At 44.0% G+C, this 56,257-nt stretch carries 58 protein-coding genes (1 of these 58 running past the window's edge); 32 read left to right on the top strand and 26 right to left on the bottom strand.

Translation table 11 applies throughout. From position 1 onward, the window contains the following. Positions 1 to 316 precede the first annotated feature (316 nt). Together AB4493_RS05945 and AB4493_RS05940 are read left to right on the top strand one after the other, a co-directional pair. Positions 317 to 649 carry a hypothetical protein gene (locus tag AB4493_RS05945; RefSeq protein ID WP_372123966.1) on the top strand — a complete coding sequence of 111 codons (333 nt, stop codon included), beginning with the start codon at positions 317 to 319 and terminating at the stop codon, positions 647 to 649. A gap of 251 nt (positions 650 to 900) precedes the next feature. After that, positions 901 to 1,182 (top strand): abortive infection family protein, encoded by a 282-nt coding sequence (locus AB4493_RS05940; RefSeq protein ID WP_372154658.1) that lies wholly within the window; start codon positions 901 to 903, stop codon positions 1,180 to 1,182. A gap of 120 nt (positions 1,183 to 1,302) precedes the next feature. On the opposite strand, the gene AB4493_RS05935 is transcribed toward AB4493_RS05940, so the two are convergent. Next, positions 1,303 to 1,851 carry a DUF1349 domain-containing protein gene (locus AB4493_RS05935; RefSeq protein ID WP_136974665.1) on the bottom strand — a complete coding sequence of 183 codons (549 nt, stop codon included), beginning with the start codon at positions 1,849 to 1,851 and terminating at the stop codon, positions 1,303 to 1,305. 16 nt (positions 1,852 to 1,867) lie between these two features. Beyond that, positions 1,868 to 2,257 (bottom strand): hypothetical protein, encoded by a 390-nt coding sequence (locus tag AB4493_RS05930; protein ID WP_170962819.1) that lies wholly within the window; start codon positions 2,255 to 2,257, stop codon positions 1,868 to 1,870. Here AB4493_RS05930 and AB4493_RS05925 point away from each other — a divergent pair. Continuing rightward, the gene (locus tag AB4493_RS05925) at positions 2,200 to 2,883 is read left to right on the top strand and encodes a sulfite exporter TauE/SafE family protein (protein ID WP_372123962.1); all 684 of its coding nucleotides are present in this window, start codon (positions 2,200 to 2,202) and stop codon (positions 2,881 to 2,883) included. The two genes, AB4493_RS05930 and AB4493_RS05925, sit on opposite strands and share 58 nt — an antisense overlap. A gap of 14 nt (positions 2,884 to 2,897) precedes the next feature. Here the strand turns inward: AB4493_RS05925 and AB4493_RS05920 are convergent, their stop codons facing one another. Further along, the gene (locus AB4493_RS05920) at positions 2,898 to 3,815 is read right to left on the bottom strand and encodes a LysR substrate-binding domain-containing protein (protein WP_372123960.1); all 918 of its coding nucleotides are present in this window, start codon (positions 3,813 to 3,815) and stop codon (positions 2,898 to 2,900) included. A gap of 378 nt (positions 3,816 to 4,193) precedes the next feature. Here AB4493_RS05920 and AB4493_RS05915 point away from each other — a divergent pair, with 378 nt between their 5' ends. Then, entirely contained in the window at positions 4,194 to 4,484 is a 291-nt protein-coding gene (locus tag AB4493_RS05915; protein ID WP_136974669.1) for a putative quinol monooxygenase, read from the top strand. A gap of 1 nt (position 4,485) precedes the next feature. Then, the gene (locus AB4493_RS05910; RefSeq protein WP_136974670.1) at positions 4,486 to 5,142 is read left to right on the top strand and encodes a nitroreductase family protein; all 657 of its coding nucleotides are present in this window, start codon (positions 4,486 to 4,488) and stop codon (positions 5,140 to 5,142) included. A 255-nt stretch (positions 5,143 to 5,397) separates the two neighbouring features. On the opposite strand, the gene AB4493_RS05905 is transcribed toward AB4493_RS05910, so the two are convergent. Both AB4493_RS05905 and AB4493_RS05900 read right to left on the bottom strand, forming a co-directional pair. After that, entirely contained in the window at positions 5,398 to 6,231 is an 834-nt protein-coding gene (locus AB4493_RS05905; protein WP_029236549.1) for a RecX family transcriptional regulator, read from the bottom strand. A 204-nt stretch (positions 6,232 to 6,435) separates the two neighbouring features. Then, the gene (locus tag AB4493_RS05900; RefSeq protein WP_372154657.1) at positions 6,436 to 8,040 is read right to left on the bottom strand and encodes a mechanosensitive ion channel family protein; all 1,605 of its coding nucleotides are present in this window, start codon (positions 8,038 to 8,040) and stop codon (positions 6,436 to 6,438) included. Between the two features lie 252 nt (positions 8,041 to 8,292). Here AB4493_RS05900 and AB4493_RS05895 point away from each other — a divergent pair, with 252 nt between their 5' ends. From AB4493_RS05895 to AB4493_RS05880, 4 genes are all read left to right on the top strand, one after another. Next, positions 8,293 to 8,541, top strand: a complete 249-nt coding sequence (locus tag AB4493_RS05895) for a hypothetical protein (protein WP_017062732.1) — start codon at positions 8,293 to 8,295, stop codon at positions 8,539 to 8,541. 921 nt (positions 8,542 to 9,462) lie between these two features. Then, on the top strand, positions 9,463 to 11,526 hold the full coding sequence (locus AB4493_RS05890; protein ID WP_136974700.1) for a protein-disulfide reductase DsbD: 2,064 nt from the start codon (positions 9,463 to 9,465) through the stop codon (positions 11,524 to 11,526). Between the two features lie 3 nt (positions 11,527 to 11,529). Next, positions 11,530 to 12,099: a protein disulfide oxidoreductase gene (locus tag AB4493_RS05885; protein WP_017064333.1), complete on the top strand. Its 570-nt coding sequence runs from the start codon at positions 11,530 to 11,532 to the stop codon at positions 12,097 to 12,099. Between the two features lie 127 nt (positions 12,100 to 12,226). Continuing rightward, positions 12,227 to 12,946 carry a DsbA family protein gene (locus AB4493_RS05880; RefSeq protein WP_017071614.1) on the top strand — a complete coding sequence of 240 codons (720 nt, stop codon included), beginning with the start codon at positions 12,227 to 12,229 and terminating at the stop codon, positions 12,944 to 12,946. Positions 12,947 to 13,260: 314 nt separating this feature from the next. Here AB4493_RS05880 and AB4493_RS05875 read toward each other — a convergent pair whose 3' ends face one another. Beyond that, complete coding sequence (locus AB4493_RS05875) at positions 13,261 to 14,277, bottom strand: succinylglutamate desuccinylase/aspartoacylase family protein (protein ID WP_102321348.1); 1,017 nt, start codon at positions 14,275 to 14,277, stop codon at positions 13,261 to 13,263. 376 nt (positions 14,278 to 14,653) lie between these two features. Between AB4493_RS05875 and AB4493_RS05870 the strand changes: the two genes are divergently transcribed. The 3 genes from AB4493_RS05870 (at position 14,654) to AB4493_RS05860 (ending at position 17,384) form a co-directional block, all read left to right on the top strand. Further along, entirely contained in the window at positions 14,654 to 15,652 is a 999-nt protein-coding gene (locus tag AB4493_RS05870; RefSeq protein WP_017071616.1) for a porin, read from the top strand. 155 nt (positions 15,653 to 15,807) lie between these two features. After that, positions 15,808 to 16,698, top strand: a complete 891-nt coding sequence (locus AB4493_RS05865; protein WP_017062738.1) for a DMT family transporter — start codon at positions 15,808 to 15,810, stop codon at positions 16,696 to 16,698. A 68-nt stretch (positions 16,699 to 16,766) separates the two neighbouring features. Beyond that, positions 16,767 to 17,384: a glutaredoxin domain-containing protein gene (locus AB4493_RS05860; RefSeq protein WP_017062739.1), complete on the top strand. Its 618-nt coding sequence runs from the start codon at positions 16,767 to 16,769 to the stop codon at positions 17,382 to 17,384. 153 nt (positions 17,385 to 17,537) lie between these two features. On the opposite strand, the gene AB4493_RS05855 is transcribed toward AB4493_RS05860, so the two are convergent. The 3 genes from AB4493_RS05855 to AB4493_RS05845 all read right to left on the bottom strand — a co-directional run bounded on the left by AB4493_RS05855 (position 17,538) and on the right by AB4493_RS05845 (position 19,614). Continuing rightward, complete coding sequence (locus AB4493_RS05855; protein WP_010431176.1) at positions 17,538 to 17,672, bottom strand: hypothetical protein; 135 nt, start codon at positions 17,670 to 17,672, stop codon at positions 17,538 to 17,540. A gap of 285 nt (positions 17,673 to 17,957) precedes the next feature. Then, complete coding sequence (locus AB4493_RS05850) at positions 17,958 to 18,308, bottom strand: hypothetical protein (protein WP_017057980.1); 351 nt, start codon at positions 18,306 to 18,308, stop codon at positions 17,958 to 17,960. Positions 18,309 to 18,408: 100 nt separating this feature from the next. Next, positions 18,409 to 19,614 (bottom strand): multidrug effflux MFS transporter, encoded by a 1,206-nt coding sequence (locus AB4493_RS05845; RefSeq protein ID WP_017062740.1) that lies wholly within the window; start codon positions 19,612 to 19,614, stop codon positions 18,409 to 18,411. A 108-nt stretch (positions 19,615 to 19,722) separates the two neighbouring features. Here AB4493_RS05845 and AB4493_RS05840 point away from each other — a divergent pair, with 108 nt between their 5' ends. Together AB4493_RS05840 and AB4493_RS05835 are read left to right on the top strand one after the other, a co-directional pair. Continuing rightward, on the top strand, positions 19,723 to 20,619 hold the full coding sequence (locus tag AB4493_RS05840; protein WP_017068382.1) for a LysR family transcriptional regulator: 897 nt from the start codon (positions 19,723 to 19,725) through the stop codon (positions 20,617 to 20,619). A 142-nt stretch (positions 20,620 to 20,761) separates the two neighbouring features. After that, positions 20,762 to 22,606, top strand: a complete 1,845-nt coding sequence (locus AB4493_RS05835) for a putative bifunctional diguanylate cyclase/phosphodiesterase (protein WP_372123953.1) — start codon at positions 20,762 to 20,764, stop codon at positions 22,604 to 22,606. A gap of 106 nt (positions 22,607 to 22,712) precedes the next feature. Here AB4493_RS05835 and AB4493_RS05830 read toward each other — a convergent pair whose 3' ends face one another. The 3 genes from AB4493_RS05830 to AB4493_RS05820 form a co-directional block, all read right to left on the bottom strand. Beyond that, on the bottom strand, positions 22,713 to 24,023 hold the full coding sequence (locus tag AB4493_RS05830) for a peptidoglycan DD-metalloendopeptidase family protein (protein ID WP_029235892.1): 1,311 nt from the start codon (positions 24,021 to 24,023) through the stop codon (positions 22,713 to 22,715). Positions 24,024 to 24,299: 276 nt separating this feature from the next. Beyond that, entirely contained in the window at positions 24,300 to 24,599 is a 300-nt protein-coding gene (locus AB4493_RS05825) for an isoamylase early set domain-containing protein (RefSeq protein ID WP_009845720.1), read from the bottom strand. A gap of 124 nt (positions 24,600 to 24,723) precedes the next feature. Continuing rightward, positions 24,724 to 25,377 carry a hypothetical protein gene (locus AB4493_RS05820; protein ID WP_372123951.1) on the bottom strand — a complete coding sequence of 218 codons (654 nt, stop codon included), beginning with the start codon at positions 25,375 to 25,377 and terminating at the stop codon, positions 24,724 to 24,726. A 32-nt stretch (positions 25,378 to 25,409) separates the two neighbouring features. On the opposite strand from AB4493_RS05820, the gene AB4493_RS05815 reads away from it, so the two are divergent. From AB4493_RS05815 to AB4493_RS05800, 4 genes are all read left to right on the top strand, one after another. Continuing rightward, entirely contained in the window at positions 25,410 to 25,892 is a 483-nt protein-coding gene (locus AB4493_RS05815) for a GFA family protein (protein ID WP_170926836.1), read from the top strand. 175 nt (positions 25,893 to 26,067) lie between these two features. Next, the gene (locus AB4493_RS05810) at positions 26,068 to 26,742 is read left to right on the top strand and encodes a YoaK family protein (RefSeq protein WP_048609721.1); all 675 of its coding nucleotides are present in this window, start codon (positions 26,068 to 26,070) and stop codon (positions 26,740 to 26,742) included. A 228-nt stretch (positions 26,743 to 26,970) separates the two neighbouring features. Beyond that, positions 26,971 to 28,341, top strand: coding sequence for a YjiH family protein (locus AB4493_RS05805; protein ID WP_372154656.1), 1,371 nt, complete (start codon positions 26,971 to 26,973; stop codon positions 28,339 to 28,341). Positions 28,342 to 28,776: 435 nt separating this feature from the next. Next, positions 28,777 to 30,648 (top strand): methyl-accepting chemotaxis protein, encoded by a 1,872-nt coding sequence (locus tag AB4493_RS05800; protein ID WP_017062748.1) that lies wholly within the window; start codon positions 28,777 to 28,779, stop codon positions 30,646 to 30,648. Between the two features lie 128 nt (positions 30,649 to 30,776). Here AB4493_RS05800 and AB4493_RS05795 read toward each other — a convergent pair whose 3' ends face one another. Continuing rightward, positions 30,777 to 32,183 (bottom strand): alpha-amylase family glycosyl hydrolase, encoded by a 1,407-nt coding sequence (locus AB4493_RS05795; protein WP_017062749.1) that lies wholly within the window; start codon positions 32,181 to 32,183, stop codon positions 30,777 to 30,779. Positions 32,184 to 32,466: 283 nt separating this feature from the next. Further along, positions 32,467 to 32,787, bottom strand: coding sequence for a peptidylprolyl isomerase PpiC (ppiC, locus tag AB4493_RS05790; protein ID WP_017630085.1), 321 nt, complete (start codon positions 32,785 to 32,787; stop codon positions 32,467 to 32,469). Positions 32,788 to 32,957: 170 nt separating this feature from the next. On the opposite strand from ppiC, the gene AB4493_RS05785 reads away from it, so the two are divergent. Further along, positions 32,958 to 33,872 carry a chemotaxis protein gene (locus AB4493_RS05785; RefSeq protein WP_017062751.1) on the top strand — a complete coding sequence of 305 codons (915 nt, stop codon included), beginning with the start codon at positions 32,958 to 32,960 and terminating at the stop codon, positions 33,870 to 33,872. Positions 33,873 to 33,966: 94 nt separating this feature from the next. Here AB4493_RS05785 and AB4493_RS05780 read toward each other — a convergent pair whose 3' ends face one another. From AB4493_RS05780 to hutW, 4 genes are all read right to left on the bottom strand, one after another. After that, the gene (locus AB4493_RS05780) at positions 33,967 to 34,527 is read right to left on the bottom strand and encodes an ATP--cob(I)alamin adenosyltransferase (RefSeq protein WP_048610703.1); all 561 of its coding nucleotides are present in this window, start codon (positions 34,525 to 34,527) and stop codon (positions 33,967 to 33,969) included. A gap of 113 nt (positions 34,528 to 34,640) precedes the next feature. Further along, positions 34,641 to 35,171, bottom strand: coding sequence for a heme utilization protein HutZ (hutZ, locus tag AB4493_RS05775; RefSeq protein WP_004731858.1), 531 nt, complete (start codon positions 35,169 to 35,171; stop codon positions 34,641 to 34,643). Between the two features lie 155 nt (positions 35,172 to 35,326). Further along, positions 35,327 to 35,848 carry a heme utilization cystosolic carrier protein HutX gene (gene hutX, locus AB4493_RS05770; protein ID WP_016784265.1) on the bottom strand — a complete coding sequence of 174 codons (522 nt, stop codon included), beginning with the start codon at positions 35,846 to 35,848 and terminating at the stop codon, positions 35,327 to 35,329. Between the two features lie 58 nt (positions 35,849 to 35,906). After that, positions 35,907 to 37,316 carry a heme anaerobic degradation radical SAM methyltransferase ChuW/HutW gene (gene hutW / locus AB4493_RS05765; protein WP_372154655.1) on the bottom strand — a complete coding sequence of 470 codons (1,410 nt, stop codon included), beginning with the start codon at positions 37,314 to 37,316 and terminating at the stop codon, positions 35,907 to 35,909. 161 nt (positions 37,317 to 37,477) lie between these two features. Between hutW and AB4493_RS05760 the strand changes: the two genes are divergently transcribed. From AB4493_RS05760 to AB4493_RS05735, 6 genes are all read left to right on the top strand, one after another. Continuing rightward, complete coding sequence (locus AB4493_RS05760) at positions 37,478 to 38,269, top strand: energy transducer TonB (protein ID WP_372154654.1); 792 nt, start codon at positions 37,478 to 37,480, stop codon at positions 38,267 to 38,269. A 2-nt stretch (positions 38,270 to 38,271) separates the two neighbouring features. Further along, positions 38,272 to 38,973, top strand: coding sequence for a MotA/TolQ/ExbB proton channel family protein (locus tag AB4493_RS05755; protein ID WP_065583702.1), 702 nt, complete (start codon positions 38,272 to 38,274; stop codon positions 38,971 to 38,973). Next, on the top strand, positions 38,970 to 39,383 hold the full coding sequence (locus tag AB4493_RS05750; RefSeq protein ID WP_017062756.1) for a biopolymer transporter ExbD: 414 nt from the start codon (positions 38,970 to 38,972) through the stop codon (positions 39,381 to 39,383). The genes AB4493_RS05755 and AB4493_RS05750 overlap by 4 nt, the downstream gene beginning before the upstream one ends. Positions 39,384 to 39,531: 148 nt before the next feature. Further along, on the top strand, positions 39,532 to 40,419 hold the full coding sequence (locus AB4493_RS05745; protein ID WP_017062757.1) for a hemin ABC transporter substrate-binding protein: 888 nt from the start codon (positions 39,532 to 39,534) through the stop codon (positions 40,417 to 40,419). 103 nt (positions 40,420 to 40,522) lie between these two features. Further along, positions 40,523 to 41,560, top strand: a complete 1,038-nt coding sequence (locus AB4493_RS05740) for an iron ABC transporter permease (RefSeq protein WP_017064312.1) — start codon at positions 40,523 to 40,525, stop codon at positions 41,558 to 41,560. After that, positions 41,560 to 42,342, top strand: a complete 783-nt coding sequence (locus AB4493_RS05735) for a heme ABC transporter ATP-binding protein (RefSeq protein ID WP_050620596.1) — start codon at positions 41,560 to 41,562, stop codon at positions 42,340 to 42,342. The genes AB4493_RS05740 and AB4493_RS05735 overlap by 1 nt, the downstream gene beginning before the upstream one ends. A 384-nt stretch (positions 42,343 to 42,726) precedes the next feature. On the opposite strand, the gene AB4493_RS05730 is transcribed toward AB4493_RS05735, so the two are convergent. Next, complete coding sequence (locus AB4493_RS05730) at positions 42,727 to 43,188, bottom strand: TetR/AcrR family transcriptional regulator (protein WP_017062760.1); 462 nt, start codon at positions 43,186 to 43,188, stop codon at positions 42,727 to 42,729. Positions 43,189 to 43,718: 530 nt separating this feature from the next. Here AB4493_RS05730 and AB4493_RS05725 point away from each other — a divergent pair. Continuing rightward, entirely contained in the window at positions 43,719 to 44,018 is a 300-nt protein-coding gene (locus AB4493_RS05725; RefSeq protein ID WP_017062761.1) for a YfcZ/YiiS family protein, read from the top strand. A 36-nt stretch (positions 44,019 to 44,054) separates the two neighbouring features. Here AB4493_RS05725 and AB4493_RS05720 read toward each other — a convergent pair whose 3' ends face one another. Continuing rightward, on the bottom strand, positions 44,055 to 44,351 hold the full coding sequence (locus tag AB4493_RS05720; protein WP_017067955.1) for a YnjH family protein: 297 nt from the start codon (positions 44,349 to 44,351) through the stop codon (positions 44,055 to 44,057). 103 nt (positions 44,352 to 44,454) lie between these two features. Here AB4493_RS05720 and AB4493_RS05715 point away from each other — a divergent pair, with 103 nt between their 5' ends. Beyond that, positions 44,455 to 45,054, top strand: coding sequence for a hypothetical protein (locus tag AB4493_RS05715; protein ID WP_048614727.1), 600 nt, complete (start codon positions 44,455 to 44,457; stop codon positions 45,052 to 45,054). A gap of 157 nt (positions 45,055 to 45,211) precedes the next feature. Here AB4493_RS05715 and AB4493_RS05710 read toward each other — a convergent pair whose 3' ends face one another. Beyond that, entirely contained in the window at positions 45,212 to 46,318 is a 1,107-nt protein-coding gene (locus AB4493_RS05710) for a 1-acyl-sn-glycerol-3-phosphate acyltransferase (RefSeq protein ID WP_137001459.1), read from the bottom strand. 175 nt (positions 46,319 to 46,493) lie between these two features. Between AB4493_RS05710 and AB4493_RS05705 the strand changes: the two genes are divergently transcribed. Further along, positions 46,494 to 47,120: a hypothetical protein gene (locus tag AB4493_RS05705; protein ID WP_017064307.1), complete on the top strand. Its 627-nt coding sequence runs from the start codon at positions 46,494 to 46,496 to the stop codon at positions 47,118 to 47,120. Positions 47,121 to 47,253: 133 nt separating this feature from the next. Here AB4493_RS05705 and AB4493_RS05700 read toward each other — a convergent pair whose 3' ends face one another. Both AB4493_RS05700 and AB4493_RS05695 read right to left on the bottom strand, forming a co-directional pair. Continuing rightward, positions 47,254 to 47,739 carry a hypothetical protein gene (locus tag AB4493_RS05700; RefSeq protein WP_372154653.1) on the bottom strand — a complete coding sequence of 162 codons (486 nt, stop codon included), beginning with the start codon at positions 47,737 to 47,739 and terminating at the stop codon, positions 47,254 to 47,256. Between the two features lie 27 nt (positions 47,740 to 47,766). Next, complete coding sequence (locus AB4493_RS05695; protein ID WP_017067959.1) at positions 47,767 to 48,288, bottom strand: nicotinate-nicotinamide nucleotide adenylyltransferase; 522 nt, start codon at positions 48,286 to 48,288, stop codon at positions 47,767 to 47,769. A gap of 109 nt (positions 48,289 to 48,397) precedes the next feature. On the opposite strand from AB4493_RS05695, the gene nadE reads away from it, so the two are divergent. Next, positions 48,398 to 49,228: an ammonia-dependent NAD(+) synthetase gene (gene nadE, locus AB4493_RS05690; RefSeq protein WP_017062768.1), complete on the top strand. Its 831-nt coding sequence runs from the start codon at positions 48,398 to 48,400 to the stop codon at positions 49,226 to 49,228. Positions 49,229 to 49,334: 106 nt separating this feature from the next. On the opposite strand, the gene AB4493_RS05685 is transcribed toward nadE, so the two are convergent. Then, a complete protein-coding gene (locus AB4493_RS05685) occupies positions 49,335 to 51,191 on the bottom strand; it encodes an MOSC N-terminal beta barrel domain-containing protein (protein WP_372123937.1) in 1,857 nt (618 codons plus the stop codon). Positions 51,192 to 51,408: 217 nt separating this feature from the next. Here AB4493_RS05685 and AB4493_RS05680 point away from each other — a divergent pair, with 217 nt between their 5' ends. Together AB4493_RS05680 and pyrC are read left to right on the top strand one after the other, a co-directional pair. Then, positions 51,409 to 51,567, top strand: coding sequence for a YqaE/Pmp3 family membrane protein (locus AB4493_RS05680; protein WP_004731890.1), 159 nt, complete (start codon positions 51,409 to 51,411; stop codon positions 51,565 to 51,567). Between the two features lie 192 nt (positions 51,568 to 51,759). After that, positions 51,760 to 52,788, top strand: coding sequence for a dihydroorotase (pyrC, locus tag AB4493_RS05675; protein WP_372154652.1), 1,029 nt, complete (start codon positions 51,760 to 51,762; stop codon positions 52,786 to 52,788). Positions 52,789 to 52,905: 117 nt separating this feature from the next. Here pyrC and AB4493_RS05670 read toward each other — a convergent pair whose 3' ends face one another. Then, complete coding sequence (locus AB4493_RS05670) at positions 52,906 to 53,811, bottom strand: DUF808 domain-containing protein (protein WP_017059964.1); 906 nt, start codon at positions 53,809 to 53,811, stop codon at positions 52,906 to 52,908. A gap of 175 nt (positions 53,812 to 53,986) precedes the next feature. On the opposite strand from AB4493_RS05670, the gene AB4493_RS05665 reads away from it, so the two are divergent. Then, positions 53,987 to 54,913: a M14 family metallocarboxypeptidase gene (locus AB4493_RS05665; RefSeq protein WP_372154651.1), complete on the top strand. Its 927-nt coding sequence runs from the start codon at positions 53,987 to 53,989 to the stop codon at positions 54,911 to 54,913. Positions 54,914 to 55,116: 203 nt separating this feature from the next. Here AB4493_RS05665 and AB4493_RS05660 read toward each other — a convergent pair whose 3' ends face one another. Next, on the bottom strand, positions 55,117 to 56,257 hold the 3' portion of the coding sequence (locus tag AB4493_RS05660) for a BCCT family transporter (RefSeq protein ID WP_017064293.1). It continues 467 nt past the right edge of the window; 1,141 of the gene's 1,608 nt are visible here — the last part of the coding sequence; the start codon falls outside the window, past its right edge; its stop codon occupies positions 55,117 to 55,119.

The following is a 56,257-nucleotide window of genomic DNA, read 5'->3' as shown; positions in this document are numbered from 1 at the left end:
AAGTGCGATCCCGCCCTGGCCATACTTTTAATGATCCATGTGTTGCTGAATTAGCAATTTCGCTAAAACGGAATTGTCCAGAACCTTGCTGGCGGGACGATGTAACTCAGAAATGCCCCATTGCTTGCCAGTAACGTTCAACTTCACAAATCACAGTGTGGTGGTTTGACCTACTTTTTCTTGTCTGTGTAATGTCTGTTAATCTGGGTGCCTTACCATTTAAGTACTAACGGTACAATAACTTAACCACGGTAGTTGGCGCTGCCCAGCACTTCACGCGCCGTTTGCTGGTAATAATAAGGATTTAAGAGGCTATATGAAAAGAAGCATTCCCGCACCAGTAATAGCGGTTTTATCAAACAATTTAGCTGCGCTTGAAACCCATGCAAGTCTAGATAATCTTTTTCTGTATGCTGATGCACCAGGAGAACCACCTGAAGGTTCAAAACCTGTCAAAGTGCAAGCGTGGCTAAGGCTCATTAATAAAGAGTCAGATGACCCGCTAAAGGTTCTTGGTAAGCTAATTGAGACGTTCATGGAGTTGCCAGAGCAAGAAGAGGAAGATGTTTTATTGTGGGGAACTAACGTTACCAATCACAAAAAGAATTCAAAGGAAAGCTCGAATCAATTCTTTCACAGTGCAATCTGACTTACATCGCTGGCGGTCTTGTATCTGATGGTAGTTCTGCTCCGAGTCGCTCGTTATCAGATTTAATTAAAGGTAGAGACATTCCCTCGATTGAAGCCGAATTTACAAGGGCACTAGCAAACGTAAACTCTGAACCTAGAGAATCAGTATCAGCAGCATGTAACATTTTGGAATCAATATTTAAGGTATACATTGCGGACGAACAATTAGACAAACCCCAGAAGCAAGACTTACAAAATGTTTGGAAGGTTGTGCGTGGCGACTTAGGTTTTGACCCTAAGTTAGTTCAGGACGACGATCTCAAAAAGGTACTATCGGGAATAGTATCGATTGTTGATGGTATTGGTGCTTTCCGTACACATGCTAGCTCCGCGCACGGTGAGGGACGTATTATGTATAAATTAAAGCCTCGTCATGCTCGATTAGCAGTTCATTCAGCCCATACAATAGCAATGTTCGTGCTTGAGACTTGGGACGAAAAACGTGAGTCAGCGAGACAACAAACGACTATGACAGATACTTGCTGGGAATGATCATGGCAAACACACTCTTGCCCCAATGTGTGTTTCGACCCCGCTAAGCGCTATCGGTTAACATGACTTTTTCAAGAATAAAACTATTACCAAAAGCCAATTGTTATACACCAGGTTGACTCAGCTCATTAGTTGAAATTCACTAAATTTAGCAAAATTCGGTGTGTTTGAACTTCCACTGAAGGTATAAAGCATCACTCCTTTTGCTAGTCCATTTAATGTCTTCGCAGATCCAATGACATGCCAAGACTGCTTTTGATTGCCTCCCAAGTAGGCTGTGATAGTACCCTCATTGTTTTCTAATCTAACTGAGGCTGTCGCGCCTTCAAATGAGCAGCGCTGTTTGATCTCAGGCCGACCATTTTGCTCTATAACAAACACAATCGAAAGCTCGCCCATGAACATTTCTTTGCTAATTTTGATGTAGTTGTTGTTGTCCCAGTAAATGCCTAAGCCAGCTTGTTCAAATGGCAAGGTTGGCTCTAAGGTGATGGTGACTTCTGCGCTATAATTGGGCTGAGATACGGGGTGGATGAATATGTTATCCACGTCACTTGAACCCGCGCCAAAAATATTGCCCTCTTGCACTTGCATCGACAACTGCCCATTTTCAAATGACCAATGGCTTGGGTTCTCATTTTGTATGTACCAGTCGTTTAAATTCTTCATCTCGGACTCCTTGGGTCTAAATCATGCGTTGGCGAAGGCTATAAAAAATATCTTCAAGGTCACCAAGTTTTTGCTGCTCTATGCGCTTTAGCTGTTGCTGCACCGTGTCATACATAAGCGTATTGTTCATGTCATTCAGTGTTGCATAGTGGTGGGTGCGACGGCCTAAAATAAAGTTATTTTGCTCGTTTTCTTTCATCATCATGAAATGATCAATGGTACGCAAAAATGTCTCTTTATCTTGTGGTAATTGTCCATTAAGTTCCGTCAATACATTGATGCCATGGAAGTTGCCATAATTACCCGTTATGCCGTCTAGCTGCGATACCTGCTGTGTTCTTTTATGGGATGGGAAAAGGCGGTGTTGGAGGAATTTTGGGTATGCTCTCGGTGCCACTAATGGCAATGAGTGTTTCGCCTGTCCAAGCTGCTGCTATTTTATTGCCACTTTTATGTGGAATGGATCTAATGGCGCTGTTTTATCATCGTAAAAATTGCAATTATGCCGAACTCAAAGTCATGATGCCTTTTGCGGTATTAGGGGTTATGGCCGCTTCTTACTTCATGGGCAGTCTTCCGACACACATTGTTGAACTAATGATTGGTGGATTGGCGCTGACTTTTCTGGGGCAAAAGTTATTGTTGAAGCAATCAGGTTCACCTAACCGAATCAAAGGCTATGCATTAAACCTATTATCAGGTTTTTCGAGTACGATAGCTCATGCTGGGGGGCCGCCAGCAAGCATGTATTTGCTACCCAAGAAACTGCCTAAAGAGCAACTTATCGGCACCAGCGTTGTGTTTTTCGCTGGGCTTAATTTTGTTAAGATAGTCCCATACAGTTATATGGGACAGCTTGATACACAAAACTTGATGACCTCACTCGTACTTGTACCTATTGCATTTCTGGGGGTGAGAACCGGTGTTTGGTTGGTTAACATCATCACTCAAGAGCTGATTTACAAAATCAGCTATAGCGTATTATTCATTACGGCTATAAAAATGTTGTACTCTGGAGTCACCACGCTATAAGTCATCGGCAGTATCTATAGCACTCCTTTTTCTGCTAATTGCTCAAGTATCACGTTAGTTTTCTCTCTAAAGAAATCTCTTAACAGCCGAACCGTTGGTGTGATGGACTGACGGCTCGGGCAAACCAACCAGAGTTCAGTCGGCGTTGGTTTGTACTCTTTCATAATACTCACCACTCGACCTGCTAAAAGGTCATCAGACATATCAAGGCACGATTTGATTGCCACCCCTTTACCAGCAACACACCAACGCCTCACCAGATCGCCATCATTCGAAGCTCTATTGCCTTTCAGTTTTACCTTATGAGTCGTATCCTCATGACTGAATAACCACTCATTTTGCAACACATCATGCAATTGATAAAACAACGCATTGTGCTCAAGTAGATCGTTCGGCTGAGTGGGTGCTTGATTTTCCGCTAAATAGCTAGGGCTTGCACACAGCACTCTCGGTACATCACAGATTTTAAAGCCATACATATTGGCATCGGTTGGTGAGCCATAGCGCAGAGCCATGTCGACAGAATCACGGTAGAAATCAATATTGCTATCGCTAATACTTGAACGCAGTGAAACATTCGGGTACTGCAATAAAAACTCATCTAACCAAGGAGTAATAAGGTTACGTCCCAAATCAGACGATAGCGCGATACGAATTTCACCATCAATAATGCCCAAGTCTTCATGCATATTCATTTTGGCCCGCTCAAGCATCTTTAGCGCTTCTTCACACTGAGGTAAATAACGCTCACCAGCAGAGGACAATCGCAAGTGACGGGTTGTACGGACAAAAAGCTCCGCGCCCAGTGATGCCTCAACGCGCTTTACCGCTGCACTGGCTGTGGCGGTACGCATATCTAAATTGGTTGCCGCTGCGGTGATGCTGCGAAACTCCGCAACTTTCAAAATAACCTGTAAATCTTCTAAGAGCATGATGAGACCTTCATTCGAAAAAGGGGCAGCAGTAAATGCTACGTTGCTGCTATTTATAAAGCAGTCTTAACAACAGAACAATACATATTCAATTTATTTTTGATAATAATTCAAATTAAAGCCTGTTTTTAATTTTTAATAACTCGCCTACCATAATCTCATTCGAACGACCCCGAATAAACACAAGACCAAGCGCATAACGTTTATGATTATCAAGTTATTTTAGATAATGTTTAAAAAATAATTAGATAATCAATGACAATTCTTTGTCTACACTGATTGGTATTGCCAGTGCTTACAGCAACCCACATCAATAAGGTATTGTTTTTTTTAGGGTTATTATTGTTGTTAACAAGTAGAGAGATAAAGGAAATAAAGATGACTAAATTGACTATTGTTGCAAATATTGTTGCGAACGAAGATAAAGTTGAACTGGTTAAAGCAGAGCTATTAAAGTTGATTGATATCACGCGTGCTGAAGAAGGCTGCATTAACTACGACCTTCATCAAGATAACGAAAACCCAGCACATTTTATGTTCTACGAGAACTGGCAATCTCGCGAACTGTGGCAAGCACATATGGGTAATACACATTTAGCTGAATACATGGCTGCAACAGAAGAAGCGGTAGCAAGCTTTACCTTGAACGAAATGACACAGGTCGCATGATATGACGCACCAAATAATTAAAGATCTGGAGCAACGTTATACTGCTAAACGATACGATGCGACTAAGCGTATTCCACAAGAAGACTTAAGTGTGATTTATCAGGCTATTCGTCTATCAGCGTCTTCAATTAACTCTCAACCATGGAAGTTCATAATAATTGAAAGCAATGAAGCCAAAGAACGAATGAACAAAACTTTCAAGAACAAACACCAGTTTAATCAGCCACACATTAATGCAGCATCACATATTATTTTATTTGCTCACAATACTCGCTATACGCGTGCAGACTATGAAAAAGTTGTCGATAAAAGCATTAAAGACGGTAGATTAGATCCTGCAAATCGTGAACAAGCATTTGGTGGGTTTGCATTTGCCGAGTTAAACACGAGTGAATCAGGTGATACAACTGCATGGACAAAAGCCCAAACCTACCTTGCATTAGGTAATACTCTACATACTTTGGCACGATTAAATATCGATTCCACAACGATGGAAGGTGTTGATTCAGATCTAATTGGTGAAGAGTTTGAAGAGGAACTTGGTGGCTATCAATGCGACGTTGCTTTGGCGATGGGCTATCATCATAAAGATGAAGATTACAATGCAAATTTACCAAAGTCGCGCTTAGACCTTGATACTGTTTTGACGGTTTTGTGAACCTAATGACCTATCCTGAAATGGACTGACACTTGTCAATTTTAACGCTTGATGTCGTTTATCGAGCGTTATTTGAAGAAGTATGTGGTCTAAGTTTATTGTTGTGGGTAGGTGAATTGAGCCATTACATTAGCGACTTTGCAATACCCTAAATAATCCGTTAAACGCTAATTTACCAATCTATATAGCTCACTTATGTCCAATAGTTACTTAGGACAAACCAACATACTACAATAGGAAATTTTTCCGGCTTAGTTATTCGTTATCTTCACTCAATGCAAATTTGATCTCGTCAGAAGAGAACCCCTTTCGACTTAGCATCGCGTAAGCCTTAGAGCGTTCTTTATGATCGTTTAGGTCATAAGGCTTCTTCTGCAACTGTTCTATACACGAAGAATAGAAATCTAGCTGCTCTTCATTAATCAATCGGTCGATGAGCGATGACAGTTCACTTGTGTCAATTTGTCGTTGTCTAAGTTCTTGCTGAATGGCAGTCAGTCCCTTGCCTTTACGAGCGTACTTGAGCACCTCTTTTTCCAAGTCGGCTTTCTCGGCCTTAATTTGAATGTTACTTTTCAGTTGATGCGCTTGTGGGTGCTGGTCAATCGCTACCTTGACTTGTTGATAGCTAAAGCCACGCTTTTGCAGTGTCGCAACCAGCTTTTCACGGCTCATGGTAAAGCTTGAATAGTAGTGGTTGATTCGGTCTATCAAGATGGTTTGTTCATCAATAGACTTTTCGAACGACACTTTATGGATTGCATCAGAAATCACTGAATCGGTCAGCCCCTTCTTCTTCAGTTTTTCGACAATGTATCGAGAACCGAATTCACCAGAGAAAGCTTGTTCCACGAATTGTTCTGCAAACACTTGGTCAGACTTGAGATACCCGAAGCCTTTCAAAGTATTCAACGTTTCATCGATCCATTCTTGATTGTCGGTTTTCACTTTGAGCTTCGCCACTAACTCGCTTTCCGTCATGTCTCTCTGAGTTAAATGCCACATCGCAGAGTTCATAACACTTTCAATTCGCGTCGCTTTTCTTACCGTTGTATTTCTAGTATTCGTTTTTTGCTGTGAATCGTCCATTCGATTTCAACTTTCCAGATTAAGCCTACCCCATCATAACGTAATTCTAAGGTGGTTGAGTGACATAAAAGAATGAAGCTCAACATAAGCGGCAGCCAATAAAAATGGACGCTTGTTCAGCGTCCATTTGATATCACATTAAGAATGATGGCTCTAAGCCATGCTTAGCTTTTTCGTAATAGCTTTTCATACTAGATCTTTCGTTTAGTTCTCTTCGTGATTGTAAATATGTACATCTCGTTGAGGGAATGGAATCGTGATGCCTTCTTCATCGAAGCGTTTCTTCACGGTTTCCGTTACATCCCAGTACACATCCCAATAGTCATCAGTCTTAACCCAAGGTCGTACTACGAAATCAACAGAAGACGTATTCAAGGTATGAAGCTTGATCATATGCTCTGGTTTTTTCAACACTAGAGGGTGTGCAAGAATGATGTCGTTCAATACCGCTTTCGCTTTATCGATATCATCTGAATAACCAATACCGAAAACCATATCAACACGTCTTACACGTTCTGCCGTGATGTTGTTGATCACGTCACCCCAAATCTTGTTGTTTGGGATCACCAAGCGTTGGTTATCAATGGTTTGAACAGTCGTCGATACTAAGCTCATGTCTTTTACCGTGCCTTGCACGCCTGCCACTTTAACCATGTCACCGACGTCATAAGGACGGTAGATCAAGATCATCAAACCCGATGCAAAGTTAGATAGTGTGTCTTGCAATGCGAAACCAATGATGACACCGGCTACACCGAAACCAGTAAGAAGAGGTGCTAGCTCTATCCCTATTTGAGACAGTGCGATAAGCAAACCAATAAACACGACCGCTTTAGATGCGATGGATACAAAGAAGTCCTGCATCAATACACTGAAGTCCATTTTAGAGTGCGAAACACTCTTACGAACGGTTTTGCGAGCCACGTTAGCAATAAGGCGAGTTACATACAAAATACCGAGAAACAGAGCAAGTTTAACGATAAAAGAAGGGGTATTTTCAAAAGCCCATGAACTGAACGAACGAAGCCAACCATCCAACAGCTCCAGTGCAACATCAACATCCAACACATCGGCGTTAATGTCACCTGTCGTCGCTAGCAAAACACGTTTGTACGAAGTCACATCCACGCCAAACGGTTCCATTAGCGTGATGGTTTCTTCTAAGCTCGCGACCATAACGCTAGTACGCTCGCTGAAACGCTCAAGCTCCTTTTTAATCGTCGCTTTCTCTTCTTCATTCACAAAAGACAAACGCGCTTCTAGATCTTGTCGCTGTGTGTCTGTGTAAAGAATGGCATTTGTCAGGTATTTAGAACGAGCAATTAACGCCGTTTTAAGTTCACCTTTAGGAACATCAACATCAACACCACGCTCTTTCGACCAATTTAAGGTCTTAGCAAGCTGCTGATAATAGACATCCATCATTCCGATTCGTTTTTGAATACGCAATTCAAGGCGTTTTTTAGCGTCACCTTCAGCTGAACGGTTTTCTTTACTCATTGAAACGATTTTAGTTTCATTCAACGACAGCAATTTTTGTAGCAGTTCGACCTGCTGAGCAAGAGTGACATCCAGCCCCTCTTTTTTATCTGACGATAGCTGTGAAAAAATCTCTTCGCGTAGGCCCTGATTCTTACGCCTTAAGATATCTTCAAGAAAGGGCTTCTCAGCATCATGCGCCGTTTCTAATGTTGCTAGATCGAGCATTAACTGATCTTGTACTTCTCCGATTTTCTCAACGCTCTGCGCATAACTTCCAAATGCGACAAACGCCAACATTAACAATAGACAACGCCAAACCTTCATCATATTAATTCCTATTACTGTCTAAATTGACCCTATAAATAGTAGTAAAAAGAATATGGATAACAAGCATTTAAACGTATGTTATGCTAAAAATTCGCAAATTATCAGCCTTCTTCTAATATTTGAGAGTTCCAATCCCCTCTTATGACCTGTAGAGTACGCATCCAACAAAGAACAACGACCAATATCTTCATTCTGGCACATGCACTAAAGCGCCTTAAATAGGATGTTGGCTCACAGCAAGAGATCATAAAAATGAACAACGAACTTGATATTATTGAGTCTCTAGAAGAACTAGAGCAATTCCTAATTTCAGTGGAAGCTGGCGGTTTAGGCCTTGAAGGGGTTGAAGGTGTAGGCATGGCAACCAATAATTCAGATGGTCGTCACTTCGTTGCTGTATTCAATAGCAGCCATAAAGTTCTGCTTGCTCGCTGGATCACCAAAGAGGTGTTTGATAACGGTAAAGACTTGGTACGTAACGGCCCTCGCCGCACTCACTAAGCCTTTCCAATAGCACCAATGATTAAAGCCCAACACGTTCACTGACGATCTGTTGGGCTTTTTTGTATCGCCTGTCCCGTCCTGATAGTTAATAAACCACTCAATACAGAATAATTAGCGATAACTTTCAGTTGTTGTGAACTTTAGCTACAGCTCAATGTCGTATTCGCGTGAATTGGTGTTTATGCGTCTTTTATCGTGTATCTGCCGTTTCCCGCATTTATACATAGTTTCACTTTAACCATTTTATGACTTGTGGCACGAAGAGAACTTATCTAAGCTAACCACAATTCAATGAGCTTGCTTTAACGACTAACAGATTTGATTACTGACTAATTTGCTGAACACATCGCTACTTTTCTTATCCACACAGAACCGCCGACAAAAGCATTCGCTTTGGGCGCTCTTCCTTACCGGACTGGTTATCGTAACTTGTCTGGCGAGCGCTCTGGCCGTCAAGAAAGTATCGTTATCTGCATCCGCTAATGGCCAATCAGTCCTAGTTGGCACACAAACTCATACAGAAACCAGTAATCCCCAAACCAACATCGCTTCTTCAGAAAAAATGGCTGCTCTATACGCCAGCGTTTTCGGCTTAGAAGCCTCAAAAATGTTAACGTCCCCCAATTCAAATTCATGCAGCCTAAGTTCGAAAATGCTGACCTTTGCCGCCCCAAAAACCGGCTGGCTGATCCCATTCGTACTTATTATTGCTGTTGCGTTTAACTTACCTCCTCACATCTCGAGATTATCTAGAGACAATCATCGCTCTACTCGACCGACAAAACACCGATTGCATCTAAAGCACTGTATATTTAGAGAGTAAATAACCGGGCTACTACACCCTTTTATTTATTTTTTGGAGATACATTTGTGTACAACACACTACTAACTAAGTTTGTCGATTCATTGGCATTCTCTATGCGTACATGCGCGAAAACCTTAGTCACTGCCCTTTTGGTTATGACGTCATTTACCGCCTTGGCACAGACAACGGGCTGGCTTAGTGTGCCTGAGCATCCGCCTGTTAAAATGCGAATGATGTCGACGGGTGAACAGTCGGATGACGGCTCTAAGATCCAAACCGTGCTCGATGTCGTGCTCGACGGCGACTGGAAAACCTATTGGCGCAGCCCAGGCGAAGGTGGCATTCCGCCAAGCTGGGACTGGTCTGGTTCAACAAACATTGAGTCAGTAGAGTGGCACTGGCCGATACCTAAATACTACGAGCAGCTTGACGTCATGACGTTAGGCTACAAAAAACATGTCAGCTTTCCTGTCACTTTATCCCTGAAAGACAACACGAAGCCTGCGATATTCAGGGCATCGTTTACCTTTCCGTCGTGTACCAATATCTGTGTGTTAACCGATTACGATATCGAACTGCCGATTGACCCACAAACTTTAGCGCTCGATGAAGAAGCGATGTTCTTGTTCAACCAAGGCATGAGCCAATCTCCACGAGAAGCTAATCGCACTTCAGTCAATGGTCTATTTTGGGACAAGAGCAAGCAGCAACTGGTTACTCAGCTGACAAGTAAAAATGGCTGGGATAAGCCGATGGTGTTGATTGACGGGCAAGAAGTGATTGATGACTTCTTCTCTCAACCAAGCGTCCACATCACAGACAATACAATGACGGCCGTATTTGATGTGAGCAACTGGATAGGTGAAGTCGACTTAACGGACCGTAACGTGAGTGTCACCGTTTCAGACACTAATTTCGCCGAAGAGATGACGGCCAAAGTTGGCTCAGAACCGATCGCTTACCAAACAAGCAACAACGGCTTTTTGGCGATGATAGGCTTCGCTTTAATTGGTGGTTTGATCCTCAACATCATGCCATGTGTGTTGCCAGTCTTAGGAATGAAATTAAACAGCATCATTCAAAACCAAGGTGCATCTAATCGTCATATTCGACTCTCATTCTTAGCTTCTGCTTCAGGTGTCATTACATCATTTGCGCTGTTAGCCCTAGGTATGACCGCTCTAAAAATGGGTGGTAATGCAATTGGCTGGGGAATCCAGTTCCAAAATGTTTGGTTCATCGGGTTCATGCTGATCATCACTTTGCTGTTTTCGATTAACCTGCTTGGGTTATTCGAATTCAGACTACCATCAGGTTTAAACACCTGGATGGCAACCAAAGGCGATGACTCACATTCAGGCCACTTTGTTCAAGGCATGTTTGCAACGCTGTTAGCAACGCCGTGTAGCGCGCCATTCCTAGGAACCGCTGTCGCGTATGCACTTGGAGCAAGCTACCAAGAGTTATGGGCTATCTTCATCACGCTTGGTATCGGTATGAGTGCGCCTTGGTTGATCTTTGCGCTATTCCCAAGCCTAACCAAATTGCTTCCAAAGCCTGGGGCGTGGATGTTCAAAGTTAAGCTGGTATTTGGCTTAATGATGTTCATTACCAGCCTATGGCTAACAAGCCTCCTTAGCCCATTCATTGGTAAATTCCCAACTATCCTGCTGTCGCTATTTATCGTGATTTCAGTATTGATTTGGATTGGCCGTAAGTTGGGTCGCAAGGTGCTTATTCCTATCGTCGCAACCACAACCTTGGTGTTTGGTGCTGCATTGATCGTCGGTAGTGTCACCGCTGATAACTGGGCGACTCCGATTGTTGACGATCTCGCTTGGCAAAAGCTGGATGCGAAGCAAATCCCTCAGCTCGTTGATGAAGGCAAAACGGTGTTTGTTGATGTGACTGCTGATTGGTGTATCACTTGTAAAGCCAACAAGATCGGCGTCATCCTTCAAGACCCTGTCTACAGTCACCTACAGCAAGAAGACATTGTTTTGATGAAAGGTGATTGGACAACACCAAGTGAAAGTGTCACTCAATACTTACAAAGTAATGGGCGATTTGGTGTGCCATTTAATATCGTCTACGGCCCGAGCTATAAAAGCGGTATTCCACTGCCTGTCATTCTCAACAGTGACACTGTCGTTCAAGCCATCGACGCTGCGAGATAACTGATGAAGACTCCCAACAATGAAGATAAATCTAGCACGATTGAAGACGACGCTGTAAAGGGTGAGGCCAAAAAGCCAAGTCGTCTTAAGAAGTGGGGAAAGGAACTGGTTTCAATGATATTGATCGTTGGCGTGGTTTCATTTGCCATGGACTTTTATCACAGCAGAAGCATGCCTCAGGGCGATGCGATTCCAATTGTGGGTCAATCGCTCCAAGGCGAAGATATTGATGTTATCGAGCTAAGCAAAAATGGTAAGCCAGTCATTGTCTATTTTTGGGCGACTTGGTGTGGTGCCTGCAAATTTGTAAGCCCGACGGTTAATAGCTTCAGTGATTCCCATCAGGTGGTTTCGGTCGCTCTATCGTCTGGTCCAGACGAACGTGTCCAGCGCTACTTGGATGCAAAAGAGTATGACTTCCCTGTTATCAATGATCTTTCTGGGTCAATCAGCAGAAGTTGGGGCGTTAATGTCACGCCAAGTATTGTCATCATCAAAGATGGAAAGATTAGCAGTATCGCAACCGGCGTTACATCCCCTATCGGCCTGTGGTTAAGAACCTACTTTGCCTAAATCGCTCACAAAGAAAAACAGAGCAAAGCTAAGTAAATAAACCGACTCAGCCAGTTTAACAAACAATATTAATGTGAGCGCAACCTAATAAGCGCTCACGATTATCACGAATTAGAGAAAAGACAATATGAAAAAGCATCTGATAAGCGCACTGATTTTAGGCTCATTAATGAGTACTAATGCCTTCGCAGAATTAAACAAAGAACAAACTCAACAACTTGAAGAAATTAATCAATTCCTGAAGGAAAACCCATCGACGATCTCTGGATTGCATACCAGTTTAGAGCAGTACGTAGCAGGTCAAGAGCAAGCGAAGAAAGCCCAAGCGGAAAGCCATGATTGGTTATACAACAATGACGCTCACCCGATCCTTGGCAATCCAGATGGAAAATCGGTCATCATTAACTTTACCGACTATAACTGCCCTTACTGTAAGCGCTTGGAAAAAGGCTTGGTTCAATTAGCCTCTGAAAACAGCGACATTAAAGTGATCAACGTGTACTTATCGTTTAAGCAACAACAAGTTGCGGGGCTAGACACCAACGCGGCGCTATACGCGATGAAAGTATGGAAAGATAACCCAGAAGCATTCCCTGAAGTTGATAGATTGCTGATGGCGAAAAGCGGTATTCACTCGAAAAGCTCACTAGAAGCCGTTGCCAAGAAGACGGGAACAGAGGCGGAACTAAAAACAACTCAAGAACAAAACCAGGTTCTAACCACTAACCACCAAACGTTCAGTGCACTCGGCTTAACGGGCACTCCAACCATGATGATGAACGGAAATGTTTTACCAGGATATGTGCCTTATGACCGATTAAAAGAGATCGTGGACGACGCTTTTTAATCGACTGTAGATAGAGATAAAAATTCGAAAGAGAAGTGAATAAAAAGCCGACCTGCGTAACTCACAGTCGGCTTTTAATGAGCTTAAGGTAATGTTTTCAATATTATTTTTGAAACAGAAAAGCAGCCGAAGTGTCACTATCTTGCAATGGATTCTTAATCTAGCCTCGCTACTCTAAAAGCAGTTCTGTCGATGAGTCCAAGACGTGCTTACTCTAGACAACTGTCCTTTGACCGAGCCTAGCTCGGTCTTTTTTTACGTGTTTTAGATAACAACACAGTGCATTAACACGGAAACGTCCAACCGACTGAGCCTTAACTCAGCAAGCGACAAACAAGCGCACCCGGCTCCCTTAGCGCATCCACGTTATAGCTAAGGACACGTCCGACAGACGGCGCGTGATAACGGCGACACTCATTACCAAAAGCGTCATATTGAATGGCCAATAAATCATCTTGCTCTACGCTCTGTAGAAGCTCAACCTGCGGCAATACAAAGCCACCAATATCAGCGCGGATAGAAACCACATCATTACCCTCTATCCAATCCATGCTCGGCAGCTGCATTTTCTCGGGATGATTTATTTCAACCTCGAACATTTCATAATAAGATAGCATGTTAAAAACACCGTCTACCGCTCGTTGAATCATGTCAGGCTGAGTAAATTTCCCCATCCCAACTTCCACCGTGATGCTCGGAATTCCACTTCGATTCCAAACCGTTTCCAAAATACCTGGGTCACCAGGGTCATTCAGAACACAATCGGGCTGCATCAGCCTCGCCATCTCCAAACATTGTTCTATGCGGTAATCAGCAAACACATAAAGTGGATAAACTGCGCCACGAGTTTGAGTGTGGAGGTCAACGGCGAAGGTGGCATTATGCTTAAGCAAACGCTCCCACAAAGACGCAACAAAGCGCTCCGCAGCCAAGCCATTCGCGTCACCCGGAAAGAGTCGATTAAGATTAGCAGGGCAAGAACCCGGATCCGAAGAGATGAAATCACGGCTATGGTTCAGCAAGCCAGACAGATTCACAGTAGGTACAATCGTTACCGTGCCTTTGAGCGTTTTACCGACTAAGTCCCTGATAATTTGCTGTGCAGCCAACACTCCGTTTAGCTCATCACCGTGAATACCGGCGGTGATCATCAAACTAGGACCTTCTTGACTGCCTTTGAAAACAGAAACCGGCATGTTCTTTGGTTGCCCTAGCCCATCACTGGTGACTTGAAACCAAAACTGGTGCTCTCCAACGGGTAGGTCTTCAACATTCAAGGAGCCAATAACCTGCCTACCTTGTAAAACATCGCCTAAGTACTCTGTTTTCATCCAACGTCTCCATATTGTTGAGCAGAATCTATTCTCTTCTAAGTTTTTGCATCATAGAGGATATCCTTACCAGTACAAGCAGTTAATCAGATTAACAAGCTCTCAGCGCAGCCAAAATTCACCACCATCGACATACGTGATTGCAAGGTAAAACTTGCCAATGTGACCTTTGAAATACACGCAACTTGTATAACTATTCATAGAACACTCAGTCGCATGAAATAAAAATGCAATAAAATCAACACTTAAAAAAGTTCCCCATTCACGAAAATGTAATTTTATGGAAATGAAAGCTTAATTTATCTGCTCTAAATTAGCTTCATATCGAAACGGAGAGCACATTGCTCACGGATTTTAAAATACAAGGTAAGTGATTATGAAAAAGGCAGTTCTAGCTTCTGCAGTGGTAGCGGCACTAGTTTCAGGTTCATCTCTAGCAGCAACAGTTTACAGCTCTGACGGTACAGAACTTAAAATTGGCGGTCGTGCGGAATTCCGTGGTGATTTCATTGGTTCTGGTGGTGAAGAAATCGAAGGAACAATGAAAAATAAAAGCCGTGTACGTTTAAATGTTGGCGGTACTACAGAAATCACTAGCGACCTATCTGGTTTTGGTTTCTACGAAGCAGAACAAGGCGTAAATTCTTCAGCTGACAATGATGAAACTGACAACTTTAAGCAACGTTACATGTATGCAGGTTTTGAAGGTAACTTCGGCGCAGTATCAGTAGGTCGTCAAGATACAGCTGCAGCTCAAATCTCAGAAATGTCGGATGTTACTATCTACTCTGGTGACCAAAAAGCATTCATCAATGCAGGTGACGAGCAAATCAATAACACGTTTGTATACGCTTACGACGCAGACGCACTTTCTCTTAAAGCAAGTTTGATTGCTGGTGAAGACAAAGATACTGACGGTTACGGTATCTCTGGTATTTACACACTACCAATGGGCTTAGGTTTTGGTCTTGGTTACTCAGGTAACGACAACGGTACTGGTAATGGTTCAGCAACGGCTGTAATCGCTGGTATTAATTACAAAATGGATGCTCTATATCTAGGTGCAACCTACACAATGGGTGACCTAGACGACAAAGCAAAAACTGAGTTCTCTGGTGTAGAAGTTGCGGCTAAGTACAAACTAACAGATCAGTTTGAATTGGCTGCTTTGTACCAAAAACAAGAAAAAGACGCGACACAGAACTTAACTGTAGACACAGCTGACTTCTTTGAGCTGACTGGTACTTACAAGTTCAACAAATCTATCCGTACATACGTTGCTTACCAATTAAACAATCTAGACGACGTAAAAGTTGCAGGTTTAGAAACACAAAGTGAAGACTCTCTTCGCCTAGGTGTACGTTACGACTTCTAATCTAAATCGACTTTAGATACAGACTAAAAAGGTTGGGCAATGGCTCAACCTTTTTTCATATTCAAATATTCTGACTGACTTCATCAATGCTTTTTCTGGTTAAGTGGTGCTAAATCCGTATCATAGGTGAACCACATCAAATAATTAGAAGCATCATGTCACAACACCATCCGATCCAAGGCGCTAGCTGGATGCTAACCGCAGGCCTAGCCTTTGCCGTTATTAACAGCCTAACTCAAATTGCTAGCATTCATTTCGGACTTACTTCTACCACCGTCGCCGTCATTCAATACGCTATCGCGTTGTTCGCTATTCTTCCTTATCTGAAAACGCTGGGCATTCGTCGCGCGCTAAAAACCGACAACCTCAAATTGCACGTATTTCGTGTCTTCTTGTCTGTTATTGGTATTCAACTTTGGATATGGGCACTGGCTTACCCAGTACCAATTTGGCAAGGCATTGCCCTTCTCATGACATCGCCATTGTTTGCAACCATTGGTTCAGGGCTTTTCTTAAAAGAGAAAGTTGGGGCTGCTCGCTGGGGCGCGACCTTAGCAGGCTTCGTGGGTGCGATGGTGATTCTAGAGCCGTGGGCTGAAGATTTTAACTGGGCAACGTTATTACCAGTCGGTGCCGCTTTCTTCTGGGCATGCTACTCACTGATGGTGAAAAAACTCTCTTCGCAAGACAGTCCTTCAACCATGGTGGTCTATCTTCTACTATTAATCACACCATTTAACATCCTGCTTGCTGCGCCAGATTGGCAAACGCCAAGCGGCGGTACAATCTGGGCTATATTGATTGTTATCGGTGTTATGACGGCACTCGCTCAATGGGCGATAGTAAAAGCCTACTCGGTCGCTGATGCTTCGTTTGTGCAACCTTTTGACCACGCCAAATTACCGCTAAACGTTTTAGCAGGTTGGATTGTATTTAGTTGGGTTCCACCGGGTCGTTTATGGCTAGGGGCTGCTATTATTATTGCGTCAGTTGCATTTATAACGCACTGGGAAACTAAAAAACCTTCAAAAGTGAAGAAAGTTTAAGGTTGGTGAAATAAATAGTTCGACAGTCCGTTCTATATGGATAAGAGAATTCAAACGAGGCCGTAACCATGAAGAAACCAGTCAAGATTACACTATACCGTTGGGCAGGCAGCTGGGGTCCATTTAAAGTTAACATCCCATGTGGAGAATGTACCCTTACCAAAGACATTCTGAAGGATACTTTTGAGAATGAGTTGGCCGATGTCGATGTCGAACTGGAAGTAAAAGATTGGTTGTCTCACTGGTGGGAGCCGCTAAAACTAGGCTCTTGGCATGCTCCAATCCTTGTTGTTGAAGGCAAAGTGGTCAGCCAAGGTGAAGCGCTGAATCGCGGTGTGTTAATCCAATCGGTGATCAAAGAGTGGACCAAACGAGACAGCCTAAAAGGCAACATCGTTTATGGTAAGGCGACCTGCCCATTCTGTGTTAAAGCGAAGAAAATGCTGGATGAAGCGGGTGTTGAATACCAATACCACGATGTCGTAAAAGACAGCGCCGCTTTGTACCGTATGATTCCAGAGGTAAAAGCACACATTGGTGAGAAAACACCGGTCACCGTCCCGCAGATCTGGCTTGATGGTAAGTACATCGGTGGTGCCGATAACTTAGAAGCGTGGATGAAAGAGAATGGCTTAGATAGCATCCCTAATAATGTGGTCGACTTATCCAATCAATCTGCTGGCTGAGTTCATTAAAAGCCATTAGTCAGAAGCTTAATTGGTATTTTTTGTGTCCATCCACAACAAAACAAAGCGATAACTTTCACCAATCGCTAAAACGAAAAAGGCCTTAAACTTCATCGAGTTTAAGGCCTTTTAAAATTCCGTTTTTGAAAATGCTTATTTAGCCATTTTCTTCATCATTCGCTTAAAGAACGATGGTTTCTTTGGCTTTGAAGTGCCGTACAATGCTTCGTGCATCATGTTTTTTGCTGCCATTTGACCAAGGTATGCGTGGCCTAGTTCGTAATTCATGCTTATCTCCGCACATAATCAACTTTCTTTAGCGCGGATTCTACACTTAAAACGCCCAAAAACAAGATCTAAATCACACTTTAATGCAATATTAAGCATTCATTTGCAATTAGCCTAATTTTGTCTCTGTGCTAATCAGCATTGTATATGTATATCAATGAGTTAACCTAAATTCTGGTTTGAGCTTAATGCTCCATTCCTAATAACAATCTAAGACATGGTTTAGACACTTATACAAAAAAGCAGCTCAAGAGAGCTGCTTTCTAAAATGCTTTACTGAGAAACCTAGCTGCGCTTTGGCTGTCTGTAAGTTTTACCGGCAATTTGGTATGTGTCTTTTTGCTTCAATTCAAACATCGTTTCAAAGAACCAAGCTGCAAATTTGATTAAGTCATCGCCTTCATTCATAACATGTTCGATGTACTCTTGCTCTTCGCCTTGTTCATTTTCTTGAAGCGTCACGTGGTAAATACGCTTTTCGCCTTCCACTTCAGCAAGTGCAAATTGACCAGTCAGTGATGCAGCAGCCTCAGCGACTTCTGTATCCTCATTGGATTTCAATAGCTCAAGCGCTTGAGGCAGGCCATCTAGTGCGCAGATAGCTTTTACCAGTACTTCAAATTCATTTTGCTGCATTTTGTTTTTACCTATTCAATGGACCGAAGCATTGTAGAAAACCATCAGCACAAATACAACGTATTAACGATGGTGCGTTAAACGATAGTGAATTTAGTGTTTAGCTATATTCCACTTCAACAGTATCGCCTTTGTTGTTCATTTTGGTTGAAGACCAAAGCACTCCGCCCATGGCTGCGCCAATAATGAGGTAGAACACGCCTAACTGTAGATGAGTCGTGACCCAACTCTCTACTAGATACCCACCCAATAAACCCGCTAAACACATCTGAATAGAGCCCGACAATGCCGATACTGCGCCCGCTTGCTTCTTATGAGGTTCTAATAACATGCTGATTGATAATGGGAACGAAATGCCTTGTGCTATCGCCAACCAAGTAAACGCCCAAACCAAGTTAAAGATGGATAACTCATGAGTAAGAAGCCAAGTTCCCGAAGCCAAAATAATCAAAATCGCAAGGCTCATCAATTGCGGAGTGCTAAACCTACGATTGAGCAAGTTCAAAGCAACGCTACCGATCAGTAAGCCTGCCGAAGGGACAATCATTAATGAACCATATTCAGCGGCGGTCAGCCCCAATTGCTCTTGCATTAAGAATGGAAACAACGATAGCGATACCAAACTCGCCATGTAGCTCATCCAGTTGTAACTGGCACTGGTCAACACTTGGCGATTGGTCAACAAGCGTCCGTAGTTATTCACCACTTGGCACGCATCAAAGCGGCTCTTTCCGTATGGCAAAGTTTCATGCAGAACAAAGTAACCCAGTGTGAATATCGCTAGTAGATACAATAAAACGAACAGGAACACCGCCTGCCAACCGAGGTGAAATGAAATCCAACCACCGAATACCGGCGCAATGATCGGCATAATCGACGCGGTGATCGAGATATAAGACAACGCTTTGGTAAGCTGTGAACCATCATAGCTGTCACGAAGCACACTTCGCCCAAGAACCGAGGCACTACCCGCCCCTAAACCTTGTAGCAAGCGACCAACTTCTAGCGCCGTCATATTGTCAGAAAACACAACACAAACGACTGTACCAATCAAATAAACACCCTGACCTAACAAGAAAATAGGTCTTCTTCCCACCGCATCGGACATCGGTCCGTAAAATAGCTGAGACAAGCCAAAACCCACCAGAAACAGCGTGACGAGCAGCTGTACATCTACTTGAGTAGCACTTAAGTCAGAAGCAATTAACGGCAATGCTGGCAAGTAGATGCTCACACCCACCTGCCCCGTAGCAATAATCATCATTGCTAAGAGTAACGGCGTTTTTTTAAAGGTCGATTGGCTCAAAAAATTCCCTATTCGTTTGATATTTGTTCATTAGATGAGTTTACATTCAAAACCAATAATTGATAATTAGCTAAATTGGAATTTTATTAAGTCCTAACAGGAAATAATATGGATTGGATTCTTAACGTAAAAAGCTATGTCAGAGTAGTGGAAGAAGGTAGCTTCAATGGTGCTGCTCGAAAACTTAACACCACCAGCTCGGCGATCAGCAAAAGAGTGAACTGGCTAGAAGAGCGCATAGGCACCCAACTGTTAAAGCGAACGACTCGCTCGATTAGCCAAACCGAAGCAGGTGCGCTCTTTTACCTGCGAGCCAAGGATCAGCTCGACAATTGGCAGTCCATTATTGATGAGACTCGCTCGGTTAACCAAACCCCAGCAGGCCTATTAAAGATTGGCGCTACGATTGCGGTTGGCTCTAAGTTTCTGGTGCAATACATGGACGACTTCTTAGAAAAATACCCTGATATTAAGGTGCAGCTGATCACGACCACGCCAGGCCAATTACCTGAACTGGGCTTAGATCTGGTGATCAGTCGTGAACTAGAACAACTCAACTCATTAAGCTTCAAGAAAACACCGCTGTTTGAACACAGAGCCAGCTTCTATGCAGCACCAAGCTATCTTGCCAAACACGGCTACCCCACTTGCGAGCAAGATTTGGAGCAACACAACTCGTTAATTTGGGGAGAGCGTCCGACCCGTGAAGTAGCACTCACCAAAGGGCAGCGAATAACGTTAAACGGTAACTTTGCGACCACTAATCCAGAGGCTTTGTTTCATGCTGCGAAGCGAGGAATGGGCGTACTGTTAACCATCAAAGCGATGATCAAAGAGGATCTAAAGCAAGGGACATTAGTTCCAGTATTGCCAAATATTACCGCCGACGAAGTGATGGTTTACGCGTACTACCCTAAGCTTGATTACTCGCACACGCGAACCAAGCTCTTTTTGGACCATCTGAAAGACAGGCTAGACAAAGAGCGTAGCACGCAAGCTCTGTGAAATAAGTCACATTTTAATTTGAAAAGTTATACAACACGGTCAATAATAAACTTGACGCATATAGATTATACAAGTTCGCACATATACAAGATAATACGTATACCGCTTACACAGTGAATCTGGTTAACTAGGGGTGGTGGCTATGACTCAACATACGCACAATAGCATGATAGACACAGAGCGCATTGGCCGTTTGCTGAAATTGGAAGGTATCGACCTTTTAGAGTCAGCTGTGCTTACTTTACATCAGACCTTTGATACTCAATACACTAGCATCATTGAGAAGAAGTACTTCCCTGACCAAACCGTTCCTTTGGTGATCGCCCATTCTGATCATGTATTACATGACAAAATCAATGCGCGCCATGGTCACATCTACCAACAAGCCTTCAATCAAAGACACCCAGATTGCTCATTTTCTCAGTACATCGTCCAGTCATTGCCAACATCGGCATTTAGGCAGGAAATCACCTCACAAAACTCCATCGCGATCCCGACTCAAACTCAAAGTGGCGAAGTGATGGGCGTGCTGTTTTCAACGTTCACCTCGCCTCTTAGCCCTGATCAGCAACAAGACGTGGTAAAGCACCATCAATTGTTCGCCGACATCATCATCCACACCTTGCGTGAAATGTGGTTTAACGATCGTTCCGAACAACTTGTAAATCAGCTTAGTTATGAGGTGTCACACGACAGCCTAACCGGGTTACTCAACCGAAGCTGTTTATCAGATACCTTAGAGTCGATTACTCAACAGAGCGTCACTCCGTTTACACTGGCTTTACTCGATATCAATAGCTTCAAAGCCATTAATGATATGCACGGTAATTATATTGGCGACAAGGTGCTGCAGTTTGTCGCAGAAATATTGCGCCGAACTTTACCTGAAAGCAACCTGACTTTCCGGACTGCTGGCAACGAGTTCGCCTTCATCACCTACCATTCTGATCCGATAGCCGTGTGCGAACAAATACTGGCCAAAATTAAGCAGGGCTACAGTAGCGTTGATATCAAGATAGATTTCGACGTCAGCATCGGTATTGCCAGTTCGGATGGAGACAACAAAGACGTTGAGCAAATCATCTTCAATACCAGCTTGGCGCTTAAAGAGTGTAAACACAGCCAAGATACTCATATTCAATGTTATGACACTCACTTAAGAGTTCGTTACCAAAGAAAAACCGAGCTAGTCGCAGCGCTACGAAGTGAGCTGGAAAACCCAATTTCACAAAGCTATATCCCCGACAGCAATGGAATGTACGTAGTGGTACAGCCGATTGTGGGTCAAGGTGAAACGCAATGGGAATATTTCGAGGTACTGACTCGCTGGAAAACCGCCAGACATGGAGACATCTCACCCGTAGAGTTTATTCAAGTGGCAGAAGAGTCAGGGCTGATTGTCGAATTAGGTGAACGCATTATTGAATTGGTGTGCCGCGCTAAAACCACACTAGAGCAAGGCTTGGGCTACAAGGTTAAACTTGGAATCAACTGCTCTGCGCACGAGCTTACTGATTCGAAACGTTATATATCCTACCTGACTCGAACCATTGAACAGCACCATTTTAAGGCGAATGAGTTTGTTATCGAGTTAACCGAAACCGTTCTGTTATCGCCAACACAAGAGACAAAATCCGCGCTTAACTTTCTGAGAGGACAAGGCTTCACGATCGCACTCGACGACTTTGGTACAGGCTACTCCAGTTTGAACTACATCCACAGCTACCCTATCGATTGCATTAAAATTGATGCGACCTTTATTCGAGACTTGTTAACTAGTTCGACCTCAGAGAGCGTAGTATGGCTGATTGTTCAACTGGCCCATAGACTCGATGTATCTTTGGTTGCGGAAGGTGTTGAGAAGCGTGAGCAATTAGAAAAGCTGCACGCGATGGGATGTGACAAGATCCAAGGTTACCTCTACTCACCTCCAATGCGACCTGAAGCTATCGTTAGCTATGTCGCGCACTCAGAGCCTTTAGTTTAAACCCTTACCGAACCTTCTATTGAGAACTAAAAAGCCGCAAGAGCATCACTTAACACTGACTGTGCTTTGTGATGCTCTTGCGGCTTTAAAACAGTTTAATGGCTAGCTACTTACTAGCATTATTAACCATTGCTAGATTGCGCGTTTCTAACGCTGCCTTCAATAGCTTGTCGGCTTCATCTCTCGCGGCTGTGAATGTCGCTTTTTCCTTTTTAGGCACAGAATCGGCCATTGGGATATTCGCTTTCATCGCATCAACAGGGCGACCACGTTCGATCAGTTCATAGTGCAAGTGAGCACCTGTCACTCGACCCGTTTTACCCGATAGGCCAATACGTTGACCACGAGATACCGTTTGTCCTTTACGAACAAGGATCTTGCTTAAGTGCAAGTAGCGCGTTTTATAAGTGCTACCGTGTTGAATCACCACATAGTTACCCGCATAAGGGTGTTTACGCGTCATGATCACTTTGCCATCACCCGTTGCTTGAACAGGTGTGCCAATTGGTGTCGCGAAATCCGTACCGTTGTGCGGTGAGATTCGGCCAGTCACAGGGTGTAGACGTTTAGGGTTAAATTGAGAACTCTGACGCCAGCTACTGCTCACTGGGTAACGTTGGAAAGCACGTTGAAGGCTATCGCCATTAGCATCGTAATATTGTCCGTCGGTGTGTAAGTATGCTGACACAACGCGGTTACGATTCATGATCTTAATTGCTTCAATTTCACGTTTTCCGGTTGCAACACCATCAACATATTGCGCTTTTTGAAGCACTTCAAACTGATCGCCAGCACGTAGGTCGCGGCTGAAGTTCAGCTTGTCTTTAAGAAGAGTCACAATATGGTCAATCTCAAGGCTGTTCAGGCCAGCTTTATTCGCCGACATTGAGAAGCTGCCATGAATATCACCCACGAGAGGTTTTTGCTTCCATTCACCAGGAATAGAGATGTCTTCGAATTCGTAGCTGCCGTCATCAAGTAATCGGTAAACCACTTTGTCCGCGACGCTAAATTGAAGTTCCATTTTAGAAAGGTCGCCGGTCGCTTCATCACGCCAAAAGCGTAATGTATTACCCGGACGAAGCGTATCTAAAGCAAGGAAGTTCAAATCAGTTTCCATCACGCTCATCATCGATTTGTAAGAAAATCCAAGCTGAGTGAAGATGCTACTCAAGTTATCGCCAGATTGAATTTGGTACTCAAACGTTGGCGGTTCGATAACAGTAACAGAAGAAGGTGACAGAATTGACTCAATCACGGTTGAGTCGGGCAAATCAAGATCGATCGTTTTCGTCAGATCCGATTGTGACGACTGCAAAGCAACACCAATCGCAGCAATAAGTGGCAGTCCCAAAATAGCTACTTTTTTTACAGGTGAAAGCTCAGCAAACGGAGAGGGAAATATTTTTGAATACACGGTAAACAGGTCTTTCTACGATATAAAGGCATATGATATGCTTTTCAAACGCATAAATCATCAATGCATTGTCATAATATGATGTGAATCTTCCCAACTTAGCCTAAGTCATTGAGTTGCCGTAGATGAAGAGCCACTAGATAAGAAATAAAATTAACCGCTAAATTTAAAAATAAAAAAGCAGAAACGGCTAGTTTCTGCTTTCTATTGGTTGACGTTATTCCGTTTCGAATAATTAATAAACGAAGCGAATTAGTCGCTGGCTTTAAGAAAAGATTATGCGTTTACCGTCGACACTAGGCAGTTGTCTTCACCAAATTCATTTGGGATGTAACGATCGGCATTCGCATCGTTCACCCATTGTTGGTCATCAACTAGGTAGCGGAATTGAAACTCGCCATCTTTAGGTAGACGAGTTTTAAACTTGTAAACCTTCCCTTTGGCCAGTTTTTTCATTGGGGTGGCTTTCCAATCAAGAAAGTCAGCAACGATGGATACAGAGTTCGCTTCCTGAGCTTCTAGCTCGAAGGTCACTTCAACTTCATCTTTCGTCTTAAAAAAACGTTTATTAATCATTCGCAAGCTCCATTTGTAATAATAAGCGGACACAAAGCTAACTGTGTCTAAATTTCATTCATCTAACTAAGATAATATGTAATTTGGCTCACATAAACAACAGATCCTTACATTCACGAAAACGTTATTGCTTACCAATTGATTGCGTATCAAAAGAAAAACTCATTAACACCTTTTCAGAAGGGGGGTCTGCAAATGATTGTTCCGCAGAATGCTGAGTAAAGCCGATAAAACCTTCCCCAGTAAGTTTATTCTGTGATTGCGAACCTGGCTGCTGAGCTACCTCCAATGTCTGAATTTGTATACGATCACCCAGTAAAAGTTGGTCGACTAACACCACACGGCTTCGTTGCTGGTCATGCTTAAACAGGCCTAGATAATAGAAAACACCGCTGCCTTGGTTAGATATCCACATCGGCGCGACAAAGAAACTCGCCTTGCCCAACGTGGCGGCTGAAAGATTATTGGTGTCTACCGTTACCACACCGCGCTCAACACCTGAGTCATAGCGTCCAAACGCGATGGCTCTAGGCTCATCAACTTCATTGATAAAAGCGTAGGCGTTAGTCTCAGGAACTTTAATTGTCCATGGATTGGTCGTCTTCAAATCAAAAACGGTTTCTACGACTGGGTCATAACTCACTTGAGAAGAAGGAAACTTCGCCAAGATCTCTTCATCACTTAAGCTAAAGCGATAAATACCCGCTACTATCACCACAACCAGCATGACAATTGGAATCAGTAGAATCAGAGGGATAGGTAAGATTTTCTTTTTCATGGGCAATTATATTCTTTTGTTTTCATCCAGTTGTGCAGACCATAAAGGGCTTTAGTATAATTATCAATACAGGGTTAACCAGAAGTGGAGCATGGATGGATATCAATCATATTAAAGACAGAAATATCAGAAGTTGCGAATGCCGCTGTGGAGCAGTCAACCTAGTATGCCGAGGTGAACCTCAACGTACATCTGTCTGCCATTGCTATGAGTGTCAGAAACGCACCGGAAGTGTGTTCGGCGTTCAGGCTCGGTTCCCAATAGAACAAGTTACACTCAGCGGTGAAGTGACCTCTTTTTCACGCATCAGCGATACGGGTAATGAAGTCACCTATCAGTTTTGTCCCAAGTGTGGCACCACCATGCTTTTGCAGTCGGTTGCCGCCGCTGATTTTTATATCGTCCCGCTCGGATTATTTAAAGAGCAAGACTTCCCACTGCCGAGCTTTTCGGTTTATGAAGAACGCAAACACGGTTGGGTTAAGTTCGACCACCAAATGAGCCATTACAACTAGTTCGTCATTGAGCGTTATCTTTATCTCGTTATTGACCGTTATCTTTATATAGCAACAGTATTAAAACAAACTGCAATACTGTTGCCTAAGATCAAATATCACCGCTTCACAGCGCTAGCGTATCTTTTGTCTAGCGTTATAATCTTGCTCCTCTATTTAACCCAGGGTGAACCACATGATTTCTAAGTTACCTCGCTGGGTTGAATACGGCGCCCTTTTGTTAGCTGGTCTTGCTGGCAGTGTTAATGCTATCGGCTTACTTGGCTTCCAACATCAAGCTATCTCCCATATCTCCGGCACCATGTCTTTGCTAGGCAGTAGCCTGCTTACACCGACCTCGGCTTCTGTTCACCTCCTATTGGTGATCATGAGCTTCATGTTAGGTGCGGCGTTCAGCGGGTTCTTTATTGAAAACCAAGCATTGAAGTTAGGACGCCGTTACGGTGTTGCACTATGTATTGAGGGTGGATTGCTGTTTTTGGCGCTGTGGACACTGTTGCAAGGCTATACTTCAGGTCAGTATTTCGCTTCAGCCGCGTGTGGTTTGCAGAACGCGATGATCACCACTTACAGCGGGGCAATCATTCGAACAACACACATGAGCGGGATCATTACCGATCTTGGGATCATGATTGGCGCTCGCTTAAAGGGCATGCCTTTTGACCGCCGTAAAGCCAAACTCCTGATGTTCATTGTGGTTGGCTTCCTGTTTGGCGGCTTAATTGGCGCTTGTCTGTTCCAACGCTTCGAAATCTTGGCATTGGCTTTCCCTGCCTCTTTTGCTTTCATTATTGCGTTTAGCTACTGGTTATACTTGACCTATCGAACTGAAACCCCAGTCAATTTATAAATATCTGGCAATATAACCTCAAACTACGTAACATCCGCAACACTTTATTCTAAACTCTTAATACGTTGCAGAATAACCAGTATGAATATTTAGCGATATTTGATGAATAGTATTGCAAGCGATATTAATACTGGGTAATCTTGCACCCAATGAGAAAATACGGACGTTTAGTGAATAAAAATGCCAAGGATGTGGCTTTTTTACGTGTAGAAATTCGAGAACAATAACATGTCTAACAACAAGAATACTGCTCAAACAGAGAAATCTAAAGGCAGTTTCTGGGTTTTCTTAATCCCATCATTGATTGGTTTATTCCTTTTCATGGCGCCAATCAGCTATCAAGGTGATCTAACCATCCCTGTAGCTATCTTAGCCAAATCAATTCAAGCGGTTTTCGGTGAATATCTAGTCCCTATCATCACTGCGATCGTTGCTTTCATGTCTGTAGCTTCAGTTTTAAGCACCATTTTTAAGCCTACATTCATTACATCAAATTCATTTTTAAACGGCCTTTTCAACCCATCTCCACTGTGGTTGCTGGTTCGTTTAATTGGTGGTGCTGCAGCCGTTATGGCTTTCTTCCAAGTTGGCCCTGAGGTTATTTGGGAAGAAAATACTGGTGGTCTGGTTCTAGAAGGCCTGCTTCCGACACTGTTCTCAGTATTCATCTTTGCTGGTTTGCTACTTCCGCTTCTACTTAACTTTGGTCTACTAGAGCTGTTTGGCACGCTACTAAGTAAAATCATGCGTCCAATCTTCAACCTACCAGGCCGCAGTGCTATTGACTGTATGGCTTCTTGGTTGGGTGACGGCAGTGTTGGTATCCTGCTTACAAGCAAACAGTACGAGAAGAAATTCTACACTCAGCGTGAAGCTGCGGTTGTTGGTACGACTTTCTCAGCAGTATCTATCACATTCAGTCTTGTGGTTATTGCTCAGGTAGAACTAGAGCACCTGTTCCTACCTTTCTACGCAGCAATCTGTTTAGCGGGTATTGTGGCAGCGGTGATCATCCCTCGCCTTCCACCACTAAGCATGAAGAAAGATACTTTCATTGATGGCAGCAAGCCGCACAAAGACGCTGACGCGATCCCAGCAGGTCACTCAACGTTCTCTTGGGGTCTTGAGCTAGCGGTAAATAAAGCATCTCAAGTAAAGTCGGCTAAATCTGTATTTGGCGAAGGCGTTCGTAACGCCGTAGATATGGTATTTGGCGTACTGCCTGTTGTTATGGGTTTAGGTACAATGGCACTGGTTATTGCGGAATACACGTCTGTGTTCTCAATCCTAGGTCAGCCTTTCATTCCATTCCTAGAGCTACTTGGTGTTCCTGAAGCGGTTGCAGCATCTGAAACGATTGTTGTTGGTTTTGCGGACATGTTTATCCCAGCAATCCTTGCGGCTTCTATCGACAACGAGATGACTCGCTTTGTTATTGCAGCAATGTCGGTAACTCAGCTGATCTACATGTCTGAGGTGGGCGCTCTACTTCTAGGCAGTAAGATTCCAGTGAACATCTTAGAACTGTTTATTATCTTTATTCTACGTACGTTAATTACGCTTCCAGTTATCACTGGTGTAGCGCATCTAATATTCTAAATTAGATACTACTTATGTAACTCAATAAAGATTCAGTTTATAAAGCCTCACTTTTGTGGGGCTTTTTATTTGCGAAAATATATACACAGTATTATTTGGAGTTCAATTAATTTATAAGCTCTGCATGTCATTTGATTTCATATCGTTTGTTCACCCCGCCTCTTTTTAATAGAAAACTGAACGCATAACTATCAAATTAATACATTCTTAATTCCTCCTTAAACTCCGTCTAGCCCCATTCCCCAACTCATTGAACCAAATACTAAAAGCAACAAATATGCGCTTTAGTGAATTTTGCATTGTTTAGGTTGTTGTATTTTTGTAGTCTATTTTGTGAAATTACATTCAAGTAAAATCCAATCTAGTCGATATATATAATTACAAAAACACGATTAACTTTAGTCTTCGCAAAGCCTGTGAGAAGGGGAAAACTCAATGAAATTTAGCCATAAGGTGGTTGCTGCATCATCAGCCTTGCTGCTAGTGACAGTATCATTGCTTTCAATACAACAACTTTACACTGTAAGAAGTGCAGTAGAAAACCACGTCAATGCGAGCCTGAAAGAGATGGTCTCGGGCGTGAAAAATACCGTCGTATCGGAGATGAACGCCAAGAAAGCGTTGGCTCAATCGACGACTGAAGTCATCGAGATCAACCCTGAAGATCGCGCTTACGTTAAAGAAATCTTAGAAAAGCCAAAGCTTAAAAACAGCTTCCTAGCGGTTGGTTTTGGTTATGAAGCAAACGGTTTCGTTATTGAAAATGATGATGGTTGGGATGCCGGTCCAGACTACGACCCACGAATTCGTCCTTGGTACATTGATGCTAAATCCAAAAACAGTTTAGTTGTTACCGCTCCTTATGTGGATGCATCAAGTAAGAAAGTCATCATATCAGTAGGTACTCCAGTTAAAGACAACGGCCGCTTTACTGCGGGTATGTTCTACGACCTAGAATTGACGAACCTTGCTACCTTGGTCAACCAAGTGAACTTGTTTGATGCGGGTTACCTGTTCCTAGTAACAGCCGACGGCACCACGATTGCTCACCCAAATGCGAAAAACAACGGTGAAACGCTATCAAGCTACATGCCACAAGCGACTATTCGTGAAGGCTCTCAAGAAATTGAAGTCGACGGCAAAATGTTCCTAGTTAATTTCACCCACATCCCTAGTGAAGATTGGTATATAGGTGCAATCCTCGATGAAGAGATCGCGTTCCAAACCGTTGAAGAATTGAAGAACAGCTCAATGATCTACTCGTTGATTGCAGTTATTCTCAGCATCATTGCACTGACTGTTCTGATTCGTGTGTTAATGCGTCCACTGGATGCGCTTAACCAAGCCATTCAAGATGTGGCGAGCGGTCAAGGTGATTTAACTAAGCGCCTAGATACCAACACAGACCAAGAGTTCTCTGACCTAGCGAAAGGTTTCAACACCTTTACTGAAAACCTGCAAAATCAGATCATTCAATCGAAAGCGATTGGTGTTGAAATTAAGCGTGGTACTGAAATCACGGTTAAAGGTGCAGGCGAATCAGCGAAAGCGATGAATACCCAACTGGAAGAGCTTGAACAGTTAGCGACTGCAATGAACGAGATGGCGGTTACTGCAACTGAAGTTGCAAACAATGCTCAAGGCGCAGCAGCGGCAGCCCGTGAAGCAGACGAAGCAACGCTAGACGGCACATCTGTCGTAAGTGACACCACTCAAGCGATTGATAACCTTTCAGCACGTATCGACCAAGCGGTTGCCGAAGTACAAGTACTTGAATCAGCAACAGCCAACATCGAAACAATTCTAAAAGTAATCAACGATATTGCAGACCAAACCAACCTACTGGCATTGAATGCGGCTATTGAAGCGGCGCGTGCTGGTGAATCAGGCCGTGGTTTCGCAGTCGTTGCCGATGAAGTTCGTACTCTGGCACAACGTACTCAAGAATCAACTACGGAAATCCGCAACATGATCGAGCAGCTCCAAGCGGGTGCAAGCTCAGTATCGAACGCGATGAACCAAAGTAAAGACACAGCCACTGACGCCGTTGAACGCGCTCAGCAAGCGAACTCTTCACTTGACCGTATCCGTGACGCGATTCAACGCATCTCAGATATGAACATCCAGATTGCTTCAGCGGCAGAAGAGCAGAGCTTAGTAGCGGAAGAGATCAATAACAACACTGTTAAGATCAAAGACCTTTCAACACAAGTATCAACAGCGGCCCAAGAAGCGAATACCGCAATGCAGCAGCAAACTGACAATGTTCGCCAACAAGACGAGCTATTGAATAAGTTTACGGTTTAACCAAGGTTTGGCTCAGTTGCCGTTTGGCTGAGTCGCCATTTGGTTTAGTTACCGAGCAATAGCTTAAAATAAAAAGCCCCGATTACTGATTGCCAGTAAGCAGGGCTTCTCTTTCTAGTCTATCCAAGTTAACTCGTGACAGGCTTCAATTCATTCGTCGTTAACATCATGCATTGGTTCGATTCCACCTTGATGGTTAAATCCTTACCAACACATTCAAACACATCATCCGACAGTAAATCGGTTACCGCACCAGTCCAATTTAATGAGGCTGTTTTGCTTCGCTTCGACTTGTTGATCACCACAATGCCTTTATCGCCACGGACAAACACCAACAAATCATCATTCGCTTCAACCACACGCATCGCTTCGCCATGAACATGGTTATGGAATTGAATCATGCTTTTCATGTAAGGCGCTTGCCAGTCGTTAAGCCAACGAGGCTGACCGCTCTTGTCCAGAATACCGCTGGTGCTCAGTTCACTGTAAACAAGCGGCACACCGCCGTCTCGACCAAGAATGAAAGCATGAGCCAATCGCTCATCCACTTCATCCATCACATGCTCCAAAAACACCTCGTTATTGGGAATATCATGAGTGACCGCAAACGTGATCGCTCGCATATTCGACAGAGCCTGACCAAAACAGTATGGGTTAATCAAAGACTTAAAGCTGCCCTGCTCTTCAAATGCTTTGAAGATGGTGTTGAACAACGGGAAATCGTAAGCGCCTAAGCGAGTGTGTTTAAGATAAGGCTCAAGGAACAGCTCATACTCTTCTTCTGTTGCGCCGCCATCGGTAATGATCTCACCGAAGATGTGCATTTCTTCGCAGATGTCATCAGTCCACACCTTGCGTAGATGTGCCAGTGTCATGTGCTTTGCCGCGTCAATGCGAAACCCTTTCACACCAATCTCTTTCAGTGCTTTTAGGTAGGCTCTTTGCTGTGCCACCACATTATCGTTATCAAGCAGCGTTGGCAGGCCAGGGTCGCTCGCGCCACCGGTAATACGCCCGTTTTGCACTTCCCAAGTGTCTTTCCAGTTCTTGATGCCAAACGCCTCCACGAAGTCGTTCTCATCAAAAAGAGGCTCAGAAAGGTCACCAAACAAACGTATGGATTCATAATAGTCAGCATCTTTTTGATAAGACGCCATGTCTTGCTGATTGGGATACGTTAGATCACCGCGGATACCCGATTCGTTGGCCATGTGGTTGAACACCACATCCACATAAGTACGAAGCCCATGTCGCTTTAACGTGTCGACCATCGCTTTAAAATCTTGTGTGTCACCCAACTGATTATCGATCACACGATAGTCTTGGGGCTGATAGCGTTGCCACCATTGAGTACCAGAATTTCGATCGCAACCTTTAGGGCCGCGCAGCGATTTCATCGCCGGTGATACTAAAACAGATTTATAACCCAACTCTTGGATCAGTGGGGCGTTCTTCATTACGTCAGCGTAGCACCAGTCAAAGGCATGCAATATGACATCTGTCGCTGGTTTGCTTAACATAGCTGAACTCTCCATGTTGTTCTCCTACCAAACTCGTTTACAGCTTTTTAGAAAAGGCAAAGGCTAAAAGGCAAAGCTGCAATAAATTTCCTCAAGAATGGCATTTATTATATGAGTTACTCATTAAAAACCCTCCTCCTCCTACCAATTACTCACGGTGGATGGTTGAGGGCGTAGCACCAATTATCGCATAACGTCTGGGATGAACACTCAACCGTAGTGCTTTAAAACGCGCACAAAAGTCACAAAAAAGGAGCGTATATACGCTCCTTTTATTCAATCTAACACATATTTATAACTAAGTTCTGTAAAGAACCTTCACGACGTGCCAGCCAAATTTTGTTTTCACAAGGTGTGGTACAAGCGTCTCGCCAGAGAAACAAACCTTATCAAACTGAGGCACCATTTGACCTTTTTTGAACTCACCTAGGTCGCCGCCCTTTTTACCAGATGGACAGGTTGAATGTTTCTTCGCTAGCGTTTGAAATTTAGCGCCCTTTTTAAGCTGCGTCATGATGTCTTCTGCTAGTTCTTTATGCTTCACCAAAATATGAAGCGCTGCTGCTGTTCTTGCCATGATAATTCTCAGTTTGTTGCTGTCTGCTTGTCGACTAACCATCGACAGCGAGTATTTAGCGTGATTTTAACCCAAGAACCGCTATTCTTCACTCTATAACCGAAAACAACTGCCTTAAAGGCCATTAAAAACCGCATCGCGACTTGCTGCGGCTTCCATTTCCCTTTAAATTAATCCTTATAAATTAAGCGCGTATTAAGTAGGAGCCACTTATGGCCAAACCGATCAGTAAAGCGAGTCAGTCACAGGGAATGTTGATGTTCAAGTTGTCCCTCACTCAAAGTTTTGCGATTGGCACGCTTAAGGTCAGAGAAATCGTCCCTTTTCAGCCGATGACTCAGATCCCCTACTCCCATCATCACGTGATTGGTACAGTGACTATCCGCGACCTTACAGTTCCTGTGATTGATATGTCCGCTGCGATTGGCTTCCGTCCGATAACACCCGCTGAATACCAAGATTGTGTACTCATCGTTACTGACTGTTTGAGAACAGTTGTGGCGTTCTTGGTTCGTTCAATTGATAAAATCATTGAATGCGACTGGAAGAGCATTGAATCTCCACCCACCAGTGTGGGTCGCAATGTGTTTGTAACGGGTATTACACGTTTTGAAGACCGTATTGTGCAAATGCTCGATGTGGAACTGCTGCTTTCTAAGATCTACCCAGCTTATGAGAATGCTCATATCCCGATGCTGACCGATGTAGAAAGGGAACGCCTCAAAGCATTGAACATCTTATTAGTGGATGACTCTTTGATTGCACGTAAACAGTTATCTGATGCCTTAGACAGCATCAACATCCCTTACAGCATATGTAACAACGGCTTAGATGCCATCGACCTAATGCGACGCCAAGCCAGCGCTGGCAATGCCATTGATCTTCTGGTGAGTGATATCGAGATGCCGGGATTAGATGGTTATGAGCTTGCATTTGAAGTGCAAAACGACAGCGCTTTAAGTCACGCTTACTGTATTTTGCATACCTCACTGTCCAGTGAGATCTGTGTCGACCGTGCTAATCAGGTGGGGGCGCATGAAGCGCTTGAGAAGTTCAACGCGGGTGAATTAATCGAAGCTATGCTACGCGGCGCAAAAGTCTTAAACGGCGCCTCTACGGCTGCTTAGGCTCTGTTATAGAAGCTAAACCTGGCATAGTGCTCAATGGTTTAGCTTCTTAGTCTCTTCTTTCTTCAAATCTTAATAAGAATAGAGCTAACCGTTAGTCTTTGTTTTCTGGCATAGACTTTTTCGGCATAGAGTAGCTCTTACTCACAAATTCCACTTCCTCGACTTCATTCACATGATTGGTAAAAGAGGCCAATGCATAGAGAGTGTTCGCGACTAGGTTGGCGTATTTAAAAAGAATCGGGTCTGGCGACTTTTTGCTTTCATGATGTTCAATACTCACCAAAGCTCGCACAACTTTCTTAGCCTGACAACGACACAAGTGAAGTTCACTAGACACTCGGTGTCCACCGGGTAAGACAAAGCCTTTAAACCCCCCTTCTAACTGCTCACGGATACGATGATAATCTTGCTTGAGCTCGACCAATTCAGACTCGGTGATGGCAAGCTTACCGCGCACAGAGCCATTCAAATGGTAGATGTTTGGCTGCAAGCGTTGCAGGATCTCACGAACCTGAGGCTCTAGCTCTAAAGACAACACCAATCCAACTCGGCAACAAAGTTCATCCGACAAAATCTCAAAATCACAGATAGGACTGTCTTCATAAATAAACGGGTAACAGAACTCGTCCCAATCTCGACTTACTGGTTTCACGTACCGATCCTTACATATAAATAGTCATCAAACGCCAATATACCAAACTCTTTGATTTAGACATAAAAAAGCCCTCACATTGGAGGGCTCCTAAAGAAATCGATTAAACGAGATTACTCGTTAGATACTTTTTTGTGACCTTCTTGTAGGTGAACGAAATCCACCAGATCGTCGCCTGACACTTGGTATGCCTGACCAAAGCCTTTAACGAACAGGCCGTTCTCAGCTTTAAGGTTAAACAGAGAGAAGTCTTGAAGTTGGCTCAAACCATCAATGATTTCACCAAAACGCTCTTGCATCTGGCCAATCACTTGAGTCCAAAGTTCCGTTTCACGCTCCACAACACTTGCTTGAGCATCAAACGTTAAACGTTTACGTGCGTAAAGTTGCTTCGAGCTCTCTTCGTCTTCAATCATCATCAAAGAGACCTGAGGGTTCGCTTTCAAGTTGCGAGCATGACGAGCAATATCAGAAATTAGAACAAAGTAACCTTCTTGGTTCTGAACGAAAGGTGCGTAACTTACGTTCGGGCGACCTTCTTCATCAACCGTTGCAAGTTGAAGGGTACGGCGCTCTTGGCGAAACTCTTTAATTTCTGGACCTAGGCGACCTTGTAGACGTTCTTGTTTTACTTGCTGTTCCATGGGTAATTCCTTTCTTCACTTTCTCTGATTTATTATTTTTGCCCAAGGTTGAGCGATCATTAGCGAACTAAACGATCCTAGAGCATTGATGTCTTGTTTAAGCCAGTTGGCAACCCTATGTAAGATTGCTGCTGATTATTTACTGTAAATTGAACTTAAGCTTGTTCTTTTAGCGCTTTGAAGCGTTCTACTTGGTCGGCAATAAGCTCACGCTTTTCGTTGCGGCCTAGGTAAATCTTAAAAATGTTCTCACCGGTTTCACTGAAGAAGCCGAAGTAATGACTTTCACGACCCATGAACGCCTTGCTCACCAAACCGATATGTTTAACGTTATCCAGTTTTAGGTGGCCATGAAGCTCGCCCTCTTTGCCCATCAGGTTGTAGTAACCACGCGCTACTTTACCTTTCGGGAATGGCGCTTTTACTTCAAAGATAGAACCAAATGAATGCACGATAGTGGTCACAGGGCCCCAACCCACTAAACCTTCTAGAATCTCTTGAGCACGGCTGCCATCGAGCATTACCGCCATGTCGTTTGGAAAAGCAGCAACCACTTCAACTTCTGAAACACCTAGCTTCTCAGCAATTGCTGTTGGCAGTAGTTTTGGCTCTTCTTCTAAAATTAGAGCTACGCGTTGTTCTAGAGTTTCTGTCATTTCTAATGTTGTATCTGTCATTGAATATGTTTCCGTATAAACGAGTAATTTGCGTAAGTTATAAACTAAAAATTCGATATTAGGCGTGCTTTAAACTTGCATGCGGGTGTACGCCCGAACCTGACGTTTTAGGCGCTGGGTGCATAGCTTGGTATTCAGCGTTAAGCACTTGAATCACACTCTGCGCTAGGCTTACCGCCCAAAAACTGCCAGCAATAGTCAGGCTCAGATAATCTTCCGAAAGCTCAACCAAACCGTTCTTTTCCCAATGCGCGAACAAAGGCTTAAGGTAGTCGAACGTGTCTTGTCCCATAAAGCTCGGTAGCGTACTTCTTCTAACAACACCAGAATCGAAACCTGCCTTTAATGTTGAGAAGATAGGCTCTAATGAGCTTTGCTTAGTCATCATGGCGATAGGTAATTGACCTTGCTTTATAGACTCCATGTAGCTGTCTAAAGTTCGATGCTGCATCACACCATGGCCACCGATGTTGCCACCAGCGCCACAACCAATGGGTAGAACTTCGGCATAAGTCTTCGCTAAGCTGTTGTAAATGCTGCGTTCGCGGTTATCACGAGTCCAGTGGTTTACGCTGAGTTGCTTAACCTTATTTTTTGCCATGAACTCCACACCCGCCAAATACATGCTCGCCTTGTCTGGCGTATTCGCAGGCGGTGGGATTTTTCCTTTCTCAACAAGATTAAGCATAGGTGCATTGCCCGCAACAATCAGTTGGTAGAGGTCAATGCCGTGTGCACCAGTAGACATGTAGTCTTCTAAATCTTGTTGGAACACTTCCATAGATTGGTGTGGTAATCCGTATAACAGATCAAGAACGATTGGCGCTTGCTCGGTGCGGCTTAGTGAACTGATACGTTCTAGCACAACCTCTCGGTCATCTAGGCGCTTAGCACTGCGTCGAACTTGAGTATTGAAACTTTGAATACCGAATGAGAAACGATTGAAGCCACCTTCAAGCGCACGATCAAACATCTCGTCACCAAATCGATTGATGCGCCCTTCCAATGTCATCTCAACATCGTTTGCTAGTGGGAAATATTGACGAATCGCTTTACCCAGCTGCTCAACTTGTTGAGACGACAAATCGGTGGGAGTTCCGCCACCAATATAGACGGCGTGAAATAGTCCAGACTGAGCCCAAGGTGTTTTGGCTTTCTGCTTTAGCTCGACCATCAGTGCATCGAAATACTCATCCACTAATTTACGGCTTGCGGCATTTTGGAAGAAATTGCAGAACGTACAACGCACACGACAGAAAGGAATGTGGATATACAAGCAACGCGTATCCTGTTTTTTCCCTTCACTCAGCATCAGTTCGTCAAAGAGTTCTAACTTCTTACTGGGGTCGACCGGAATTGAACTTCCTCCGGCGTGTGCAGAATGCTTTTTCGCAAACGCAAAACGAAGCGGATCAGGGCTAGAAACGCCCAAGATTGATTCGTCAAATTTATAAATATTAAGACTCATATAATCTCTCTAAACACTTACATAGCAAAGTCTGGAAGACTATTCGCTAAAAACTGAGAGAATCATAAATACACGCAAATGATAATGCAATTGATAATTGATCTTATTTAGATTCTAAGCAATAATCCGATACAGAATTTTGATTTGGTAAAGGATTGATTGTGAACGTTCCTAGATATGTTATTGCAGGCGGTGCATCGTTAGTGATTCATGCCGCGTTGTTGTTTGTCGCTCAAGAATCCAAAGTATTTGCGATGCCTGCAGGTAGCCAATCGAACACGGTATCGATCAACTTCACTCCTAAGAGCGTTCCTTCACAAGCTCAGCAAAAAACAATCACAGAGCCAGTTAAACCTGAGCCAATAAAAGAAACCGTCTCACAAGCCGAACCAAAAACGGTTGAGCCAAAGCAAACTAAGCCAACCCCAAAGAAAAAAGCGATCACCAATAAACCTCAACCAAAGAAAGTTGAGAAAAAAGTGATTGAAAAGAAGGCTGTCGAGAAAAAGCCTGTTCAAAAGAAACCAGTGACTGAGAAAAAGGTGGTGAAGAAAGAACGCCCAGAGCCAGCCACTCAACCAGAGAAACTGGCCGACAAGAAAGTCGATAAGAATATGGACGAATCTGCCAACCAGTCTCAGGAAGTAAACCAAGGCGTATCAAACCAAGAGCCGGTTTTAGTCACTAAGCCTTCGTTCTCTGCGCGTCCTACCCCACCGAATTACCCTCGCCAAGCAAGACGTCGTGGCGTTGAAGGTGTCGCGACTTATGAGATCTGGCTAGACGCTGAAGGCAAACAAATTAAACAAGCATTAGTAAATTCATCAGGCGCGCTAATGCTCGATAACGCCGCATTAGATGCCATTAAACAATGGAAATTCTCACCTCACACTGTCAATGGGCGAGCGATTGCTCACCGAGTACAAATACCTGTTCGTTTTAGGTTGGATTAATCATGCAACAAATCAGTTACTTACAAGATCAACTTGGCTTAATGACTTGGCCTCTTCTTATCTGCTCAGCATTAACAGCAATGATCATCGCTGAACGTGTCTTCCAAGTCATGCTCAGCATTGGTGTGGGCAAACGTGCCATTCGTCGCGAGTTAAACCAAACCTCACCAACCAACAGCAAAGAGATTGAAGCGCTTGCTCAGTCGATTTCAGGTAAACGCCCGCTCTTGTACAAGGGCGTGTCAATGTTGCTTGCTCACCACTCTTTCTCAAAAGGGTTACGTGAAGATGCCGCTGGGATCTGGCTACAAGAAAAACGCCACCAGCTTCATGCAGGTTTAAGACTGCTTGGTTTGATCGGCGTGATCAGCCCACTCATCGGCTTGCTTGGTACGGTACTTGGTCTTATTGAGATGTTTAAAGGCGTTGCCGCGACAACAGGCAGCATCACGCCTAATGATTTGGCAGACGGTCTTGGATTAGCAATGCGAACCACAGCAGCAGGTTTGATGATTGCGCTTCCTGCTATTTCTGGTGCTCAGCTACTAGGGCTATGGGCCGATCGAGTGCTGGCTCAATTGGAGCATACATTGAACTATGTGAATGTGTGGCTAGAAGGCATGTCGATTCAAACCAATCAGTCTGATGATACTCAAGGTAAGCCTATCAACAAAACCTCTATCGGTGATGTGAGTCAAGCATGATTAAAACGCCCCACTCATCTCACACACAGAGCCTAGCGCCAGACTTAACACCGCTGCTCGACATCATTTTTATCGTGATGGTTTTTCTATTGCTTACGGCATCGGTAAAGCTGGAATCGCTAGAAGTTGAGCTGCCAAGCTCGGATGTTAAAAACGTTTCTGAAGTCCACAAGGATTCAATTAGCGTCAATATTTTAGACCGCGAACCCTACTGGGCAATTAACGGCCAAGAATACATCGACTGGGAAAACTTCAAGATTGCGCTGTTAGAAGAGACTGGTTCAACGGATAAAAAACCGATCATCATTGGCGCAGATAAAGCCGCTAACGTGGAGAACCTAGTGAAGTTGCTTTCATTCCTTCAAGAAAACGGAATACCAGCGACTCAATTGCTCACGGACGATGGATAGAGCGACACTCAATTTTCACGAGGTTTGGCTTCTGGTTGATAAAACTAAACAAGCAGACTAAGCCTCTCTATCGATTCGAACTCACAATGCGAACGGACTGCTCACTGAGTATCTTCGCGATACAAAAAGAAAATATAAAGAACTTATTATGAACAACTTAAACGTGCTCAATAAATTAAAGACCAAGACACCTCTTCTTTCATTAGCTGCAATCAGCCTGGCACTTAGCGCACCCGCAATGGCCAACGACGCTGAACAACCTCGAATCATCAGTGCTGGTAGTGCCGTTACTGAATTGGTTTTGGCATTAGGTGCCGAAGAGCAGTTAGTCGCGATTGATGTGACCAGCCACTTCCCTCAAGGAGAAAACCTGCCAAAGATTGGTTATCACCGAAACCTGTCTGCTGAAGGTCTACTCGCCCTAGAGCCAACCACATTGATTGGCTCGGATGAAATGGGACCAGACAACGCTATCTCTCAATTAAAATCGGCAGGCGTCGATGTAGAGATTGTTAACACTGAAGCAAACGTGGAAGGGCTATTAAAGCGTATCGACCAAATCGCAAAGATCACCCATACCGAAGACCACTCGCAGCAAGTGAAAACCGATGTGAATCAAAAGATCGCAGCACTGAAAGCGAACCAAGTACCAAGCAACGAAGCGAAGAAAGTTCTATTCCTGTTGCTGCATGAAGGTCGCCCTGCCAACGTTGCTGGCGGTGAAACATCACCAAACGCAATCATCGAGTTAGCTGGCGGTATCAACCCTGCCGCTCAGAGCTTAACGTCTTACAAGCCACTTTCAATGGAATCACTCGTTGAGATGCAACCTGATGTCATTTTAGTAAGCGGCCGTAGTTATCAAAAAATGGGCGGCGCAGATGCCATCCTGAAATCACTGCCTATGCTAGCGGCAACGCCTGCAGGTATGAACAAGCAAATCATTACCGTAAATGGCAGTGCTTTGGTTGGCGGGCTTGGCCTAGAAAGCCTCTCTGAAGCAAAGCGTCTAAACGCACTTATCTACCCGCTATAACTCAACCACCCTATTTCTGCTATCGCTAATTCGCTTCCCTCACCAACTGACTCACGCTGTTGTTGAAGGAGGTCGAAGTTAGCGATAGATATTGAGGCCCTTTATGTTGTTACGCTCCGTCCCACTGAAAACGTCGATGTTAGCTCTAGGTGCAACCCTAGCTTTTGTCGCGCTGTACTCGATCACTGTTGGGCCAATGAACATTAGCTTAGCGGACAGCGCCACAAGCTTAATTAAACCAAACAATGACTTAGCACCTCACATCAACTTAGTGATTCAAGAGATCCGCTTACCTAGAACCATCTTGTGCATGCTGATTGGTGCGATCCTCGCCTTGTGTGGTGCAGTGATGCAGGGTTTGTTTCGAAACCCACTTGCAGAACCTGGCATCATAGGTGTGTCTGCGGGCGCAGCATTAGGTGCTGCACTGGCTATCGTTTTGTTCTCTGAGCTATCGCTTCAATACCCTGCTTTCATGAACTTTGCTGCGGTTCCTGTGTTCGCTTTTCTTGGCGGCGCTTTAACCACGCTGCTGGTGTATAAGCTGGGTACAGGTAAATTCGGCACCTCTGTCACCATCATGTTGTTAGCGGGCGTGGCGATCAGTGCGCTCTCTGGCGCAGGTATTGGCTTCTTGAATTTCATTGCTGATGACCAAATGCTGCGTGATCTTTCGTTGTGGTCAATGGGTTCATTGGCGGGCGCTAAGTGGTCAGGAATTTTGCTGGCAGCTGTCACGCTCGTTGGCTTGTTTGTTGTTTTCTACCGCCAAGCGATGTCTCTAAATGCTCTATTACTGGGCGAGTCAGAAGCGCAACACCTTGGTATCCCAGTTCAAAAGCTGAAACGAAAGCTGATTCTACTGACGGCTGCGGGCGTTGGTATCACAGTTAGCCTGTCTGGCATGATTGGTTTTATTGGATTGGTTATCCCACATTTAGGTCGCATGTTGGCAGGCCCTGACCACCGAGTTCTGTTGCCACTATCAGCGGTACTAGGCGCACTGCTGCTAACCGCCGCAGACATGTTCTCACGTGTGGTACTTGCTCCGGCAGAGCTACCTGTAGGTATTGTCACTGCGATTATCGGTGCCCCATTCTTCTTATATCTACTATTTCAACAGAAAGGGAGAATCCTTTAATGTTTCCTTCAGCTTTAAAAGCGACCGATATCGAAGTGAAGTTCGGCAGTAAAGTGATATTAGATGGCGTTTCTATTGAGATTGAAGCGGGAAAGGTAACTACACTGCTTGGACCAAATGGCGCAGGTAAAAGCACGCTGCTTAAAGCTTTATGCCAAGAGATATCAAGCAACGGCGATATCCAGTATTTTGGACACAGCAAAGACAAGTGGCCTTCTCACAAGTTAGCTAAGCACCTTGCTATGCTTCCTCAACACAGCACCTTGACCTTCCCATTCTTGGCACATGAAGTTGTCGAGCTTGGTGGGATTCCTCTGCAAGAATCCAACAAAAAACTAACTAGCATTGCTAGCCAAAAAATGGATGTTGCTGATGTGACTCACCTGAGTGAAAGACTTTATCCTTCGCTATCAGGCGGTGAAAAGCAGCGAGTGCACTTGGCTCGAGTGTTAACTCAGCTTCACCACTCTGGTGACCAATGTATTTTGATGCTTGATGAACCAACCTCTGCACTGGATCTTGCCCACCAGCACAACACCTTAAAGATTGCGAGAGAATTAGCCGATAACCACAATGCCGCGGTTATCGTGGTTTTGCATGATCTCAACTTAGCCGCGCAGTATTCCGATCGATTGGTGGTATTGAAAGATGGCAATTTGGTGTGTGATGGCAAGCCTTGGGATGCACTGAAACCTTCGATGATAGAAGATGTGTATGGTTACAAAAGTATCGTAGAAAAACACCCAACTATGAGCTTCCCTCAGGTTCACCCCGCACAATAAGTCCGATTAAGGAGCGACTCGTTTTGAGTATTCGTTCTTGATAACAATGACGTAATCCTAAGCCTCGATTTGTTCGGGGCTTTTTATTGGCTCACAGCCACTCTCTCAGCTTAAACTCAATTTTATTAATAACCACAGCAGCAAGCACCAAAACGACTCACCTTGAGCATTTGAGGCTCTAGAAATGAACTCTACTTGTTAGGGTTACTTAGCTTTTAACACTGAAGAGAAAAACAAGCCGCGGGCGTAAGCATATAAAAAGAAAAGAAATAACATCATTCAGCAAACAGCAACATCGGTGTGGGATTGAGAGAAAAACGCACAAGAAGTGAAACGGCAGGCACAAAAAAAGCCCCCGCAGGAGCTTCTTTTATTGAGTGCTGATTATTGGCTCATACGAATCAATGATTTACCAATCAGCCACTCTAGTTCTTTACCGCTAGTATCGCCAAACTGAGTTTCAGTCAGCTTGTATAGACGATCAATACCGTTTGCAGCGAACTCATGCGCGCTCTCAGCAGTAACGATATGATGGAAAAGTAAACGTAAGATTGCTAGGAACTCAGCGTCTTCAAGTGCTGCAACCCAGCTAGCTGAAAATGCGTCAAGGCCATTTTCGAAGTCAATGTGTTCCACGAACATCTTGAAAATACGACCGTCTAGAGCAGCAGTAAAATCCGTTTTCTTTGGAAAGTGATGACTTATACCTGTACGAGAAACACCCGTTTGTTGACTCAACGTCGTGTATGACATCTTGTCGTAACCCAATCTTAGTAGCTGGTCTACAACGGCATCCATGATTTTCTGGATCGTGATTTCTGTATCTTCTTTACTACGCTTTGGCATATTCAGGCTCTTCTCTTTGTAAATCCATCTAACTCAATCAAATGAAGTCAGAATGAAAATCGTTATCAGCATTATGTGAGCAAGGTATTTTTTCGCAAGTATTTATAACTAAATTCACACAAATACTATGTACGAACAATTTTACAGTGATGCCTCTTTGGACACTTTGTCTAATTATTCTTCGAAAATCACCTTACAATCCTAAGTCGATAAGTTTAAATAACTACTTAGAATATGAAATACCCAACGAAAAATTCATTGTATAAATACTTATCAAGCGATAGATAGTCTTATAAAATCATTTCTGGCGCAACTAAGTGAATGATATTCTGACATATTAATAACATTCCTTTTCAACAAAACGTGAGGTAAATCACATACATATTTGGCGGCGCGAATATAGATATTCATCAAACACCTTAACAAACAACATAGCATACCAGTATAAATTAGTTCAAAGGTTTTAATTTTTGTAGATACAGTTCAAATTGCTCGTTAGAATAACCTCAGACTTTGTAAGAGGATTATTTATGAGCCAAGATATTGGTAACAACGATGTATGTGAGGCTTGCGGCTGTGCAGGCGAAATCGGGTTCATCATTAAAGAAGGCGACGATGTTGCTGAAGTAACGGTTTACGGAAACTCAAAAGCACTGATTGAAGCTGAGTTTGCTAAGTATGTTGAACTTGCTAAACAAGTGTCTAGCAACGTTGAGTTCGAAGCATCAGAGATGACTGAAGAAAGCACAGAGTTGCACGCTCGCTTTAAATTTGAAGTTAGCGCTGAGAAGATTATTTTTGAACTTAAGACTCGCTCTCTAGCGCGTTAACATAAGCATTTATATGCTTATTAAAAGACGAGTGAATTACTCGTCTTTTTTTAATTGAACCCAAGCCAGTGACCCATTTTGCTCAAAATCGTTTTCTGCAGCGCACTGAATCACTACGCCCCCCACCTCTAACACTGCCCCAATGCTATAAGCCTTGTCATCGTAATAACAAACTCGTTGCTGTTGACCGCCTTGTGTCACCACCACCGCAGCTTTACCGGGCGTTGAAATTACTTTGTTGGCACTCGCAGACATTGAGCCAAACACTGAAGCGGCTATCAGAAAGACCTTAATAATTCGTATATTTACTCTAATCATTAATTTACCTATCATCTTTGCTCCATTCCTCGTTAATCTACCGCCAAATGGGTAAAACACTATGCGAGATTAATTTTTCCATTATAGTGTAAGCGTCTATCGTAATAAGAAGCCTGTTATGCTCAGAATAATTGCACTTATTATTGGTTCCTTAACCATAACAAATGTCAGTGCTGAACCACTCGATCACTATCAAATATTGAACCATCTCGATAATTACGGAAACTTATATCTACGAAATAAGCCTTATACATCACTTCCAACTGGCTTGGTGGTAGATGGTAATCTCAATATAGAGAATACTGCGATCACACGCCTACCCAAAGGGTTAGAAGTGAACGGCAGCCTTAAAGGCTCTAACAGCCAACTCGCTCGAGTCCCGAGCGGGGTTAAGATAAAAGGTTACGTCGACTTGATTGGCAGCCAAATCACCAGCTGGCCAAGAGGTGTAAGAGTGGGCGGCTTTATCAACCTCACCGACACTCCACTGGAAAGGCTACCGAATGGCTTTAGAGTAAAAGGCGATCTGAGCGTGATCCGCACTCCTTTAACCGAGTTACCCAACGGGATCGTGATTGACGGCGACCTTTATATAGGCGGTTCTGGGATTACAACATTCCCCGAGACCATGACAGTCAAAGGCAACATCTATCTGGGCGGTAACACTGTAACCACATGGCCAACCAATCTAGAGCTCGGTGGCGCAGTCGCTCGCTAATTCAAGCTATTGCTCTAATGCTCTAATGCTCTAATGCTCTAATACGTTAATGCTCGATCGCAGCAACAAATGGTGATTCAGAAACAAAAAAGGAGCCCAAGGCTCCTTTTTCAATTCAATCAAGTTGCTAATCAACTAGCAAGCTAACTAACGCTCGTTAACCAATGTTCTTCACTGGGTTGGCGTAGCTATCGATCAAGTACTGACGCGCACCTTGTGGCAGGCTCGACAGTTTAGCTTCAAACTCTTGTTTAACGGCCGCTGTAATCGACTCATCTTCTTTTTCTGCTGCCAGCAAGTTTACTGGGAACAGTTTGTAGTTATCGTGGATCTGACGATCGATCTCTTCAGCAAGCGCTTCAGGCGTATCAAAATCTTGGTCGATAACCTGACCGAAGCCAACGTGAACGCGTCCTTTATTACCGATGATGCCTTGAATGATACTTTCGATATCTTCAAACTCACCCTTTTCGTAACTGCCGTTTACGTCTTTTTCGAAAAGCTCTATCGCTTTAGCCGTGTCACATGGGTCGTTCTCGTAAGAAATAGCCACAGGAACAATCTTCAATGACTTCACGTATTCAGGGAAAGCAATTTTTTGCTTACGTCCTTCAACGTGGAACATTTTCAAAATTGCTGGCTCAGTAAAATCGTTACCGTCTTTCGCACGACCTTCCTTTTGAGCGATCCAGATTGAGTTGCCCGTTTCTAGAGAGTGCTTAATGTAAGAAGACAACTGCCCTAGCGCTTTCATCATCTCACGCGGTCCTTTCAAAGAACGCTTTACGATGAAGCTCTTATTTAAACGCATCAATTCAGTCGCACATGGCTTTTTCAACAGGTTGTCTCCGATAGCGATACGACAAGTCTGATGATTATTTTGATGCAGAGCGTAATTTACCAACGCAGGATCCATAGCAATGTCACGATGGTTTGATACAAACAGATAAGCTTGGTTCGCATCCAGTGACTCGATACCAGTGTACGTCACACCGCTAGTGGTTTTCGCTAACGTGTCGCGTAAGTACTTTTTCACTTCAATCTGAATGGATTCAACGCTAGTCAGCTTGCTCCATTTCATTTTTAAGTACACACGCAAAATCGGGCTCATTAATGCTTTGAACCAAGACGCATGGTTTGAAAAACGGTAGTGCAAGATTGCACTGATAAATTCTTCATCATTAATAAGACGGTTTAGTGCCGCTGGAATTTCATCATCGCCGTAAGGGCGAATATCAACATATGGATCGGTTGGAGAGGTCATTTTTTAATTCATATAATAAAAAGCTGGCTCATTCTACGCGTTGTTTTGACTTCTCGCAGCTACAGAGCCCATACTTTTGACAAGGTCAGACCAGAAACATTGAAAATCCCCTGTTATTGTTGGCATTCTTTAAGATTAACGGTAATCTTGACGCCCCAAAATTAAGGTACTATCTATGAACTTCGCTATTGAATATACATCGGCTTACTTTTCACACTTGGTGATCACACCACGCAAGAAAGTACTTAAACATAGCCTTGTATCGGTTCAAAGTGGCTTGGTTTTGATTAAGTTAGGCAAACAAGAGTATGCCGTTGAACCAGGACAAAGCGTCTGGATTCCATACGACTGCCTAACGTCACTGACCTACTTTCCAAACACTCAGGTTAACCGTGTCGATTTTTCTGTTCGTTTGACGGATTCATTCCCAAGACAAGCGGGTTACATCACGCAAACGAACCTCTCTTCGGCACTACTAGAAAAGCTAGAACAAACCAAAGCTCGCGCTTCCAATGCCAATAATACGGAACAAGCGTTTAAAGATATGCTTTCTGTATTGAAGCAAGAAGTGTTGTCGTTTAAACCACTGCTTTGTGAAAGTGCTCTTTCTCAGCGATTCAATCAATGGAACATTGATGATTCAAACCTGCCACAAGAGCACACTCTGGTGATGGTGATGCGAGAAGCGAAGAAGCGCATGCAGTCAGGTCAAAAACGTTCACTTGTGATTGATGATCTGTTCTCAGGTAAAGAAGAAGAGTTCGAGCAACTGTGTATGCTTGTTTTTGGTGAAGATTTATAGCTTGCCGGAAAGTGAGTGCTGGTATTAAAACTCGCAAGCCAGATACTAAAAAGCCGCAAAAACTGAGTTTTTGCGGCTTTTTTAATTCTTACTATTTAGACGTAGATAGCAATCTATCTGTGTATCTGCCTGTCTAAAATGGCAACTCAACCTGCATCATTAGGTCGGCGTCACGTGAGTCGTGCCAACGATAATCAAAGCGCATACGCGGCTGCCCTTCGACTTTCTCGCCAAAACCGATGCTGAGTTGAAGACCATGATTCATCAACCACTCTTCAGTCGACATATCATACTCCTCATCTTCAAGGTCTTCTGGAAACCACATACCCAAGCCAACATAGTTTGACTCAATGCTTTGTGTCAGCAATGGCGAGTCTTTGGTTTGAAGAACCCAGTCAGACCAATAGTCCGGTGTGCTTTCCGGTTCATCATCGCTCAGCCCACTGATTTCCATCATACGTTGGCCAAAAGACTCAATGCTGGTCGAGAAATCTAGACAATTGTCATCTTCATCAGAAGTCAGCATGATCGAATCTAAGCTAAAAAAATCACATTCAGCATAAGCAGGCATACTGCATGCTGCCATGATCAACGTCGCTGGTATCGCGCTCTTTAGCATAGTCCTCTGACCTCTTGATTAGTGAACTCACATTATCTGATACAGTCCACTATCTTGCAACATCTTTGTAACTGACTTAGTACTCAATTTTGCAACATCGCTTCCACTTATCAGTGCATTACGTATGTCTGTGCTGCGAATTTTCACTTTTTCAGGGCAAGCCATTACAGACCACTGCTCGGTAATCTCATCTGATTTATAGAAAGATGAGAACTTAAAGAAGTTATCTGGGCCAATAACAAACGTCAGTTCAGCGTCACGATGTAACTTTTGAAGTTCACTGAGCACTGCATAAGTCGTGACGCTTTCACCTGGGGTAAATAGGCTCTTTTCGATCAAAGAAAGCTCCACTTGATCCAGTGAAAGATCGCTAATAAATGCGTTAACTAACTGACATCTCATATCAAAGTCTAGCATCTCTTTTCCCCAAGCATGGGCAATACTTGGAACGAGTAGAATTTTGTCAAAGTGAGCCAACGAATCAATCACACTTTTGTGCCCTAAGCTCGGTGGATTAAACGCACTACCGAAAATGGCTATTTTTTCCATTGTTTATTACTGCCTTCTCTTTCTAAGCTTGTGCAAAGAGGTTTTTAAATCGGATGATTTAGGTATGATAACACTAGATTTTTAATTTGCTTGCAGGAAAGGAATACGAATGGAACAGTTAATTCGTGACGAAATGCGCGTACTACCTTCAATTGACCCTCACTTCGAAGTGACTCGTCGTGTGGACTTTATTAAAACGAAACTTCAGCAGTCAGGCTGCAAGTCTCTGATCCTTGGTATCAGTGGCGGTGTAGACTCAACGACCTGTGGCCGCTTGGCACAGATGGCCGTGGATAGCCTGAATGAAAACTCTGGCAGCAACGACTACCAATTCATTGCGGTTCGCCTACCTTACGGCGAACAAAAAGATGAAGATGAAGCACAACTTGCTCTCTCTTTCATCCAGCCTTCTCAATCTGTTTCTGTAAACATCAAAGCGGGTGTTGATGGGCTTCACGCAGCATCTCACGTTGCACTTGAAGGTACAGGTTTACTACCAACAGACTCAGCAAAAATCGACTTTGTTAAAGGTAATGTGAAAGCTCGCGCTCGCATGATCGCGCAATACGAAATTGCGGGTTACGTTGGTGGTCTTGTGATTGGTACTGACCACTCAGCAGAAAACATCACTGGCTTCTACACCAAACACGGTGACGGTGCATGTGATTTAGCGCCTTTGTTTGGCCTGAACAAGCGTCAAGTTCGTGAACTTGCAGCAACGCTAGGTGCGCCAGAGCTATTGGTTAAGAAAGTGCCTACTGCCGACCTAGAAGAGCTTGATCCACAGAAAGCCGACGAAGCAGCATTGAACCTTTCTTACGACCAAATCGATGATTTCCTTGAAGGTAAAGAAGTCCCTCAAGACGTGTCAGACCGCTTAGTAGGCATCTACAAAGCAACACAGCACAAGCGTCAACCGATCCCAACGATCTACGATTAATTGTTTGAATTAATCTTAGAATCAAAAAGGCCGGAAGTTCATTTCAGTGAACTTCCGGCCTTTTCTATTCAATGTGCTTTTCTTTCTGGCCTTCCGACCTACCGAGTTAGTCTACAACTTCGATATCAGTTTGAGGCACACTGCAACACGCCAGTATTTGCCCCATGTTGCGTTCATGCTCTTGCAACGCCGGTACATCAGGTTGATGAACTTGCCCAGACTCAAGGGTCACTTTACAAGCACCACAGAAACCCGCGCGACAGCTTGATGCGATAGACACACCTGCCGACTCAGCTTGCTCTAGTAGTGTTGATTGGTTGTTGCCTTCGAACAGGTAGCCGTTAACGCTCAACTGCAGTTGCTTCACCGCTTCTTCCGTTGATTGAGCAACACCAAACGCTTCTTGATGATAATGCTGAGGATTCAGCCCCATTTGAATCAGCAATTTCTTGGCATTATCCATAAAGCCGTCAGGGCCACACACGAACGCTTGACGCTTGTGTAGCTCTTCAATTTTAGCGACATGCGACACGCTTAGACGCCCAGACAAACCATCCCACTCTTTGGTTGGTTGGCTTAATGAATAGATCACACGAAGACCCGCGTGCTCACTGGCGATCTTATCAATCTCAGCTTGATAAGGGATATCTTCTTCGCTGCTGCATTGATGATAGAAAACCACATCATCAATTTGACCATGGTCTGCCAAGTAACGAAGCATCGACAACATAGGGGTAATGCCGCTGCCTGCAGACAACAGCAGTAATGGGTGAGTTGGATTCGCTTCTAAGTAGAACGCACCATCTGGGTTTTGAGCAACTAGCGTATCGCCCACTTGGAAATGATCATTCAACCAATTAGAGATCTGGCCATCGTCCACTCGCTTCACTGAAATCGCTAAACGACCCGCTCGTGAAGGGCTAGAAGATAACGTGTAACGACGAGAAAACTTCTCGCCATCAATCACCATCTCAATCGGTAAATGTTGCCCTGGCTGATAGCTTGGTAATGAATGGTTCTCTTTCGCTGGCTCTAGCCAAAAGGTTGTGAAGTCGCGAGCGATCTCTTCACGCTCGACGCAAGTTAAGTGCAGTGATTCTACCCAAGTGTCTTCGTAGTGCTCTTTCTCTTTGGTTTCAAGTACCTCAACCACATCACCCGCTTTCACCAGACCTTCATTTTTCGCCACTAGATTCTGGCCAAAGAAGACACCACCACGCTCGTTGGCTCTGAATGTAGAGAAGGTATTAAGCGGCTCTTTTGTTGATCTAAATTCGCCACTCTCAACATCGACTGTCGTCAGGATACAGCGCTCACAAGGCTTCACCGCTTCGAATTCAACCTCACCAATTCGGATACGCTTCCAGCCGTCTTCGGCAAAGGCTTCTGTATTTGAAACAACAAAGTTAGTGCGGAACTGATCCATTGAATGAACTTCAGGGCTGCGGCGATTGAGCTCATCTAGAGAGGCTTGGCTAATCACCAACATTGGATAGCCGTCAGCGAAACTGACATTCTGACCAAGCTTTTCTCGAACACGATTCGACTGCTCACCACAGAACAGCAGTTCTACGCGAACACCAAGCACATCGCTGAACCAATCATCCGCCTCGTCGTTGGTGGTATACGCAGTGAAGCTATCTTTCCACACCGTTGCAGGCGCTTCTTGCATCTTGAAGTTTGCATATTTCAGACGCAGCGGCTCTTTACCTTCATAAGTAAAAATCAAGCCGTCTGGCTGCAAGCTAGAAGAAACCTTGACCATTTTAGGGTACTTACGCGCCGTCACCATTGATCCGTCAGCCAACGCCAACATAAAACGTCTGTCGAAGGTAAGGCCCTGTTTTTCGACCCAAGCAGAAGAGAGTGCAATCCCACCTACTGATTTAACCGGAAACACGTTGATTTGAGATAAGGAAGGAGCTTGCTCTGAAGCCTTTCGATCTATAGGTGACTGCGACATAACGATTCCAATGTTTTGTTGTTTGTCCCAATGCTAACAAATGGTTATAAATAGATAAACTGGCAGGCATTAAACACTTGATACTAAGCTAGTATCTTGAGATGTTTAGCTTTCTATCTTGATACATTAAGGCAGCAATGCAGTAACACTCTCCATACGTTCTATAATGTGAACACGGTTATCGCATTGAACTTTCATTGAATAAAAAGGATTTATCATGAACAAACTCGTCATTATCATCTTATGTGTACTACTTCCGCCTGTTGGCGTGTTCTTCGCTCGTGGCGCAGGTAAAGACCTATTGATTAACATCATCCTGACTTTCTTCTTCTGGGTGCCAGGGATGATCCATGGACTCTGGGTGGCGACTCGCTAACCCGTATCCAAAAATAAATACTGAATTAAAACGGCATAAAAACAAGCTCCTAGCCCTGAAGAGTTAAAAATAGGATGAAATGAAAGTGCTTTTCCACTATCATCCTGTCGCCTAAACGTAAGCGATTGCTTTCACAGATTTCGCCGAGTTTAGGCTCCAACTACATAACACTTCAAATGGTGGGAGCCTTCAATGACACAACTTACGATTACTCGTCCTGACGACTGGCACGTTCATCTACGCGATGGCGAAGTATTAAAAGATACAGTGCGCGATATCAGCCGCTACAATGGTCGAGCGTTAATCATGCCAAACACCATCCCACCGGTAACCGATACCGAAATGGCCTTAGCTTACCGTGAGCGCATCATGGCAGAGCAGCCAAGCGAGCAATTCCAGCCTCTGATGGCACTTTACCTGACAGACAACACAACACCTGAAGAAATTCGCAAAGCGAAAGAGTCTGGTGCAGTAGTGGCAGCAAAGCTTTACCCAGCGGGCGCGACGACTAACTCGGATTCAGGCGTAACTTCAGCACAAAAGATTTACCACGTGTTGGAAGCAATGCAAGAAGTGGATATGTTGCTACTGGTTCATGGTGAAGTAACCACTCACGATGTTGATATCTTCGACCGCGAGAAACAGTTCCTAGACACAGTGCTAGCTCCGATTGTGAACGACTTTCCTAACCTAAAGATTGTTCTTGAGCACATCACAACCGCTGACGCAGCAAACTTCGTTAAAAACGCGAATGACAACGTCGCGGCAACCATTACTGCTCACCACTTGCTTTATAACCGCAACCACATGTTGGTTGGCGGCATTAAGCCACATTTCTACTGCCTACCTATCCTTAAGCGCAACACACACCAGTTAGCACTTATTGAAGCAGCAACAAGCGGTAGCAAGAAGTTCTTCTTGGGTACAGACTCTGCACCACACGCTAAAGGTGCAAAAGAGTCAGCGTGTGGTTGTGCAGGTTCTTACACAGCGCACGCTGCGGTTGAACTGTACGCTGAAGTATTCGATTTAGAAGGCAAGATTGAGAACCTAGAAGCATTCGCGAGCCACAATGGCCCAGACTTCTACGGCATGCCACGTAACTCAGATACAATTACGCTCGTTAAAGAAGAGTGGAATGTTGCTGAAACGATGCCTTTCGGTTCAGACATCGTTGTGCCAATCCGTGGCGGCGAGGCGATTGCTTGGTCTGTAAAATAAGCACTTGGGCTGTTAAATAAACACCCTCCATTTAGCGAAAAGGGTCACCATAGTAATTATGGTGACCCTTTTTTGTTTCGATAAAAGACTGTCTTATTCCCAGCAGTAATTTAACGATTACTTACCGCGAATTTTTCCGATAGCAGTCCAAATAGCAACGACAATCAATCCAGATAAAACCCCAATCACACCATTTAATAGCGTTGGTACCACCGCAGTCGCAATCGTATGTCCACTGAAGTCCATAATAATCGGTTCAATTAAGTGATGAATTGCTGGAACGTTGTGTACCACAATACCGCCGCCAACCAAGAACATCGCAGCCGTGCCGACAACCGCAAGCATCTTCATTAGCTTTGGTGCAAATGCGACTAACCCATTACCCAATCGGGTTTTAATGGCACTCCCATTTGATGTGCGTTGGAGATAGAAACCTAAATCATCCAGCTTAACGATCCCTGCCACTAAGCCATAAACACCAATCGTCATCACAACCGCTATCAAACTCACCACAAGAATCTGAGTCACGATACTTGTACCCGTTACGGTACCCAGCGCAATTACAATGATTTCCGCAGATAAGATGAAGTCGGTACGAATTGCGCCTGAGACCTTTCGCTTCTCATACTCTTCAACAGATTCACCCGAGCTGCTTTCCTCATCTTTCTCTTCGTGTTGATGAGCATGAGGAAAAAGCTTTTCTAAGATTTTCTCTGCCCCTTCAAAACAAAGAAACAGACCACCAATCACCAGTAGTGGCATGATCAACCAAGGAATGAATGCACTGATCAATAGTGCTGCCGGAACCAAAATCAGCTTGTTTTTAAATGAGCCTTTTGCGACCGCCCATACCACTGGGATTTCTCTTTCAGCAGAAACACCGGATACCTGCTGGGCGTTAAGGGCTAAATCGTCACCTAATACGCCTGCGGTTTTTTTAGCGGCTACCTTAGACATCAATGCGACATCATCCAACACGGTTGCAATGTCATCTAGCAGTGTTAGTAAACTTGCTCCAGCCATTTTGTTGTCTCTTTATAAAGAATTGAACCATCAATAAAATGTAACACCATCAATTCACTCATCAAAGTTATGAGTCTGTAAAAAATAAAGTCACAAGTTGTGTTTTCTATTGCTGTCTCTGTTAGACAGGAATAATCTGTCTTAATCTTTCACGAACATAAAAGAAAAAGTATTGATGAAAAGTGAATCTACCTACCCGATTGGTAAGCCAGGGCAAAAATGGCAACAAGCAGAACGTGAAGCATGGTTAGCTCAACGAACGGTTAAGCGTGAATACCAGCAAGAAGTTGTACCAAAGATTAAAGCACTTGCAGACCGCTTTGACATCGAACAATACGGCGCACTGAGCTACGACGAAGCTCGCTTCCCACTCTTCGCTATCAAGAGCAAAAACTGGGACGAGTCAAAGCCGACGATTCTGGTAACAGGTGGTGTTCACGGTTACGAAACCAGTGGCGTGCATGGCGCGATCAAATTCGCTGCGACTCAAGCAGAAAAATACACGGCGCACTTCAACATTGTTGTCGCACCTTGTGTGAGCCCTTGGGGCTACGAAGTGATCAACCGCTGGAATCCAAATGCTGTTGATCCAAACCGCTCTTTCTACGACGGTACGCCAGCAGAAGAATCAGCAAACCTACGTGCATTAGTCGCTTCTTTACCAGAAGTGTTGGTTCACGTTGATCTACACGAAACAACGGATTCTGACGAAACAGAATTCCGACCAGCACTCGCAGCCCGTGATGGCATTGAGTACATTGAAGGTATGATTCCAGACGGTTTCTACACAGTTGGCGATACTGAAAATCCACAGCCTGAGTTCCAAGCGGCGGTAATTGCTTCAGTTGAAAAAGTAACGCACATTGCGCCAGCAGATGCAGACGGCAAGATCATTGGTTCTGAAGTTACCCAACATGGTGTGATCAACTACCCTATGAAGAAGCTAGGCTTGTGTGGTGGTGTGACTGATTGTAAGTACGGTACAACCACAGAGGTTTACCCAGACAGTGACAAAGTAACAGACGAAGAGTGTAATGATGCTCAAGTTGCTGCTGTTGTTGGTGCTTTAGATTACGTTATTCAGCATGAATTGAACGCATAAGCTCATACCCGCTAATAACTAGAACCGAGCACCTAGAACTAAGAACGAAAAGAGCCACAAGTGATGATTCACTTGTGGCTCTTTTTTATCTGGTCTCTGATTTCTTCCTAGGCATAAAAAACTCTCTTGCACCAAGTACAAGAGAGCTTTGAATCATGCTGAGTAAAGTAAATCTCTATCTAGCGACTTACTTAATTCACGATTTATTTTGTAGTTTGAGTTACGGTTTCTTGCCCTTTACCGACTTCTGTCAGTAGGCCTTTCAACAAGCTCACACAACCAATCAAAAGAATGATCGTAAACGGCAGTGCTGCAATAATCGTAATAGATTGCAGAGCTTGGATTGATTGAGTACCACCAATCCACAGCATCACCATCGCGATAGCACCTGAGATAACCGCCCAAACGACTTTCTGTTTCACTGGCACTTCTAATTTACCACCCGCCGTCATGCCATCGATAACGATAGAACCTGAGTCCAACGTTGTAACGAAGAACACGATGATCAGCGCGACTGCGAGAACAGACAGAATGCTACCGAACGAGTAAGCATCTAGCATGTAAAACAAGCTTAGAGATACATCTGTAATGCCTTGGTCGAGGCCAAGTTGCCCCACCTGATTAATCACTTGCTCGATAGCTACGCCACCGAAGATAGACATCCAAGCTGAAGTCACCAATGTTGGGATAATCAATACGCAAAGTAGGAATTCACGAACCGTACGGCCTTTAGAAATACGCGCTACGAACATACCGAAGAAAGGTGCATACGCTACCCACCATGCCCAGTAGAACACAGTCCAACCATGCAGCCATGTTGTGTCTTCACGACCCGCACTTTGGCTCAAAGCTACGATATTTTTCACATAGCCCGTTGCCGCCGTTGCCATTGAATCAAGCACAGTTGTGAAGTTCAATACAGCGATAAGACCAAGGAATATGAATGCAATAACCATGTTCAGGTTACTTAGGAACTTAACACCACCGTCCATACCACGTAGTACAGAGATGATCGCCAAGCCCATGATTAGAACGATGATAGATTGCTGAAGGAAGATGTTGTTTTCCAAGCCGAACACGTGGCTAATACCACTTGCTGCTTGTGTACCACCTAAGCCCAATGAAGTCGCAAGGCCAAACAGAGTAACCAGTACGGTTAGTACATCGATTACATCACCAGTTTTGCCCCACACACGCTCACCCAGAATTGGGTAAAACACAGAACGCATTGATAGCGGTAAGCCTTTGTTATAAACAAAGTACGCCAGACAAAGCGCCGTCATGCCATAGATAGCCCATGCATGAAAACCCCAGTGGAATACGGTTGCGCCTAGCGCCAGTTCA

The sequence above is a fragment of the Vibrio sp. 10N.222.55.A1 genome, assembly GCF_041473835.1.
Classification (GTDB): domain Bacteria; phylum Pseudomonadota; class Gammaproteobacteria; order Enterobacterales; family Vibrionaceae; genus Vibrio; species Vibrio crassostreae_C.
Note: the sequence above shows the minus strand (reverse complement) of the source record. Positions and strands in the feature narration are given on the sequence as shown.

Coding starts and splice junctions, on each gene's coding strand:
- AB4493_RS05735 (WP_050620596.1), top strand. CDS start 41,560: ATGTTTCCTTCAGCTTTAAAAGCGACCGATATCGAAGTGAAGTTCGGC.
- AB4493_RS05785 (WP_017062751.1), top strand. CDS start 32,958: ATGGCCAAACCGATCAGTAAAGCGAGTCAGTCACAGGGAATGTTGATG.
- AB4493_RS05855 (WP_010431176.1), bottom strand. CDS start 17,672: ATGAATTACGAACTAGGCCACGCATACCTTGGTCAAATGGCAGCAAAA.
- hutX (WP_016784265.1), bottom strand. CDS start 35,848: ATGACAGATACAACATTAGAAATGACAGAAACTCTAGAACAACGCGTA.
- hutZ (WP_004731858.1), bottom strand. CDS start 35,171: ATGGAACAGCAAGTAAAACAAGAACGTCTACAAGGTCGCCTAGGTCCA.
- AB4493_RS05685 (WP_372123937.1), bottom strand. CDS start 51,191: ATGTCGCAGTCACCTATAGATCGAAAGGCTTCAGAGCAAGCTCCTTCC.
- nadE (WP_017062768.1), top strand. CDS start 48,398: ATGGAACAGTTAATTCGTGACGAAATGCGCGTACTACCTTCAATTGAC.
- AB4493_RS05835 (WP_372123953.1), top strand. CDS start 20,762: ATGACTCAACATACGCACAATAGCATGATAGACACAGAGCGCATTGGC.
- AB4493_RS05680 (WP_004731890.1), top strand. CDS start 51,409: ATGAACAAACTCGTCATTATCATCTTATGTGTACTACTTCCGCCTGTT.
- AB4493_RS05920 (WP_372123960.1), bottom strand. CDS start 3,815: ATGCTCTTAGAAGATTTACAGGTTATTTTGAAAGTTGCGGAGTTTCGC.
- AB4493_RS05745 (WP_017062757.1), top strand. CDS start 39,532: ATGAACAACTTAAACGTGCTCAATAAATTAAAGACCAAGACACCTCTT.
- AB4493_RS05935 (WP_136974665.1), bottom strand. CDS start 1,851: ATGAAGAATTTAAACGACTGGTACATACAAAATGAGAACCCAAGCCAT.
- AB4493_RS05665 (WP_372154651.1), top strand. CDS start 53,987: ATGAAAAGTGAATCTACCTACCCGATTGGTAAGCCAGGGCAAAAATGG.
- AB4493_RS05695 (WP_017067959.1), bottom strand. CDS start 48,288: ATGGAAAAAATAGCCATTTTCGGTAGTGCGTTTAATCCACCGAGCTTA.
- AB4493_RS05725 (WP_017062761.1), top strand. CDS start 43,719: ATGAGCCAAGATATTGGTAACAACGATGTATGTGAGGCTTGCGGCTGT.
- AB4493_RS05925 (WP_372123962.1), top strand. CDS start 2,200: ATGGGAAAAGGCGGTGTTGGAGGAATTTTGGGTATGCTCTCGGTGCCA.
- AB4493_RS05755 (WP_065583702.1), top strand. CDS start 38,272: ATGCAACAAATCAGTTACTTACAAGATCAACTTGGCTTAATGACTTGG.
- AB4493_RS05740 (WP_017064312.1), top strand. CDS start 40,523: ATGTTGTTACGCTCCGTCCCACTGAAAACGTCGATGTTAGCTCTAGGT.
- AB4493_RS05800 (WP_017062748.1), top strand. CDS start 28,777: ATGAAATTTAGCCATAAGGTGGTTGCTGCATCATCAGCCTTGCTGCTA.
- pyrC (WP_372154652.1), top strand. CDS start 51,760: ATGACACAACTTACGATTACTCGTCCTGACGACTGGCACGTTCATCTA.
- AB4493_RS05825 (WP_009845720.1), bottom strand. CDS start 24,599: ATGATTAATAAACGTTTTTTTAAGACGAAAGATGAAGTTGAAGTGACC.
- AB4493_RS05810 (WP_048609721.1), top strand. CDS start 26,068: ATGATTTCTAAGTTACCTCGCTGGGTTGAATACGGCGCCCTTTTGTTA.
- AB4493_RS05670 (WP_017059964.1), bottom strand. CDS start 53,811: ATGGCTGGAGCAAGTTTACTAACACTGCTAGATGACATTGCAACCGTG.
- AB4493_RS05705 (WP_017064307.1), top strand. CDS start 46,494: ATGAACTTCGCTATTGAATATACATCGGCTTACTTTTCACACTTGGTG.
- AB4493_RS05885 (WP_017064333.1), top strand. CDS start 11,530: ATGAAGACTCCCAACAATGAAGATAAATCTAGCACGATTGAAGACGAC.
- AB4493_RS05850 (WP_017057980.1), bottom strand. CDS start 18,308: ATGCAGCAAAATGAATTTGAAGTACTGGTAAAAGCTATCTGCGCACTA.
- AB4493_RS05875 (WP_102321348.1), bottom strand. CDS start 14,277: ATGAAAACAGAGTACTTAGGCGATGTTTTACAAGGTAGGCAGGTTATT.
- AB4493_RS05895 (WP_017062732.1), top strand. CDS start 8,293: ATGAACAACGAACTTGATATTATTGAGTCTCTAGAAGAACTAGAGCAA.
- AB4493_RS05945 (WP_372123966.1), top strand. CDS start 317: ATGAAAAGAAGCATTCCCGCACCAGTAATAGCGGTTTTATCAAACAAT.
- AB4493_RS05805 (WP_372154656.1), top strand. CDS start 26,971: ATGTCTAACAACAAGAATACTGCTCAAACAGAGAAATCTAAAGGCAGT.
- AB4493_RS05900 (WP_372154657.1), bottom strand. CDS start 8,040: ATGATGAAGGTTTGGCGTTGTCTATTGTTAATGTTGGCGTTTGTCGCA.
- AB4493_RS05730 (WP_017062760.1), bottom strand. CDS start 43,188: ATGCCAAAGCGTAGTAAAGAAGATACAGAAATCACGATCCAGAAAATC.
- AB4493_RS05910 (WP_136974670.1), top strand. CDS start 4,486: ATGACGCACCAAATAATTAAAGATCTGGAGCAACGTTATACTGCTAAA.
- AB4493_RS05840 (WP_017068382.1), top strand. CDS start 19,723: ATGGATTGGATTCTTAACGTAAAAAGCTATGTCAGAGTAGTGGAAGAA.
- AB4493_RS05720 (WP_017067955.1), bottom strand. CDS start 44,351: ATGATAGGTAAATTAATGATTAGAGTAAATATACGAATTATTAAGGTC.
- AB4493_RS05795 (WP_017062749.1), bottom strand. CDS start 32,183: ATGGAGAGTTCAGCTATGTTAAGCAAACCAGCGACAGATGTCATATTG.
- AB4493_RS05880 (WP_017071614.1), top strand. CDS start 12,227: ATGAAAAAGCATCTGATAAGCGCACTGATTTTAGGCTCATTAATGAGT.
- AB4493_RS05700 (WP_372154653.1), bottom strand. CDS start 47,739: ATGCTAAAGAGCGCGATACCAGCGACGTTGATCATGGCAGCATGCAGT.
- AB4493_RS05865 (WP_017062738.1), top strand. CDS start 15,808: ATGTCACAACACCATCCGATCCAAGGCGCTAGCTGGATGCTAACCGCA.
- AB4493_RS05710 (WP_137001459.1), bottom strand. CDS start 46,318: ATGACCTCTCCAACCGATCCATATGTTGATATTCGCCCTTACGGCGAT.
- AB4493_RS05915 (WP_136974669.1), top strand. CDS start 4,194: ATGACTAAATTGACTATTGTTGCAAATATTGTTGCGAACGAAGATAAA.
- hutW (WP_372154655.1), bottom strand. CDS start 37,316: ATGAGTCTTAATATTTATAAATTTGACGAATCAATCTTGGGCGTTTCT.
- AB4493_RS05750 (WP_017062756.1), top strand. CDS start 38,970: ATGATTAAAACGCCCCACTCATCTCACACACAGAGCCTAGCGCCAGAC.
- AB4493_RS05820 (WP_372123951.1), bottom strand. CDS start 25,377: ATGAAAAAGAAAATCTTACCTATCCCTCTGATTCTACTGATTCCAATT.
- ppiC (WP_017630085.1), bottom strand. CDS start 32,787: ATGGTTAGTCGACAAGCAGACAGCAACAAACTGAGAATTATCATGGCA.
- AB4493_RS05860 (WP_017062739.1), top strand. CDS start 16,767: ATGAAGAAACCAGTCAAGATTACACTATACCGTTGGGCAGGCAGCTGG.
- AB4493_RS05870 (WP_017071616.1), top strand. CDS start 14,654: ATGAAAAAGGCAGTTCTAGCTTCTGCAGTGGTAGCGGCACTAGTTTCA.
- AB4493_RS05890 (WP_136974700.1), top strand. CDS start 9,463: ATGCGTACATGCGCGAAAACCTTAGTCACTGCCCTTTTGGTTATGACG.
- AB4493_RS05715 (WP_048614727.1), top strand. CDS start 44,455: ATGCTCAGAATAATTGCACTTATTATTGGTTCCTTAACCATAACAAAT.
- AB4493_RS05905 (WP_029236549.1), bottom strand. CDS start 6,231: ATGGACGATTCACAGCAAAAAACGAATACTAGAAATACAACGGTAAGA.